Below are 56666 nucleotides of genomic sequence, written 5' to 3'. Positions count from 1 at the left end.
TTGGATGGCTTCACGAATCAGTGCTGCCTGTTCATAATCGCCATGCCACATCGCATATAAAAGCGGCAGTGTGGGTTTACCTTCGGCTAAATCATCGCCGACCTGCTTGCCCATCGTCGCGGCGTCTGCAGCATAATCGAGAATGTCGTCGACAAGCTGGAAAGCAGTGCCTAAATGGCGACCATAGGCGGCTAAGGCTTGTTCGATATCGTCGGGTTGTTCGGCTAAGACGGCACCCAATTGAGTAGCTGCTTCGAATAGGCGCGCGGTTTTACTGTAAATGACAGCGAAATAACGTGCTTCCGAGGTTTCCGGGTCGTTGCAGTTCATTAACTGCATAACTTCGCCTTCGGCGATGACGTTGGTGGAGTCGGCCAAAATTTCCATCACTCGCATTGAGCCCATGGAAACCATCATTTGAAATGCGCGTGAATAAAGGAAATCGCCCACCAGCACACTGGCTTCATTGCCAAACTTGGCATTCGCCGTTTCACGGCCGCGGCGCATGTCCGACTCGTCGACGACATCGTCGTGAAGCAAGGTCGAAGTATGAATAAATTCTACCACGGCGGCTAAGGTATGATGTTGCGTACCCTGATACCCAAGCGCACGGGCTGCAAGTACCGCCAGCAAAGGCCGTAAGCGTTTACCGCCAGCGCTAATAATGTATAATCCAAGCTGATTAATGAGCGCAACATCGGAACGTAACTGGGTCATTATCAACTGGTCGACAGCTTTCATTTCCGTCTCAGAGAGGCGTTTGATCGCCGCTAGATCCATCATCTTCTCGGGGTCTCTAAAGTCACGATTTGGCGCAGATTTTACAGGATCTTTGCTTTTTCGCCAGTGTTATGGCGGTCAGTTTGAAAAAGCTTGTTTTTTTGCCTATTTACCCTTGCGCTTAGCGCCTATTTTGCGTAAAATTCGCGCCCTGAATTGAGTTTTGAGCGCCCTGACTGGGCTGTGGAGAAGAATTATGTACGCGGTTTTCCAAAGTGGCGGTAAACAACACCGTGTCGCTGAAGGCCAAGTAGTTCGCTTGGAAAAGCTAGAGGCTGCAACTGGCGAAACTGTTGAGTTTGATCAGGTTCTAATGCTGTCAAACGGTGATGACGTGACTATCGGTGCACCTTTTATCAGTGGCGGTAAAGTCACTGCTGAAGTTGTTAACCACGGTCGTGCTGACAAGGTGAACATTGTTAAGTTTCGCCGTCGTAAGCACTCTCGCAAGCAGATGGGCCACCGTCAGTGGTTCACTGAAGTGAAGATCACTGGTCTGAGCAAGTAATTAAGGAGTAACGACAAATGGCACATAAAAAGGCAGGTGGTTCAACCAAAAACGGTCGTGACTCAGAATCAAAACGTCTGGGTGTGAAGCGTTATGGTGGTGAATCTGTATTAGCAGGTAACATCCTGGTTCGTCAGCGCGGTACTCGTTTCCACGCTGGGGACAACGTTGGTGTAGGTCGTGACCACACCTTGTTCGCGAAAGCCGACGGCAAAGTTTCTTTTGACGTTAAAGGCCCGAACAATCGCAAATTTGTTAGCATCGTAGCTGAGTAAGCTAAGCTAATAGAGCGAAACAGAAACCCCGCGTTTGCCGCGGGGTTTTTTGTTTATGTACCAAGTGGTACAAGAATTTTTTAAGAAAGGCAGGTTTGGCATGAAGTTCGTCGATGAAGCAGAAATCCGTGTAGAAGCCGGAGACGGTGGTAACGGCTGCGTCAGTTTCCGTCGTGAAAAATATGTTCCACGTGGTGGCCCGAATGGCGGTGACGGCGGGGATGGCGGCGACGTTTGGCTGATTGCCGATGAAAACCTGAATACCTTGATTGACTATCGCTTTGAGCGCTTCCATCGTGCTGAGCGTGGCCAGAATGGTATGAGCGCGAACTGTACAGGTAAGCGCGGACAAGATTTAACCATTACTGTCCCGGTCGGTACCCGAGCGCGTGACTTAGATACCGATGAAGTTATCGGCGATCTGACCAAGCATGGCCAGAAGCTGTTGGTCGCGAAAGGCGGCTTTCATGGGTTAGGTAATACGCGTTTTAAGAGCTCGACCAACCGTGCACCACGCCAAAAAACCAATGGCACCCCAGGCGAAGTTCGCAGGTTGCAATTAGAATTGTTGTTGTTGGCTGACGTTGGCTTATTGGGTATGCCGAACGCAGGTAAGTCGACCTTTATTCGTTCAGTGTCTGCCGCTAAACCTAAGGTGGCAGATTACCCATTTACCACCTTAGTACCAAACTTGGGTGTGGTGCGTACTGCAGCGCATCAAAGCTTCGTAATTGCAGACATTCCGGGCTTGATTGAAGGTGCTGCTGAAGGTGCAGGCCTTGGTATTCAATTCTTGAAGCACTTGGAACGCTGTGGCTTGTTGCTACACCTGGTTGACCTTGCACCATTCGACGGCAGCGACCCGGTTGAGCAAGCTGTTACCATTATCAGTGAATTAGGCAAGTACAGCGCGGCGCTGGCGGACAAGCCACGTTGGTTGGTGCTGAATAAAACTGACTTACTGAGTGACGAAGAGATTGCTGAGCGTGCAGAGCAAATTATCAATGCACTCGACTGGGAAGGTCCAGTGTATAAAATCTCTGCGTTCCAAGGTGATGCGCGCGATGTCTTAGTCAGAGACATTATGCAGTATTTGGAAACGCTCCCTAAAGCGGATGCTCAGGTGGAAGAAGCACCGCAGACCGTTGAGTTCAAATGGGATCATTACCATGATCGCGAGCTCAACCAAGTGGTGGAAGTTGATGAAGATGACTTGGATGACGACGACTTCGACGACGAAGACGATGATTTTGAAGTGATTTACACCAAAGAATAGCAACCGCCATGGATATTAGCTTAGTAGCCGCGATGGCCCATAATCGGGTCATCGGTAAAGACAATCAAATGCCTTGGCATTTGCCGTCTGAGCTCAAATACTTCAAAGAAATTACCCTGGGTAAGCCAATCATCATGGGGCGACACACGTTCGCCTCGATTGGTCGTCCTTTGCCTGGGCGCCATAATATTGTACTCACCAGTGCTGCGCAGATTGACGCCGATGTGAGTGTTGCGCACTCAATTGACGAAGCGTTACGCCTTGCTGGCGACGTGGATGAAGTGATGGTCATCGGTGGCGGCGATATTTACCGTCAATTCCTGCCCATGGCGACTCGCCTCTACTTGACAGAAATTGACCTCAAGGTGGACGGTGATACTTGGTTCCCTGAGTACGAAACCAACCAAAGCTCACCCAAATGGGTGAGAACTTTACTGCGCGAGCAGCCAGCTGAAGGTTCAAACCCAAGTTTTCGAGCGTATTTATTACAGAAATCGTAAAATTTGCCGATTAATTGCACGACGCTATTTATTTGCGCATACGATTTTTGTACTATACGCAGGAAATTACAACACATATTGGGGGCAAACATGTGGAAAGCTGTTGCTAGCACAGTGGCGGTCGCGTCTATAGCTATGGGCGTGAATCTGGCTGCATCAAAACCGGCACAAGCGCAAGACTTAGCGCTTAACTTATGCACGTACGTTCAGGGAGATGACCGTATGCGGATGCGCCAGCGTATTCGTGAGGAGCGGATCCGTTTACGTCAGGTGTATGAAGGTGTTCGTTGTAATGATCTCAGCTTGATTCAATTCGCTTTGGCGAATGGCTCAATGGATATTGGTACCTTTATGGTGAGCCAATTACCAGCGTCTACGCTGTCGCGTACAGGGGATTTAGCTTGGGCAGAGGCCAATGGTCACGGTGACAGCGAAGTGGCGCAAGCCATTCGTGAGCGCACCGAAGACTAAGCTTATACTGGCTATAGAAGATAAAAAAACAGCGCCTTAGAGCGCTGTTTTTTTATCTGCCGTCAGCAAGTCTGCACAGGCATTTACCAATTCAAGTTATCGCGTAGCCGAGCGTACTGATAATACAGGCGCTGCCCGGTGCGACGTAAGCCCGGTAATGAAAACTGCAACGGGGCGCGCTGATAGAATGGCAATGGCGGCAGTGTATGGCCAAGACGTCGCTGCGCAAGGCGTTTACCCGCTAAGCTAGCAAAAGAAATGCCCGCACCACAATAGCCCAATGCTGCACTAATACGCTGGCTATGCTGATAGCTACGAGGATAGCTATCGAGCGCAACGCTAACCCAACCAGACCATGCATACTTGAACCCGACACCCCTGAGTACCGGTAAAGTCGCTAGCATCGCTTGGTGCAGCTGGGCTTGGTATTTAGGGTGTTGTGCGTCTTTGCCACTAATTGCACCGCGACCACCGAACAGTAAACGTTGATCCGGCAATAGGCGGTAATAATATTTAAGTCTGCGAGTGTCCATCACCAGATCATTCGGGGTCAAACCAAGTTGCTCAACTTGCCAACGACTCAAGGGTTGGGTGACACCAATACTGGATAATGCGGGCAGTTGGCGAGTGGTCACTTGACTGAATAATTGGCGATTGGCATAGCCATTACTGCACAGCATCACATGCTCAGCCCGAATATGACCTTGGCTGGTGGCGACGTCGCAGCCAGATGGCAGTTCAGTGATATTCAGTGCCGCGCACTGGGTAACGATGCGAGCGCCAGCGGCACGGGCCAATTGCGCATAGCCTTGGGCAAGGGCCAGTGGATGTACGCGCCCAGCAGGGGTTTGCTCTAGTGCGCCGTGGGCATGGCGAACACCGGGTAACTGATGTTGTAAATCGGCGGCGGTGAGAAATTGGCGTGGCCATGGTGCGTGGTTGTCAGCGAGTTGCTGTAAGGGGGCAACTTGCCCTGAATTATGGGCAATACGTAAGTAGCGGCTTGCAGCATACTGACAATCTACCCCGTGCTCGGTGTGCATGCGAGCGGCCAATTGTTCGACGTGGCGCACTCCAGCATTAAACTCGTTGAGTACTCCAGCAGCGACGTCTGCACCGAATGTATCGGAATAATTCTGAATGCTTAAACGCCCGCTTGCGGGTAACACGAACCCTGCATTGCGGCTACTGCAGCCGGCTGCAATCGCGCCCGCATCAATCACTACCACGTTATGCCCGTGCTCGGCCAAGGTGAGCGCAGCATTCAGTCCCGTATAACCTGCACCGATAATCAGCGTCTCGCATTGCGCAGGCAATACGTTGCAGTTATCGGTAACCGGCGCCTCGGGCTGGGTAGGGTGCGCGCGCCAATAGCTGGTCACTTGTTGCTCATGGTTGAGCGGGATATGCGCATCCGTGAGCGGGTCATAGATGCGATAGCGATGCGCAGACATAAGCGTTTATAAGCTAATTTTGTTAAACGGTAATACCATTTCAGCCGCGGTACAATGGCAAATGCCGTCGCAAACTGGGCAATAGTAGCCGTCTTCAACGGATGCTAAATACCAGCGATCTGGGTAATCATCGATAAGTTCGCCACCACAGCGCGAAAAATATTCAAACGCGCTATTGTTGGGGCTTTGGCGCCATATATGCGCCAAACCTGCTTTGCAGCCTAATGCAGAGGCTTCAACTACCGAGTGTTGTAATAGGCTTTTTCCAATGCCTAAGCCCTGAAAGTCCTGGTCAATTGCAGCACATTTGAAGTAACACATCTGCTCGGGTTCGACCGGCCACTCGCTGGGCGAACAGTAGTCATCAATCGGCCATTGGCCGGGCGCAAAGGTCAGGCGTAAGCCAACCAACTGCTCGTCGGCATAGGCCAGCCAATGTAAATTGCGGCCATTTTTCTGCCCACGCGCAAAGTAATCTTGCACGTTGTCTTCAGTTAAATAGTTGTCTCCATGCACTTTATTTCCCAATACAATAACGGCGGCAAAATCTGCCGCCGTCATGGGTCGAAAGTGCAGACAAGGTTGACTTGTCATACAAGCTCCGTGGAATTAGTAACGATACGCGTCCGACTTGAACGGGCCAGCTACATCGACATGAATGTAATCGGCTTGCTTCTGAGTCAAGCGCGTTATAGTACCACCAAAACCTTCTACCATATAGCGGGCGACTTCTTCGTCTAATTGTTTAGGCAGAACTTCGACCGTTAATGCTTTGGCTTTGTCCGCTGCGCTCATCGCCGCAAATTTTTGCTCGAACAAGTGAATTTGCGCAAGTACCTGGTTGGCGAACGAGCCGTCCATGATACGGCTTGGGTGACCTGTAGCGTTGCCTAGGTTGACCAAGCGACCTTCGGCTAACAGAATCAGGTAGTCGTCATCAGCATCAGAGCGGTAAACCAAGTGGACTTGTGGTTTTACTTCGTCCCAACGCCAGTTCTTACGCATGTACGCAGTGTCGATTTCATTGTCAAAGTGACCAATGTTGGATACTACGGCGCCTTTTTTCAACGCTGCCAGCATAAACTGGTCACACACATTGAAGTTACCCGTGGTGGTGACGATTAAGTCGGTTTCGCCTAACAATGCGGTATTTAAGTTGCTGCCGTCACCACGGTTTTCACCATTCAGGTAAGGTGACACAACTTCATAACCGTCCATGCACGCTTGCATCGCACAGATTGGATCGATTTCAGTCACTTTTACAATCATGCCTTCCTGACGCAGGCTTGCAGCAGAACCTTTACCCACGTCGCCGTAGCCGATGACTAAGGCTTTCTTACCTGACAACAGGTGGTCGGTGGCGCGCTTAATCGCGTCGTTCAAAGAATGGCGACAACCATATTTGTTGTCGTTCTTTGACTTAGTGACAGAGTCATTGACGTTGATTGCAGGTACTTTCAAAGTGCCTTTTTGCAACATGTCGAGTAAACGATGCACGCCGGTGGTGGTTTCTTCGGTGATACCGTGAATTTTCTCCAACATTTGCGGATATTTGTCGTGGATCAGCAAGGTTAGGTCACCGCCGTCGTCAAGAATCATGTTGGCGTCCCACAGCTCACCGTCTTGCTTACAGGTTTGCTCTAAACACCACTCGTATTCTTCTTCCGTTTCACCTTTCCAAGCGAAAACCGGGATACCTGAAGCGGCCATGGCTGCTGCAGCGTGGTCTTGGGTTGAGAAAATATTACATGACGACCAACGTACTTCTGCACCCAACTCGACTAAGGTTTCAATCAACACTGCGGTTTGGATGGTCATATGGATACAACCAATGATACGCGCACCGGCAAGTGGCTTGCTGGCCGAATACTTACGACGAATAGCCATCAACGCAGGCATTTCAGATTCAGCAATTTTAATTTCTTTGCGGCCGTAATCGGCCAGCTTGATGTCTGCTACTTTGTAATCGGTAAATTCAGTCATTATGGTTTCCTGGATTAACGTGCCTGGATAAATGATTCATTAAGCGTTAGCGGTGGCTGCTTCCTGAGCCAAGCCAAGTTCTTGCAAGATAGCTTGCTGAGTGGCTGGTTCTAAGCGAGGGCCATAATTGCTAACCACTTCTGCGGCGCTGCGGCTAGCCAATGTACCGGCCTGTGCAGGTGTCAAACCACGAGTGATGCCATACAGGTACGCACCTGCGAACATGTCACCAGCACCGTTGGTATCAATCGCTTTGACCTTGAAGCCTGGTACTTGTACGCGTTGCTGCTGCTGTCCGATCACTGCACCCGCTGGGCCGCGCGTAATCACTACTTCTTTGGCGCAGCGCAATAATGCCGCCATCGCTTGGTCGAAATCACTTTCGCCTGTGTACTCAAGCGCTTCGTCTTCATTACAGAATAGCAGGTCGACGCCAGGGTCTAAGAATTCCTGCAACCCTTCTTTGAAATATTTCACCATGGATGAATCAGAGAAGGTTAAGGCCAACTTGGTGCCACGCTGGTTGGCTTCTTCGCGCGCTTTAGCAACGGCTTTACGTGCTACTTCTGAGGTCGCTAAGTAACCCTCGATATACAGGTATTCAGACTCGGCGATTTTATCAAGCTCAAGCTCATCCGTGGAGAAATCGATGGTGATACCTAAGTGCGTGCACATGGTGCGTTCCGCATCTGGAGTCACCATCACCACACATTTACCGGTCAGGCCATCGTTGTCCTGATGTTGTAAACGAGTGGCTACGCCTGCACTTTCTAAATCGTGGCGATAGAAAGCCCCAGCTTCGTCATTGGCTACTTTACAGCAATAAAATGCATTGCCGCCAAATTGGCTCAATGCCACCAGAGAATTCGCTGCGGAACCGCCGCCTGCGCGCTTCTCAAGTTTAAAATGCTGCTCAAGCTTGGTCAGCAAATCGGTTTGCTGCTGCTCGTCAAGCAAAGTCATGATGCTTTTTTCAAGCTGGTTCGCTGCTAAGAACTCGTCGGTGACCTTGTATTCTTGGTCGACAAGCGCGTTGCCAAGGCCAATGACATGATATTTCTTCATGGGTATAAAAATCCGTACGTTATTAAGGCGGGCATTATATATGAAGCGAACACAAGGATCGATGCTATGTTGAGCATCTTCACTGAATTACTAAGCCAATTAGCAATAAAGGACTGATTATCAACCAAGTACAAAGCTGTATTCGAGTCATTAAACGACCCAGCTTGGGCAATGCATGGGGGCTAGGTTCAGCCCCGAAGTGAAATTTTGGCCGTACGCGCTTGCGGCCATTCAGCATAATTGGCCCACCTAGGGTAATGTGCAGTCGAGACGCCACAGCGCGCCATATTTTGCCATCTTGGGCGTGCATATACGGCTGCTGGGCGAATCGCCAGGGCAAAACCTTGCCCCCCAACAGTTGCCGCATGGCAAGCATTAGCAATACAAGGTAGACACCTGGCCAGCTAAAGGCGCGAGCTAACCAGTTGGCGGCGAAGCCAAAGTCGCGCCATTGGGTTTGCGTTGCAGGCCACGCCTGAGCCAGTTGATAGATAATTCGGTAAGCAAGTGCGGCCAACGGCCCAACTACCACAAACCACAGTAGCGTGCTAACCCAAGCCTGAGTGATAAAACGGCTGTACCACTCGATTCCGGCTTTGGTGTTACCTAGTTCTGACAGGCGGCTAGTATCGCGGCTTACATAGGCTTGATTGAGTGCTTTAGCACGCTCGTTGTGACCAAGTTTAAGATGACCCGCGATGGCATTAAAGTCTTTACGCGCGCTACAGCTATGCAAGCAGACAAAGAGTATGAGTGCATCGATAATCCAATCCAGCTCACTTATCCACATCACCATGGCGACAATCACTAGCCAAGGTAGTGTCAGGCTAAGCAAAGCCATTAAACCGGAAATGCGTTGCTGTGAGCGACTGTTGTCAGGGCGCTGAACTTTGCGCGCCATACCAATCGCTAGCAGGTTAAGGGCATGGGCAGGGTGGCTGCGGCCAACGCCGCTGAGGTAGCGCTCAGCGACGATGATAAGGGTGTACAGCAGCCAGAGGCTAACCTCAGGCGGCCATTGGGGCAGACTGGCCATCGGCGCCACGTAATTTCGGACGTGCTGCACGCACGTAATCCGACTGGTGTAATTTAGATTCGATGAAACGTGCAAGCTCGTCGGCGCGATACCCTGACTTGGCTTTGAAGCGCAAGAATGGAATACCCGCTGCGGTTAACGAGTTTTTCAGAAACCAGTTGCGTTTCACTTGATGTTGGTTCGGCTCGTTGGCTTCGAGTTCAATCACTGCAACCACGCGCATGCCTTGGGTGCGGTCACACAACACATAATCAAGCATGCGGTTTGCCACTTTACCCTGGGCCTCGCGAACTGCCGCGCGTGACATGCCTTTATTACGTACGCTGACCACATCGCCTAATCGTACTTTGGTCAAAATGCGATATTGCTGGCCCAGGCCACGCTCGAGTAAGGTTAAAAATTGCTCTTCTGTGGCAGAAAATAAGCTTTCATCACGCTTTTTGTACGGGTAGGGGGCATAGCGCTCAGTTAAACGTGCGGCCAATAACGCCACTAACACTAACACCGCAATAAAACCAATAAGCAAAAATTCCATCACACACCTCAATTCTTGTGCTGTTGTTCTCTGCTGGAATGAAAGCAAGTATAGTGCCAAGTGTTATTAAAAATACAAAAGCGGCACTTGGCCGCTTTCGTATTAGGTATCTTAAAGGTCTGAAAGCTAATGCTTAACGAGCCAGGAAACCACCCGCAACACCCTTGGTCGCAATGCTCACCGCATCGTGGGCATGGAGTGATTCGTAATGGTTAATTCGCACCCAGAAATCGCGTACGTCCTGGCGCTGGTTCAAGCAATGCTTAATGCGGCGAGCCGCATCTTCGCAGAACATCAGGTTTTGGCCGTTCAAACGCGCGAACTCTTGCTCGTCCTCACGTTTAACCGCTGCTTGCACAGGCGTCTTCAACGTGTCTTCTACGGCATCGATCAAATCTTCGATCGGCAAATCAGTGCCGTCTTCACGTAATTTCACCTTGATATCGGCAATCGAACGTTGGCTGTGCGGTGTTGCAGGCACACCGTCGGTGGTGCCAAGCCAAGCCAGGACGTCGTCTTTGTCAATGCTGTCATCCTCAAAGCGCGCCGCAAAAGCGTCTTGAATGATCTGGCGTGCCAGTGCAGCTGAGCAAGGGCAAGTTGACGAATAAGGAATTTGCACACCTAACTCAATCTCCAGGCCTTGTTCGCTTAACACCGCTTGCAAAGTGACTGGGTAAGCCTTCCAGCCTTGCTTTTTGCTAATCAGTGACTTGCGACGCAAATGGTAGTCAAAGTGGAAGCGCACCATCGCGCTGCTGCTCAGATCAGCATGGGTATGAATAAATGTTTTTAGCAACGTGTGCAATTGCGCCGGCTGCAAGCTTCCGCTTGCGGACAGCTCGTCCACCGCTAAATACAGGCGAGACATATGAATACCCTTAGCTTGGGCATCATCGAGGCTGACAAATGCGTCAACTTTGGCACTGACTTGGCGGTCAGGCTGACCCGGCACCGTCACCAATAGCGGCATTTCGATATTACTCATGCCAACCCAGTCCAATGTCCCAACGGTTTGGGCACTGTCTTGATTGGCTATATCAGGCATTGAAGTTGGCATGCGTTCACTACTCCGCGATAAGGTGGTGTCAAATCTAGATTGACGGGTTATTATATCTGAGTCGGCCCGCTATTTTAACTCACAAGCGTTAATTGACTCGGCTCGATTGTAAAGTAGTACGCCAGCATACTAAATTTGGATTTAAACCAGCAAAACGGAAAATTTAATGAGCCTTATCAGTTATTCCGAATCAATTAACTTTGATTTGTTGAGTCAGTACCGTGACCTGCTTGGTAGCGAAGGGTTGAATGACAGCCTAGCAACCTTAGAATCCTTAATGCCAGACTATTTTGAAGAGCTGACTGCCCTGCGTGCCGCGGAAGACGAAGCCAGCTTTCGTCGTCAAGCTCACAAAATAAAAGGTGCCTGTCGCTCGTTGGGCTTCGCACGGATGGGCGAAGTGATGGCATTTTTAGAGCGCGATACCTGGACTTGGCCACAAGCCCAAGTGCAAATGGACGCTTGGCAAGTATGGATGCAGGAAGATGTGCCAAAAGTTAAAGCTTGGCTGGCCGCATAATTTGCATGTTGACCCACAAAAAAACCAGCCGAGGCTGGTTTTTTTATACAGTGACGCTATCAAACCGTACTGTTATTGAGAAATCTCAACACGCACGTCGCCAACGAAACGATAGCCTTCACCATGAATGGTGGTGATTAGGTTTGGCGTTTCTGGGTGCGATTCAAAATGGCGACGAATGCGACGAATGGCTACGTCCACAGTACGATCATTTGGACGCAATTCACGATCTAGCATCTTACGTACCAAAGTTTCGCGGTCATGAATTTTACCCGGTTGGGTCAAAAACAATTCCATCGCGCGATATTCGCTTTTCGGTAAACGGAACATTTTCTTGTCTGGTGAATACAGACAACGGCTATCGCAATCTAACACCCAACCATTGAAATGGAATTCACGTGAACCTTCGACTTTAGGTTCGTTCGGCTGCTGACTGTGCTCAATACGACGATATAAGTTACGTACGCGAATGGTTAGTTCTTTCGGATTGTACGGCTTGATAAGGTAATCATCGGCGCCAAGTTCTAGCGCAAGTAAACGATCTTCATCGCTATCACGGCCGGTTAAAAAGACTAATCCAATATTCTTTTGCTCACGTAATGACTCAGCCAGCTCTAAACCTGACTGGCCCGGCAGGTTGACATCCATAATGATCAAATCCACGGGCTGCTGCGCCATGATATTTTCCATTTGTTTGCCATCCGCAGCGTCAAACACTTCATAGCCTTCTTGCTGGAATAGGCGGGCTAAAGTTTGTCTCGTGACAACTTCATCTTCCACGATTAGAAGCTTTGCGCTCATAGTTTGTCCTGTCTTATGTACGATGTTGCAAGATTAAATTTAGATCTGATGGTTAGGATAAGTTTTTTGCCTATATAAATGCAAGTTTTCACGCTTAATTTGCATAATCAAATGCACATTCTATCGTCACTTCAAAGCCCTGTTCGGCTTCGCTGCGACAACGAATACTACCACCTAGCGTATGTGTGACTAAATTATACACCACATGCATGCCTAAGCCACTATTGCCTTGTCCTCGTTTGGTGGTCACAAAAGGGTCAAATATGCGGCGTAAAATATCTGCGGGTACGCCGCAACCGTTATCATGCCAACAAATGCGTAGACGCTGGTCGACAACGTGCACGCTGACCGTAATCGCAGGGTCGCTGGTGTGACTGAATGCGTGGGTAAGGGAATTATCATACAAACTGGTAATAATTTGCTGCCAAATACCGACTTTCGCCATAATCGGTTGACGTAACTCGCTCTCGATACTGACAGTGACATTGTCAGCCAGTTTACCCCGGTACTCACTGACAGCACGAGCGCTGGTCATAATATCTTCCAGCATTTGGTTAAAGTCTACGGCACTGGCATGCTCTGAGGCATGGTCTATCGCAATTTTCTTGAAGTCATTCATCAGCTCTACAGCGCGGGTCAAGTTACGCTGCAGAATGTCCACTTGTTCGTGCTGAAGACTTTGTTCAGGCGCTGCCTTGATCTGTTCTTCCAACATCGAGGCTGCGGTCACGGCTAAACCAAGTGGGGTATTAATTTCGTGGGAAATCCCAGCGACCAGTTCAGACAACGATGACAGCTTCTGCGCTTCAACTTGATGACCCTGATGCTGGTGGAGTTGTTCTAGGGTTTCTAATAATTCATGGTTGGCTTGGCGCAAAGCACTGGTGCGCTCGGTGACTTGCTGCTCGAGCTCACGATTCAGCGCAGCGCTTGCCGCTTGCGCTTTATCGCGTTCCTGAATGGACTGTTGAATGCGCTTTAATACCGTATTCAAGTTGTGGCTCAAGACGTCAATTTCGTAAAATGGCGCGCGTTTAGCGCGGATACTGTAATCGCGGGTTCTGGCAACTTCCGCGCTGGTGTGAATTAGCTGATTCAGAGGCCGGGTGAATAAGCCGCTGAGCAACGACGCCATCAGGAGTGCCATTAACACCGCTAAGCTGACCGCCAGCAGGGCTAAAACCGCAAAGGTTTGACGTGCCTCGGCTAAGCCGGAATGGTCGGTACGAGTAAACAGGTAACCGCGCTGAGTTGGCTGCACTGCGCGTAAGGTTTGTTGGGCCGGTGGTGGAGCCATAATCGGCACGATATAGTCAATGCCTTGGGGGCGTATCTGTGGTGCGCGCAATACTGCACTGCCGCCTTCGCTTTGAATGCGGGTGGTAATCGGCGCGATGCCGGCGCGATTGTAGCTACTTCGAAATTCAAGCTCGTCCTGGCTGTTGTATAGGTAGACGTGAACATTTAACAGGTGTGAGTTGGGGCGCAATACCCGTTCAAAGGCGTCTGCCCACTCGTGTGGTTGCTGGGACATGAGTTGGCTTACATGGATACTAAGTAAGTCGCCTAACTCAGCACTGCGCGCTGACAGCTGCTTCACCTGATACTGGTAACTATACCAAGCGAACAGGCTGACGCAGGCGAAGCAAACTAAGGCGCTAATGCCCGCGGTAGTAAGTAATAGCCCCTTACGCAGGGACCCTAGCATGGCTGCCACGCCTCAATAATTTTGAACTTATTGTTGTTCTGCACCTCTTCGACCTTGGCAAAATGTGGGCTTAACATATCTTTGTAGCCTAGAAAGCTGTTGGCTACCAAGGTCAGGCGACCATTTTTATGCAAGCGTTGCTTGGCGGCGGCAAAAAATTGCGCGGCAATGCTGTAGTCGGTTTTTTGTCCGGTATGAAACGGTGGGTTACTGACTATCCAATCGTAACGGTGCTGAATACGTTGCAGGCCGTCGCTGGCGACTAATTCAAAGTCACATGTATTTGGCTGCGCCGCTAGCGTGTGCTGACTGCAATTCAAGGCCAAGCTGCTAATATCGCAGGCAGTTAAATGTGCGACGGGGTAATGTGCACGCAAATAAGCACCAATAATACCGGTGCCGCAGGCGAAGTCGAGCACACGCTGGGGGCTCTTAGGGCGCGGTTTTTGGTGCAAGTAATCCAACAGTAGTTGCGTGCCTTGGTCAAGCTTTTGCTCACTAAATACACCGGGCAGGTTAAACACTTCAAGGTTCGAGTACTCGGCTAAACGGTAACTATGTCGATAGCTTGCCAGCGTAAACGGCGGTGCAACTTGGTCGCTACGGGTGCACGCATACAGCAAGCAATGGTTACCGCTGGCTAGCTTTTCGCTCTGCTGCCAGTACCCGCCGAGCTGTTTCACCACTGACTTGATGCCACCTTTATTGTGGCCAACCAGATGCACGGTTGTACCGCTTGTGGTGTATTGTGCGAGGTTATCCATTAGCATGTGTAGCAGCGCTTTTTCTTTTGGCACATACACCACCGCATGGGGGATAGTTTGGCTTGGTAACTCAGCCGCTAATGTATGCATCGGGTCATCGGCGCGGTACGCAGCATGCGCGTAAACAAAATGTGCACGCAACGTTGGAAGGCCCGGAGCCTGATGCGAGAGCGCGTCATTGGCATTAATCAGCCAGCTGTCAGGGGTCAAAATAGGGTGGCGTAAAAGTAATTGGCTGGTGTTATCCAACATACTGGTAGCTGAAGCTCCCGTGCTTAAGAATCAAGGTGGATGGACCGCGATTTTCCTCAATCCGTTTGCTTTCATACGTGCTGTGAAAAACCACGCCTGAGTGTAACACACGGTTGGCGTGGACGACGATCATTTGACGTTCGGGGGCCTCTTTTTGCAGCTCGTGCGCCCTTATTTTAAGCACCGTAATATTACGTCTATGGTTTTCAAGTTTGGGGTCAAGGGTACTTAAAAACCGCTCGAGCGTAGGGCCAGACATTTGGCGTTTTGCTTTGTGGCGTACTTTGGTGAGCTTATTCACAGTGGCGATTTCAGTTTTAAGTTCGGTCGTCAATGCATCCTTAGCTTGAAGGTAAGCAGGTGACGCTGCGGGATCTTGAATATTGATACGGGTGCGAGTACCAGCAGGGGCGCCAAGTTGCCCTGCATAGACATGGGTATTGGTATCGACGGTACCGCCGATCAATTTGCCTTTCGCCTCCTTACCTTCGCCGCCTAAACATAAAGTACCGCTGGTGATGACATGGCAGTGGGTCAATTGTTTATCCACAATCAGCCCTTTGGCAGCGCGTAATGTGGCGTATTGGCTATAGGACACCCAAATTGAGCCTGCCGCGATAATTTGGGTTGAATGTTCAATCTGAGCGTCACTTTCGTCGCTTTCATTCACTTCCGCTTGCTGACCAATCACCCCTTTGGTGATGGTAATATTGCCTTCAGCTTGCAAGAAGGCAGAATCTACGTAGCCGTTGACGGTGATATCGCCACCCGCAATCACGCGCATACCAGGGCCAACATTGCCACTGATTACGATAGAACCTTCATAATTAACATGCCCGGTGGTGGCATCCACTTTGCGCATGGTTAACACGTCATCAACGTGGGCGGTGTTATCCATGATGCGCGGTAAGCCCTGGCGCGCAGCGAGCAAAATATTATTATCGTCGGGACTTAACTCAGTGCCTTGACCGACTTTGAGCTCGCGGTTAAGACCAGGCACGGGGGCTAACGTTTGGCCTTTGACGGTGAAACCTGCACTGCCTGGCGTGGGGGGAATGCGCTTTAATATCGGGGTACCAGCCTCAATGCTAATGATTTCCCCTAGGTTGCGCATATCAACCCGGTCGCCGTCTGCTTGCTGTGGCCGTAATACTCGGTCACGTGCGTCCTGGGCGAGGGCTTCAAAGCGTGTATCGTCGCCGTCAATAGCGGCACGACCTCGCGCTAACACGACTTCGATTTCGCTACCGGGATCAGCGGTTTGGGTATGTAAAACTAGCTTTTCCATGCCCTGGCGCCGGATCCCCATCGTGATACCTGCTTCACGCAGCAATTTAAGTATTTTATTTAAGGTTAGGGGGTTACCACCGTAGGGAGCATGCACGCGAGCGCTCACTTGCATGTCGTCGTCACTGATGATGAGCTCGAATTGGGCCGGTAAGCATTGACCAATGCGTACCATAGCGCTGCCTTTTTTCACCATGGCCTTTAGGGCAGTATCAAATGCATTGTCGTCGAGCAAGCACTGACGCATGTCGGATTCAGCAAATGCTTGCGCCAATGCATTGACATCCAGCTCTGCGATCGCAAGGCTGGGGTCCACCTTTAAAAACAAGGTCTGGTCGGTTTGCACAAAGTCAATGCCTTGCATCAATGGCTACCTTTATTATGATTTTATGGTATCGCCGCTGGTGCTGTGCACCGCCGCTTGTATCATTTGTTTGGCATGCGGGAAATGAAAGCGTTGCAACACTTCCCGAATCGCTGTTACGTCAATCTGTGGTTGAGGCGCCATGGCTTCACTGATATAGCTGCTCACCCACTGCTCAAATAAACTCAACGACTTCAAATTATGTTGATCAAGTTGTTGAATGAGCTCGTTATATAACTTTTGTGTAGTACTTATGTCGTATTGTTGACCAGTATAGACAAGTTGCGGGTATTGGTCAGCTATTGCTTGCAATGTGGTGTGTAAATGTTGACGTAATGTGTCTTGCTGCTGAGCGGTCGGCAGCGGCGCGGGTAAGGTTAAGCTGGCGGCATAATCGGCGAGCTGTGGCGCGCCGCAGGCTGGGGCAAGGTTTTTTAAATCGTGCGCAAGACGTTGTACGTCGCTAGGGGCTAGAGATGACCAAGATACGTCGTGATAGCGTTGATAAAAGGTGCTCAACACACGTTCAAAGTGCGCCTCGTTGTGGTTACACCAGCGCAGGGCATAAGCTTTATCTATGATTGTCTTGGTCACTGTTGGCTCCCGGTTTAATCATAAACCAGCGTCGTTAGGGAGATTTAAGTTTTCACCCTAACATAGTATTCATCGCGCCACTAGCTCAATGCCTTGCTCTGAGCGCAACGCATTTACTACCGCAGCAGGAATCGTGATTTCTGCTGTAGCAGCAACCACTTGGCTATTAAATTCAATCAGACGCGCGTTAATGGTGACGCCGTCAACGCGGTTAACCGCGGTCGCGGCAAGAATATAATCCGCACTTTGAGTTTCACGTAATTCCATGTAATTACGACTCAGTGGAAAGTCGCCACGGGGGGTGACTCGCACCCCGTCGGTCATTTTAAATTCCACCACATGTAAATGTGCGCGGTGAAGTTCTGCGGTTAAACCTTCCTGCAGCTGCAATGCCAGCAAATCGGCTTGATTAAGGTCACCTTCAAGCCATGCGGCAGTCGTAATCATTACCCGCTCGCCACCCCGGACGTAGGTGCCCGAGTCCATCAGCTGCTGGCTTAAGTCACGGGCATATGGGCGGATATCCGTGTGAGTTTGCGGTGGGTAATTGGTACAGGCTACCAGTGTACTCAACAAGATGACGCACAAAGCAGTTTTAAGTGTGGAAAAGTAATTCATAATGAAGCCTTTAGCGTTGCGGACGACTTGCACCTACAGGCGCTGGGTCACGGTAAATAGACGCATCATTGGGTGACGTTGAATGTCGATAGAGCTGATTATAGCGAATCTCTGACATCTCCCCAGTGGCATGAATGCTGGCCCATGGGAAAAAGTGCGTCGCTGCACGGGCAACGCTGTTATCGCGCACATTGACCAAGCGCAAGTTCACCAACAGGCCACCGCTGACTTCGCTATAGGTACCGGTTAGGAAATAATCTAAGCGTTGACGCACACTCAGTTCTTCAACTTCGCGGCTTAACATCAGCTCTTGGCCGTCGTCAAAACGCAATTGCGTGCTGGTGCGATATTCGACAATATGGGCACCGCGGGATGCGGCAGCACTGACCAGACCTTCCTGAATTTGCTGCACCATGACACGGTCACGGCCGTTGCCTTCTTGGCGCAAACTATGTACCGGCACTAAACTACCAATACCGATGCGTTGAGCGTTCAACTGAGTCATAGTGCGGCTCGGAAATAAATCCGCAGCCAAATATTGGGTATGCTGTTGTAAGGCCTCGCCAGGGGTAGACGACACTGGCGTCTGCGCGCATGCCACCAATGCCAGGCAACCCAGAATGGATGAAATGCGCGCACTAAGGTGAGCTAAAGACATATAAAACCCCACGATGAAACTTGAATAACCAAGCTATCGGCCAAAAAGCGTGGGGCTTTAGTAATTTCCGTTGCGCACCGCTAGCTTGGGGAGTGGGCTAATCGTTCAATGGCACCGATTGGTAAGCTTCCACAAAAGTGTCCACCATTTCTGTTGCCATTGGCGCTTCGTCGCTGTCAAAGCACGCGATATGGAACAAGGCTTCACCTTCGTTACTCACGGGGATATTGCTGACCCCGATGACAATGCCAGTCACAGTCGCTTTGACCGGGGTACTGTGACCACCATGTGGTGGTGTTACCCGAGCGATGACTTGACCACGGCTCACCGTCTGGCCCAATTCGGCCAGCTTGATCACTAAGCCGTCGCTTTCACTGCGCACCCACACGGACTTTTGCGCCCACACTGGCTTTACTTTTTTACGTGTGCGGCGGCCTTTCAGCATTTTCAGCATCTTCAGTACGTTGGTCACGCCATTGACACCGGCTTCAATCGACGCGGTGTCAAAGCGTAGTGCTTCACCCGCCTCATACAGAATGAGCGGAATATCCAGCTCTCCCGCCAGTGCGCGAAGCGAACCGTCGCGATCTTTGGAGTTCATAATCACCGGGCAGTTAAACGCTTCGGCCATTTCACAAGCCATTTCGTTGTCCATATTGACGCGGATTTGCGGCAAGTTACTGCGGTGAATTGCCCCGGTGTGTAAATCAATAATGTGGGTCGCACGCTGCACCAATTGGGTATTAAACAAGTGCGCCAAGCGACTGCCTAAAGCGCCGCGCTCAGACCCAGGAAAGCAGCGGTTCAGGTCGCGCCGGTCGGGTAAATAGCGCGATTGCTGAATAAAGCCAAACATGTTTACCACTGGCACCAGCATCAGCGTGCCGTGTAATTGGGTGGGGTCAATTTGCTCGGCCACCCGGCGGCATATTTCAATGCCATTGAGCTCGTCCCCATGAATCGCGGCACAAACTAACATCACAGGGCCTTTTTTAACCCCGTGTAGAACTTCTACATGCAAGTCCATAGGCGCGTCGTTGTACAAACGCGCCGCAGGCAAATGGATACTCGCTCGGCTACCCGGGGCGACTTTATGATCATGTAATACGAAGGCTTTCATGCTGGTGTCCTGCTACTTAACCCTTGCCTTTAGTTCGCGTGCTATTGGCTTTACCCGCATTTTTCTCAATAAATGCAATAATTTGTGTGGCGACATCTTTTTCTGTCGCAGTTTCAATGCCTTCAAGCCCTGGTGAACTATTCACTTCCATCACCAGTGGGCCATGGTTCGAGCGCAGTAAATCGACCCCCGCAACACTCAAGCCCATTGTTTTGGCAGCTTTTACCGCTGTAGCGCGCTCAGACGCGCTGAGTTTAACCAGCGTGGCGCTGCCACCGCGGTGCAAGTTGGAGCGAAATTCGCCCGGCTTGGCTTGGCGCTTCATCGCGGCAATCACTTTGTCGCCAATCACGAAACAACGTAAATCGGCGCCACCAGCTTCTTTAATGTATTCCTGCACCATAAAGTGCGCGTTCAGCCCCATAAAGGCTTCGATAACACTTTCTGCAGCTTTACGAGTTTCAGCCAGTACGACGCCAATGCCTTGGGTGCCTTCAAGCAATTTAATCACCAAGGGCGAGCCACCGACCATGTCAATTAAGTCAGGTATGTCGCTGGGTTTACTGGCAAAACCAGTCACTGGTAGGCCGATGCCACGGCGCGATAATAGCTGTAATGAGCGCAATTTATCGCGGCTACGGCTAATCGCCACCGATTCATTCAACGGATACACGCCCATCATTTCGAATTGGCGTAACACGGCGGTGCCATAGAAAGTCACTGAGGCGCCGATACGCGGAATAATCGCGTCAAATTCTGGTAATTCTTTACCGCGCATGTGAATGCTGGGTTCTTTGGCGTTGATATTCATGTAGCAACGCAAAGGATCGAGAACCACCATTTCGTGACCGCGCGCTTCGCCGGCCTCGATTAGGCGACGAGTCGAATACAATTGCTTATTGCGCGAAAGAATGCCGATTCTCATGAGATTGTCCCAGTTAAGTAAGAGGCTTTGGGGTCGACGATATAGCGCCCATTCATGGCTTGTCGACCTAATAACATACGAAATTTCATCGTATCACGATTGGTTAATGTTATCTCGACCTTAAACGCGTCACCGCCCACCACCAGGGTCGTTGCAATCACGTAACGTGTTTCACGATGACCACCCGAATCGGTCACGGTGCGTTGTTCAAGCACCGGGGCTTCACAGATATGCTCTTGGTCACTGCCCTGAATCGGATGTACCCAAATTCTTAGCCACGGTTGACCGTCTTTCTCAAACGGCTCAAGGTTAAATGCATGCAGGCAGGACGTTCTTGCCCCAGTGTCTACTTTCATCTTGATGCTGTGGATACCAAGGTCTGGCAATGCAGCCCACTCGCGCCAACCTAACAACTTCTTATTTGCGACAGATATGTCATTTGACGACACAGCGTTCTCCTCAATCTTATTCATTGCCATTAAGGATAGGGCATCCGGAAGGAATTATCTTGGCCTTGCACGACACTTGGGGTTTGGGTGATAACAACGCCGGCATTTTGCATAGCCGGTACAATTAAATCAATCAATTTTGAACGGCTGGTGAAAAAACCTTCCTGTTGTGCCCAGACCGAATATTGCACTTGAATACCCAGCACCCCGACATGCAGCCGAAACAGCTCTGGGGCGGGCTGATGCAGGAAGGCTTGTTCGTGTACTATGGTCTGGTTTAATAGCTTTTCCAGCGCGGCACAGTCAGTCTCAAGTGCCAGCCACATTTGTACGTCGAGACGGCGAATAGAAAACTTGGAGAAGTTGGTCACATGCCCTTTGATGAGATCATCATTGGGTACCCGCACGTACAAATTATCAAAAGTACGGATTTTAATTGCCAGCCAGTCAATGCTGATCACCTCGCCACGGGTGCCTTGCACGGCGACAATGTCTCCGACTTTAAAGCTTTTTTCGCCGAGCAAAAACAGACCACTGATAAAATTTGACGTAGAGGCTTGGGACGCAAAACCAATCGCAACCGACAGCACACCTGCGACCGCCAGCAGCACGCCGGAATGAAAGCCTAACTCGCTCAATGCAATGAGCACAAAAACAAAGAGGACTAAATACGAAATAGCACGGCGGAATAAAATCGCTTTATGCGGGCTAGTATGGTTATCCACATATTTGCGCATGCCAGAGACAATAATGTTGCGCAGCACCAAACCGAGCACAAGGTAGCCGAGGGCACGTAGCCAGGCACCGCCATCGGCACCTTGGAGTGGCTGCATGATCTGTTGAAACAATTCCATAGCGCTATACTTTACCTAAGATAAATAAACTAAGAATGACTGGTCTTGCAGTGAATACCTGCATGCTAACCAATGATAGCTTCCAGGGCGCGTAAAATAGTGCGCGCTTCACTGCGTAACCGTGACTCGCTCACTAATTGTAAACTGTCGTAGCGGCAAGGCACCGATTTAGCATAATGCAGGCTGAGTTCGTCGGTCAGCTTTTCATTGGTAATCGTCAGTGCTGTGGTCCAATAGCGGCTTCCGTCAACCTTATATACCGGCAAGAATTGCGCGGGTAAGTTAATTTTATCAATGCTTAAGTGGTCGGTATCGCGATTACACAAGCGCAGTTCAAGCATCGCGCGATGCGGTATGGGTGCGGCTTGCTCATAGTCCTGCAGTACTTCCGCTTCAAATTGATAGCACAGTTCGCCGCGACGCGTATTACTGCCAAACCAACTGAAAGGGAGTCTTTCAACCAAGAATTCGTAAAAAGGTTGCTTCGAATTGCCAATATACAGCTGGTACATAAGTGGTAACGCGAGGTAAAACTTAGGCCGGCGTCCCGCTGGCACCACGATGGGCTTATCCAGGTTGAGGACCAGGTTGCGGTCCGCCATGCAAGGCACAATGCGTAAAGTGCTTTCCTGCTCGCCACTCATCCAACTTTTTACCATCTCTAAGTTGTCTGGCAGAGGAATACGTTGAGACACGACCAAGGCTTGGTCCAAATTACACTGTGCATGGGGGCGAGCTTGCTTATACAAGCGCCATTGCTGGGACTGGCGTTGAACATACAAGGTGTCAGTTTGCGTTTCAATGGCAACGGTCGCACCAAGTTCTAATTGCAAGGTCTCATTGGCGTATAACATAAGCTCATATAGCTAGATAAATAGAACTAGGATAATCGCTTTTTTCAGTTTATACGTAAAGTGCTATGGTAGGTAAGATACCGATCTTAATCAAAATTTGGAGCCCAGAATGAGTAAATGTGTGCAGTGTAGCTGTCATACACCCCTAGAGTTCGCCGTGCGTATGGCGTTTCAACCTATTGTGAATGTGGCTACACAGCAGGTATTTGCTTATGAAGCTTTAGTGCGTGGGCAAAATGGTGAAGGGGCTGGGCAGGTAATAAGTCAGGTGACTGCTGACAACTTGTATAGTTTCGATCAAACGTGTCGCGTGCGCGCGATAGAGACCGCGGCGCAAATTAAGTTACCCGCTAAACTATCCATCAACTTCATGCCGAATGCTATTTATGAGCCTGAAACCTGCTTAGCTAAGACCTTACAAACCGCTCAAAAGGTGAATTTCCCCCACCAAGACATTATTTTTGAAGTGACTGAACATGAAAAAGTAGAGAACCATGATTTGCTGGTGGACGTGTTCAGAACCTATCAGCGACGCGGGTTTATGACCGCCATTGACGACTTTGGTGAGGGCTACGCGGGGCTTAATTTGCTTGCAGACTTTCAACCTGACTTGCTCAAGTTGGATATGAAAATGATCCGTAATATTCATGTAGATCGAGTCAAACAAGCGATTTTTAACGGCATTCACCGCGTGGCGCAAGATTTAGGTATTGTGCTGATTGCTGAAGGGGTAGAAACCTTAGAAGAATACGCGTTTTTCAAACATGCTGGGGTGGATTTACAGCAAGGTTACTTTTTTGCTCGCCCAGCCCTTGAGCATGCACCTATTCCAGATTGGCAATAATTCATTCGCTATAGCGTTGGCGCGTGTTTTGTAAGTCTTTCAAATAGCGAATAAATTCATCAAGAGGTCGGTCGAGCGCGTTTTGTGAAATGTATAAATCGTAGCCCAGCATTTCGCGCATCAATAACATCCGCATACCGAAGGTTGCTAATACGCCGCGAAAGGTTTTGCCACTGTCCGTGGTAAATACGTCTGGCACATCCACGTAATCCAGATATTCGCGGTGGGCAGGCATTTCACTGCGGATAGCTTGCATCATCAATGGCCGTTGCTGGTGTACCAGATGCACCGCAAGGCGCGGTGAGAGTGCGCTTAGGAACTGATCATAATCGCGCAGGCGAATGGCTAGAAATGGCAGCTCGACTTGCTCCATGCCACGCTGCATTTTGGGAATGTCGAAGCGCTGGATCTGGTTCCATGGTAATTGCCACTGGCCGCGAAAATGTAAATAGGTGATTTGCTGGGGGGTAATTTCCAGACTGGTATCGGGCTCGATTAATTTGCCAATGCCCAGCGCGATAGTTACTAAGCAAAACCCAGCTAGGGTAAGGCGCAATGGCCAAGGTATCGGCACCTGACTATGCACCGCAAGCAGCAATAACAAACCGCCGAGGCCGAGCACGGTAAACATGCGGCCATTGCGTTTGGTATGCGGGCGAATGCGCAAAGCAACCGGTGGTGTCAACTCGATACTCCTTTCTAAACTGCTAATCTATACGTTATGACTATAGCTTACTCATCCACCACAACACCAAAGGTATTGCCACCAATGCCCAAAGCAGCACTAGGCGCATGCGTCGGCAGTATTCACAGTCAGTCTGCCATAAGGCCTTTAGTCTGGCGAACACGCCCTTGGTATCGCGCATCGGATTCTCCTTAGGATGAACGCTGCAGGGCTTGTTGTAACAGCGCTGCGGTAAAATTCGTTTTTAAATAGTACCCGCGGGGCAGCGTTTGAATACGTGCCCCATCGGGTCCGATGGCTTCGGTGAGCACTTTGCTGTTCGCTGCTTTGGGCCGCAGTTGCAACACCTGGCCATGGCGTGCGGTAATCGCTTGTACCTGACCCAGAATAATCATTTCGGTAATTTCTTCCCAGTCCTGGCGTAATAACTGGTCTTCAATGGCGTTCGGACGCCATAAAAAAGGTGTTCCAATCATGCGATCAGCAGGTGCCACCTCGCGCCGTCCATCAATCGGAATCCATAGCACCTGGCGCAATTTATTGCGCACGTTGCTGTCTTCCCAGCGCACGCCATTGAGGCCGGTAAGCGGGGTGACGCATACAAATGTGGTTTCTAATGGCTTGCCTTCTGGAGTCACAGGAATGGTTTTTAGCTCAACCCCGAGTTCAGGAAAATCTTGTTGTGGCTTTGAGCCAGCGCTGGCACCCAAGTAAAGCTCAATTAATTGACCGCTCCAGCCTTTATGACGACTTAGGTTCGCAGGTGTTATCCAACCGGCGTGGCTGGCTAACCAGCCGAGCGGCATGCCTGCAAGTGCATGAGCACGAGCCATCAACTGTGCAATATCACTCGGAGCTGCCGTTGCCACTTGAGGTAAGTCGTTCATAATCCGCGTCCAGACAGGTAAATTATTGTAAGTCATAGGCTATATTAACAGAACATAAGCACGTTCGGTTTGCCCAATGCCAGCCTTTATGGAAGAATCAAACCCAGAGATAAATTGTGAGGAGTGGCTCGCGTGATAGATGCCGAGGGTTATCGTTCGAATGTCGGCATAGTAATATGTAACGAGCACGGGCAAGTTTTCTGGGCCAGACGCTATGGCCAAAACAGTTGGCAGTTTCCACAAGGTGGCATTGACGAAGGTGAGTCGCCTGAACAAGCGATGTTCCGTGAGCTTTATGAAGAAGTAGGTCTGCGGCCAGAACAGGTAGAAATTGTGTATACCAGCCGCAACTGGTTTCGTTACAAATTGCCGAAGCGTTTAGTCCGCAAAGGGGCTAAACCAGTATGCATTGGTCAAAAGCAAAAGTGGTTTTTGCTGCGCTTGACCTGTGCCGAATCAGATGTCGATGTATTACAGTCAGGGCACCCTGAATTTGATGGCTGGCGCTGGGTCAGTTACTGGTATCCAGTGCGTCAGGTGGTGTCATTTAAGCGCGACGTGTACCGCCGCGTGATGAAAGAATTTGCGCCCATGGCAATGCCGTTCCAGCACAAGCGCACCAAGCGTAAGCGTAGGCGATAAACAATGGTCATGATTAGCAAATTGCATCGAATTGTTGAGGCGGTTAACCAAGCCCCGGAGTTTGATGCTGCCCTGCGTACCATGGTGACCCGCGTTAAGTCAGCGCTCGAAACTGACGTCTGTAGTATTTATATCGCTGATTATCAAAACGAAGAATTTGTCCTCGCTGCGTCTGACGGATTAAAGCTGCAAACGGGCGATAAGGTCGCGCTCAAGTTTGGTGAAGGCTTAATTAGCTTAGCCGCACAACGTGAAGAGCCACTTAACTTTGCCGATGCCAGCCAACACCCCAGCTTTAAACTCGTCGAAGAGGTCGAAGAAGAGCGCTTTAACGCGATGTTGGTGGCTCCCATCATTCACCAGCGCCGTGTGCTCGGCGTGTTGGCCGTGCAGCAGGCGGAGGCGCGTGCATTCTCTTCTGACGAAGAGTCATTTGTTGTCACCTTGGCGGCTCAGCTCGCGTCTGTAATTGCCCACGCCGAAGCGAAAGGCTTATTGTCAGGCCATAGTGCGCCTTGGCTGCGCAGTTTACGCGCTATTCCGGGGTCACCAGGGGTGGCCATTGGGCCTGCCTTTATTGGTAAGCCCGCCGCCCGCTTAAGTGCCGTCGTGCCGCGCAAAACCGATAAACCTTGGCGGCATATTCGGATGTTCCGTAAGGCCGTGATGCAAACCCGGCGCGAACTACAAGAGCTAGCGCAGCAAGTGGCAGGCTATGTGGCCGAAGATACGTTGGCCATATTCGATGTCTACCAGGGTATGTTGGACGCGGCAAGTTTGGGTAATGCAGTCGAAGGTCGAATTCGTGAAGGCTGGATGGTGCAAACCGCAGTTAAGTTGACGGTTGAAGACTATGTCTCGCAGTTTGAAGACCTCGACGACCCGTACTTGAAAGAGCGCGCAGTGGACGTGCGTGACTTAGGTCAACGTATCTTATCGCACTTGCAACAGCGCACTGAAGCGCAAAAAATTATCCCCGATAATTGCATCTTAGTCGCCGAAGAAGTAACGGCCTCGATGCTGGCAGAAATTCCGCGGCAAAAGCTGCAAGGTATCGTATCACTGCGCGGTAGCGCTAACTCGCACGCTGCGATTATGGCACGCAGCATGGGCGTGCCGGCGGTGCTTGGGATTGAAGATGTCCCACTACAGTATTTAGAAAACCAGTTTTTAATTGTTGATGGCTACAGTGGCGAGCTGTACGTCAACCCCTTTGAGCAGGTACTTGACGAATATCGCCAGTTGCAACTTGAAGAGGAAGAGCTGGCGCAAACCGTGGCGCAGCATCGCGACCAGCCAGCTGTAACTAAAGACGGTATTCAAGTCAGCTTACAAATGAATGCTGGGCTCAATATTGAACATGGTAAAGAGCAAAGCGGCTTCTTCGACGGCATCGGACTATACCGTACTGAAATTCCTTTTATGATGCGCGAGCGCTTCCCAACCGAAGCGGAACAGCGCGATCTATACCAGCAAGTGTTGTCGGCATTTGAAGGGCAAAGCGTGGTCATGCGCACCCTGGATGTTGGTGGCGATAAGCCATTACCGTACTTTCCACTGCACGAAGACAATCCATTTCTGGGCTGGCGCGGTATTCGTTTAACTCTGGATCACCCGGAAATCTTCTTGGTACAAGCACGCGCGATGTTGGCGGCCAATATTGGCTATGGCACCTTGAAAGTGCTATTGCCGATGATTTCGTCCCTTGAAGAAGTGGATGAGGCCGCGCGTTTACTTAACCAAGCTTACTTTGAGGTGCGCAACGAGTTGGTGCAGCAGCACCCAGGTATGACGCTGGAGCGCCCGCAACTTGGCGTGATGATAGAAGTGCCTAGCATCTTGTATCAATTGGACGCGATTGCGCCACGGGTCGACTTTTTCTCAGTCGGCACCAACGACTTGACCCAGTATTTGTTGGCGGTGGATCGCAATAACCCGCGGGTGGCAAGCCTGTACGACCCATATCACCCAGCGGTGTTGCGCGCGCTCAAGCATATTATTGAAAGCTGCCAACGCTTAGATAAGCCGGTGAGTGTCTGTGGTGAATTTGCTGGCGACCCTGGCGGTGCCATGTTGCTGGTGGCGATGGGGTATCGCCAACTTAGTATGAGCGCCAATAACATTGCTAAAATAAAATGGATTATTCGCAACGTGCAGAGCTCGACATTGCAGGTGCTGCTGACCCAGGCATTTAAGGCGCGCCACCCGTCGCAAGTACGCCGCGTGGTGAACAACAAGCTGGAAAGCTTAGGCATGGGCGGCTTTATTCGTGCAGGAAAATAATAGATGTTAAGCATTGTATTGCTTGCGCTTGGCGGTTTAGTCGGTGGCCTACTGTCGGGTATGCTGGGTATTGGCGGTGGTATCGTGGTGGTACCGCTACTGATTTACTTGCTCCCGGTGATGGGTATTCCTGCGGCACTGGTTGTGCCCATGGCGGTCGGCACCAGCTTGGCCACCATTGTGGTCACAGCGGCTTCGGGTGCGCTGACCCATTATAAAAATGGGCTGATTTTATGGCCATGGGTGAAGCTTATCGCCCCATTCTTAATTGTTGGCGGCATTCTGGGTGGCTATATTGGTGCCAGCATTGACCCTGTGATACTTCAGCGCATTTTCGCTACTGTGTTGATACTCTTGGCCGTGCGCATGATTTGGAAGCTGCAGCCGCGAGCTGAGGGTAAGCGTATTCGGCGCACGCCGGTGCGCATTTGGTCGGCCAGCATTGGTGTGGTGTCGTCGTTGGTGGGCATCGGCGGCGGTGCTTTGGTGGTGCCGCTTTTGCACTACTACCAAGTGATGATGCGTAACGCGGTGGCGGTGGCTGCCGTATGTAGTGTATTACTTGCGACGTTCGGCGCTGCAACCTATGTGTGGACTGGCATTGGGCGCGTCGATGTGGCTTGGTCGTTAGGTTACATTTACCTACCCGCGTGGCTGGGTATTGGCGTGGTGTCTGCGTTGGTGGCACCACTTGGCGCGACTTTAGCGCATCGCATGCCAGTCCGTTACTTGCAGCGTGTATTCGCATTGTTGCTGATTGTGGTGTCCTTGCACCTATTTGTCAGCAGTTAAACACTTTTATTAAGGCAGTTAATATGCAACAAAATTACCTCGTTCACCCAGGCTGGGACCCAATTTTAGTAAGCCTTGGGCCGATTGACGTGCGCTGGTACGGCTTGATGTATCTGGTCGGGTTAGCATTCGCGTGGTGGTGGGGGAATCGTCAAGCGGACCGTAGCCAGCAGGGGGTTGCTGTAGGCAATCAGGTTTGGACACGCGAGCAGTGGAGCGACTTGCTGTTTTGGGGCTTTTTGGCGCTGATTGTCGGCGGCCGCGTTGGCTACGTGCTGTTTTATCAATTTGAACAGTTTGCGGCGAACCCATTATTTTTATTCAGTATGAGTGCAGGCGGGATGTCGTTCCACGGCGGCCTGCTGGGCGCAATTACTGCGATTATTGTGTATGCCAAAGTTAAAGGCCGTAGTGTCATGGCGGTGGGTGACTTCGTCGCGCCGCTGGTACCGATTGGGCTTGGTGCCGGGCGTTTAGGTAACTTTATCAATGGCGAGTTATGGGGCCGAACCACGGACGTGCCGTGGGCGATGGTGTTTCCGGCCGCTGGGCCAGACCCACGCCACGCGTCACAGCTTTATCAGGCGTTTTTTGAAGGCTTAGTGCTGTTCTTAATCTTGTATTGGTTCACCCGCAAGCCGCGTGCAACGGGTATGGTGGGCGGTTTGTTCCTTGCGGGTTACGGTGCGTTTCGCTTATTTACGGAAATGTTCCGTCAGCCAGACGCGCATCTGGGCTTGCTGGCGGGTCAATTGTCGATGGGGCAATGGTTGTCGCTGCCCATGCTGCTCGGTGGTATCGTGCTGATGGTGTTAGCTCAGCGCGGCGTCTTTACTATCACTGACAATCGCTTCAGCCCGGCAACGGGTAAACGCAAATAGTATAAGCCGAGCACTGCGCTCGGCTTTATTTTTGCGGCTATTCTGAAAACGGGTACTTAATTGGGTCGTGGTGTTGGTACCCGGTGACGCTAAAATCATCCACGGTCACCCAGGTTTCAATGTCTTTCAGGGTTTTAATCTTCGGGTTGATATGCAATTGCGGTGATGGAAAGGGCTCACGCTTGAGTTGGACGTCCCGCAGCATTGGCAACTGATCTTCATAAATATGGCAGTTGACCAAACGGTGATACGCCATTTTGGGCTTTTTACCGGTAATCTGGGCGATAAGGGCCAGCAAGGTAAATACCTGCACCTGGTTAAAGTTCAAACCTAAGGGCACATCGCAGCTGCGTTGGTAAGACGTTAAATACAAATCATCGCCCAACAGGGAGAAGGTGTGCGTATGCATGCAGGGGCGCAAACAACCGAGGTGAAACTCGCCCGGGTTGTAAAACGATAAAATCTCACCGCGGTCATCAATGCCATTGGTCAGGTTATCGACAAGCTTTTTGAGCTGATCCACACTGCCACCATCTGGCTTGGCCCAGCTTCGGCCCTGTACACCATACACGCGACCCATGTCGTCTTCGCCTTTTCTATTCGGGTTGGCTAGCCATGCGGCGGTTTGGTTGGCATTTGCATTCCAGGTATTACAGCCAATGGCGCGAAACTGACTGGCGTTGTCGTAGCCACGTAAATAGCCTAAAAGCTCGGCAATTGCGGCTTTATAGAAGCTTTTACGGGTGGTAACTAATGGGAACTGGTTGTTCGCGACATCGTAGTTCAACGATGCATCAATCACGGTCAGGCAGCGTTTGCCAGTGCGTTCATTGGTAACCCATACGCCTTCGTCGACGATACGCTGGCATAGCTCGAGATATTGCTTCATGATTTGTCCGTCCGAATCTGGTGTCAGTTTGCCATGGTGAGTGACAAGCGGCTGTGCCGTGGGCAGCAATTGATGCCCAATTGCTGTAGCATGATACGCAGCAAAGAGGTCAAGCTCCAGTGTAAAACGGTTAATTTTCGCGTGCCGCCATATCCCAATTGTTGCGGCAGGCGTTCCTTGTAGTAGGTTGTATTGATGGATAATTATCAGCGCCGCTTTGGTGGCATTCAGCGTCTGTACGGTGACAACAATGCGGCGGCAATTCAAGGGCTGCACATTGTGGTGATTGGTTTAGGGGGGGTCGGCTCATGGGCGGCCGAGGCATTGGCGCGCTCTGGGGTGGGGAAACTGACTCTGATTGATATGGACGAGGTGTGTTTAAGTAATATCAATCGCCAGTCGCATGCGTTAACCAACACGGTTGGGCAAAGCAAAATAGCGGTGGTGGCGGAGCGTTTACGTCAGATTAATCCTGAGTTGGATGTGGTGTTGGTGGACGACTTTATTGATGCCAACAATATGGCTGAGTATTTGACGGCGGGCCAGCCTGACGGGGTGTTGGATGCGATTGACAGTATTGGTGCGAAAACGGCGCTGCTGGCCTGGTGTAAACGCAATAAAGTGCGTGTGGTCACAACGGGTGGTGCGGGGGGCCAAATTGATCCGAGCCAAATTCAGGTGGCGGACATCGCTAAGGTGGTGCAAGACCCGTTAATGGCGAAGGTGCGTTCGCAATTGCGCCGTGACTATCACTTTACCACGAACCCAAAGCGCAAGTTTGGCATTGACTGTGTCTACTCAACGGAGCAATTGCGTTACCCCACAGGCGATGGCCGCGTCAGTTACGCCAAGCCAGGTAGTAGCGACACGCCGCTCAATTGTAGTACGGGCTTCGGTGCCAGCATGATGGTCACGGCAAGCTTCGGTTTGCAAGCCGCAGCGACCCTGCTAAACCGCCTCATCCCTGAGCCTAAACCTCGCGCTTAGCGCTTTGCTTGCGTGCGTTGCTTGCGCGCTGTTTGCAGCAAGCGGCACTCAAGGTCTGGGGACGCCGTAAATACATCCCTGTAGGCTTGTCTCGCGCATCCATGCGCTCCACACCCCAGCCCCTGAATACCACTCGCTGCTTGCGCGCTTTACTTGCGTGCTTGGTGCAGCAAGCGGCACTCAAGGTCTGGGGACGCCGTAAATACATCCCTGTAGGCTTGTCTCGCGCATCCATGCGCTCCACACCCCAGCCCCTGAATACCGCTCGCTGCATGCGTGCTTGGTGCAGCAAGCGGCGCGCAGTCTGGAAATTTTTAGCTGAATGCTTGGGCGAGTTGTTGGGCGCGGCGGATGATTTGGTAAAGGCCGTTGCTGCGTGATGGGGCGAGTTGATGGCTGAGGTTACATTGTTGCAGCCAATCTTGAATATCAAAGTTGGTGGCGAAACTTGGGGGCTGGCCTTGTAAGGGCAAGAGCGCTGCATAGGTGAGGGCGTACACCATACGGGACTCGCTGGCGAAGGTGAAATTTAGCTGGCCGTTGGCATTACTGACTTGCAGCCACACTTTGGCTTCACAGCCATCGACGCGGTGCTGTTCGTTACAGGCTGTGGGGTCGAGGGGGGGCTGTTGGCGTGCGGCAAGCAACAGTTGGCGATAGGTGTCCTGCCAATTGCGCTGTTGGGTTAACTGGTGTTTTAGATCTGAAGCAGCTGGGGTTAATGGTAGTAGCATGGCGAGTTTCTAAAGCGCAAAGTGAACAAAATGTCGGCGCTGACAGTAAAAGTTGACAGTATTTTAACGTAAATCGGTGGATATTGTACGCACAAACCTTGTTTGATGCAGGCGGGTTTTACATAATGCTGCACGAATAGTGATTAATATCTGGATCTTTACGACGTAAAGAAGGAAGAAGTTATGAAAATTTTGGTCGCGGTAAAACGCGTAATTGACTACAACGTCAAGGTTCGGGTCAAGGCTGATCAGTCTGACGTGGATTTGAATAACGTGAAGATGGCGCTGAATCCGTTTTGCGAAATCGCAGTGGAAGAGGCGGTGCGCTTGAAAGAGAAGGGCACGGCGGAAGAAGTGGTTGTGGTGTCGATTGGACCAAAAGCGTGCCAGGAACAGATTCGTACGGCACTTGCATTAGGCGCGGACCGTGGCATTCATATCGAAGCGGACACGACGCCGGATTCATTGGCGGTGGCCAAGCTGTTAAAAGCGGTGGTAGCGGACGAGCAACCAGATTTAGTGATTTTAGGTAAGCAGTCGATTGATTCAGACAATAACCAGACTGGTCAAATGCTGGGTGCATTGACAGGCATGCCACAAGGTACTTTCGCATCAGAAGTTGTGGTGAACGATGGTAAAGTGGACGTAACCCGCGAGGTAGACGGTGGTCTGCAGACGGTGCGTTTAACGTTGCCTGCGATTGTAACGACGGACTTGCGTTTAAATGAGCCGCGTTATGCGTCGTTACCTAACATTATGAAAGCTAAGCGCAAGCCATTGGATGTGAAAACCCCAGCTGATTTGGGTGTGGATACGGCTTCAAATGTGCGCCTACTTAAAGCTGAGCCGCCTGCAGAGCGCAGTGCGGGTGTACGGGTAGCGGATGTTGCTGAATTGGTCGAGAAACTGAAAAACGAGGCAAAAGTATTATGAGCATTTTAGTCATTGCCGAGCACGATAATAAAACCTTGAACCAAGCGACGTTGAAAACGATTGCAGCGGCGCAACAAATTGGCGGCGACATTGATGTGTTGGTCGCTGGTCTGAATGCCCAGAGCGTGGCAGATAATGCGGCTCAAGTGGCTGGCGTACACCGTGTGTTATTAGCGGACAATGCGGCGTATGAGCATCAATTGGCAGAAAACTTAGGTGACTTAGTAGCGAAGCTAGGTGCTGACTACAGCCATATTTTGGCGTCAGCAACGACTACAGGTAAGAATTTTATGCCGCGTGTGGCGGCGTTGCTAGATGTGGCCCAAATTTCTGACATTATCAGCGTTGAAAGTGCTGACACCTTTAAGCGTCCGATTTACGCGGGCAATGCGATTGCGACGGTACAAAGCAGCGATAGCATTAAAGTGATCACGGTGCGTGGTACTGCATTTGATGCGGTTGCAGGCGACGGTGGCAGTGCAAGTGTGGAAGCGATTGCGGATGTATTTGCCAGCGATAAGGTGGAGTTCGTCGGTGAGCAATTAGCGCAGTCTGAACGCCCTGACTTAGCCTCGGCGCCTGTGGTGATCTCAGGTGGTCGCGGTATGCAAAACGGTGAGAACTTCAAACTGTTAGAGTCGCTGGCTGACAAGCTTGGTGCGGCAGTGGGTGCTTCACGGGCAGCGGTTGATGCGGGCTTTGTACCAAACGACATGCAAGTTGGGCAGACAGGTAAGATTGTTGCGCCGCAGCTTTATATTGCAGTGGGTATCAGCGGTGCAATTCAACACTTGGCTGGTATGAAAGACTCCAAAGTGATTGTTGCGATTAACAAAGACGAAGAAGCGCCGATATTTCAGGTCGCAGACTATGGTTTGGTGGCAGATTTATTTGAGGCTTTACCAGAGTTAGATAAGGCCCTGTAATAAACCGTTACAAGAACTAGTGACAAGCAGGTTAGTCGTCTGCTAACCTGCTTGCTATAGTTACAAAAAATAAACGTTTTTGGGTGGGTGGTAAGGCCCGAACTCGTTGAATCATAACGCCAGGGACTCTCAAGGGTATTGAGAGTAATTAGCAAGGGTGGCAACAACAATGAAAAGAAACGCAACTATGACCAAAAAATTACCTCTCGCAACAGCCATAGCACTTGCCTTAGCGGCACCTGCACAAGCGGTTGATTTCGATATTGGACGTTACAATGTACGCGTTGACTCGACGTTATCAATTGGTGCGACGATGCGTACCCAGAGTCAGGATTTACGCGTGATTCACCCGGGCAACATGGCTGGTGGACAAGGCCAGTCTGGTGTGGCGGATGACGGTAACTTGAACTACGACAGCGGTGACTTAACGTCACTGGTATTCCGTGGCATTCATGATATCGCTGTTGATGGTGGCAACCATGGTTTCTTCGTACGCTTTAATTACTGGTACGACGATATTCTTGAGAACGAAGGTGTTGCCCACGGTCATACTGCGACGAACTACTTCCCTGACGCACGTTTGGATACCGATGCCTTTGACTCGTATTCGTCAGGTAAAGGCATCAACTTACTCGATGCATTTTTCTACACTGGCTTTGACTTAGGCACTACGCCAATCGATTTGCGTATTGGTCGCCAGGTATTGAGCTGGGGTGAAAGTACCTTTATTCAAAACGGGGTGAACTCGATTAACCCTGCAGACGTTAACGCAATCCGTCGCCCAGGCGCGGAAGTGCGTGAAGCATTATTGCCAATCGGTATGGTAAGCGTATCTGCTGGTTTAACCCAAAGCTTAAGCTTAGACGCGTTCGCAGCGTTTGAGTGGGACAACACCAAGCTGGATGGCTGTGGTAGCTTCTTCTCGACGGTCGATATTATCGGCGGTCCAGGGTGCGACAAATTGACCTTGAACCCACAAGTGGCTCCAGGTCGCTTCCTGAGTGACCGCGAATCGATTGAAGCGGGTGCATATATTACCCGTGCCGCTGATAACGAAGCCAGCGATAGCGGCCAGTTTGGTTTAGGCGCACGCTATTACTCTTCTAGCCTGGATACAGAGTTCGGTTTCTTCTTTATCAATGTGCATAACACCCAGCCTATCATTTCTGCCTATGACTGGACCGATTTAGCTTGGGTACCAGCGGCAGGTGATGCACTGAGTGGCTGGACTACCGGCGCGGTGAGCACGGCGAACGTTGCTTCAATTGGTCCGCAGTATTTTATCGAGTGGCCAGAAGATAACGAAATTTATGGCGCAAGCTTCAGTACCACATTGCGTGGCTGGTCTTGGTCGGGTGAAGTCAGCTACCGTCCAAACCAAGCGGTGCAAATTAACACCACGGAAATCTTGTTGACTGGTTTACAACCAACCGCGCCTAGCACCTTCCGTAGTCGTATTACGGAAGCGCGTGGCGGTGACGTCGATGCACCAAGCGGTGCGTATGCGCGTGGTTTTGAAGAGCTGGAAGTGTACCAAGCGCAAATGACCTTCGTGAACTTCTTCGAACGTCTATGGGGTTCAGACCGCATGACTTTCATCGGTGAAGTGGGCGCAAACTACGTAGGCGACTTACCAGGTCTGGACGAGCAACGCTTTGGTCGTAACCCTGTGTATGGCAAGTGTTTAACTGCGAACGACCAAGCGACCATTGCGCGTTTACAGGGCAATACTGGCGCTACAGCGGACATGTTTGACCACCAGAACTGTGAAGGCTTCGTGACTAGCTTCTCTTGGGGTTATCGTGCACGTTTCGTGTTTGACTACGCGAACGCGTTTATGGGCTGGAACTTGAACCCAACCGTCGTGTTCAACCACGATGTTAAAGGTTACTCGCCAAACCCGAACTTTATCGAAGGCCGTATCAACGTGGGTCTGTTAATGGACGCGAGCTATCAGAGCCGCTACCGTGTGTCGTTAGCATATAACCACTACACGGGTGCGGATTATGACCCAGCACAAGACCGTAACCACGTGGGCTTGAACTTGTCGTACAGCTTCTAAATTGTACGAGCAAAGCACTAAAAGTTAGGATGACTGCCCTTGCAGTCAATGAAAAGCCAGCATAAGCTGGCTTTTTTATTTGTACTTTTGCCCACCTATCAAAGGTTTATTATGAAACTAGCAGCAACACTTATACTGGCCGGCGCCATGGGCGCTTGGGCCACGCAAGTAGCGGCACAGGATGTTAAGCCGCTCGCGTACGACGATGTTTTTGCACTGGAGCTGGCAGCTGATCCGCAGGTGCATCAAAACGGCAACAGCGTGGTGTTTGTGCGTCGCAGTATGGACCGCCAAACCGATCGTGTGGTGGGGCGCTTATGGCAAGTAAATACCGATGGCACCCAATTGCGCCCACTGACCCAAGGCGGGGCAAATGAGAGCTCGCCGCGTTGGTCGCCAAATTATTCCCGCATTGCGTTTATTTCCAACGCCAGTGGCAGCCCCCAAATTCATATGCGCTGGCAGGACACTGGGCATAGCGCACAAATTTCCAACCTCAACCATGCGCCGTCAAATCTAAGCTGGTCACCAGACGGTGAATGGTTAGCGTTTACCATGTTTGAACCGAAGCCTCGTAGCGCACCGGTTCAGTTACCGGGTAAACCAGCAGGTGCTGAATGGGCTGAAGCCCCCGTGTATATTGACAGCGTACAATACCGTCAAGATGGCGCTGGCTTTTTACCGCAAGGCCACTCACATGTATTTGTCTTGCCAGCAGAGGGCGGTACGCCGCGTCAGTTGACGTCCGGTGAATTCAATGTACGCAGCGAATTAAGCTGGGCACCGGATGGCAGCGCGTTATATTTTTCAGCTAATATGGCAAAAGACCCAATCGCAAGCCCGGTCAATTCAGGCATCTATCGATTAGACATCGACAGCCAGCAATTAACAAAACTGACGGATCGCGATGGTCCTGATGCCCAACCCAAAGTATCACCAAGTGGTCGCCAGATTGCATTTTTAGGCTACGACGACCGCCGCTTGGCACACCAAGCAAATCGTCTGTATGTGATGGACGCCGACGGCTCCAATGTGCGCAATTTAACCGAAGACCTTGACCGCGCAGTGGATGATTTCGCTTGGACGGCTGACGGCCGTGGTATTTACTTTAGCTACGATAACGAAGGGCAGGGTTACTTAGCACTGCACTCAATGCGCGGGGTCACAGAAACCTTAACCGGCGGTCTTGGTGGCTTGTCCTACAGCCGCCCATACACAGGCGGGCAGTTTTCAGTGGCCAGCAATGGCGATGTGGTGTTTACTCAAATGGCAGCGAATCGCCCAGCCGAGCTGGCACTATTGCGCGGTAGCCAAGTACGCCCAATTACCCAGCTAAACCGAGATTTTCTTGCCAGCCACACAATTGGCGAGGTGGAGGAGTTTTGGTATGACTCATCGGTGGACGATGAGCGTATTCAAGGCTGGATTATCTACCCGCCTGGATTTGATGAAAATAAAACCTATCCGTTAATTCTGGAAATTCACGGTGGCCCGCACACGGCCTACGGTCCAGTGTTTGCGATGGAACTACAGTTAATGGCGGCCCAAGGTTATGTAGTGCTATATACCAACCCGCGCGGCAGCACCAGTTATGGCGAAGATTTCGCTAACCTGATTCACCATAACTATCCAAGCCATGACTTCAACGACCTGATGGACGGGGTTGATGCGGTAGTTGAACGCGGCTTTATTAACGAAGACGAGTTATTTGTTATGGGTGGCTCAGGTGGTGGCGTACTGACATCGTGGAGTATTGCCCACACCAATCGCTTTGCCGCGGCCATGGTGGTCAACCCAGTCATCAATTGGTACAGCTTCGTGCTGACTGCCGATATGTACCCGTACTTTAGCCAGTATTGGTTCCCCGGCATGCCGTGGGACAACCTTGAGCACTATATGCAGCATTCACCGATTCATCATGTGGGCAAAGTGGAAACCCCAGTGTTATTGTTCACCGGTGATGCTGATTACCGTACGCCGATGAGTGAAACCGAGCAGTACTACCAAGCACTCAAATTACGTGGTATTGAAACGGCGATGGTACGCGTACCTGGCGCTTCTCATGCCCTACATGCGCGGCCGAGCAATTTAATGGCTAAGCCTGCGTATGCGGTGTATTGGTTTGAGCGTTTCCGTCAACAGCAGGACAGCGAATAACTGATGCCCTATGGTGAATTGAAAGAGGCAGCGACAGCTGCCTCGCTAGCTTGTCCGGCATGGCAGCAGTTATTGCGTGAACAGTCAGCACAGGCGTATTTTGCGCAGCTAGATGAACGCGTCAGTGCAGCACGTCAAACCCAGACTGTGTACCCGAGCCAAGCACAGGTATTTGCGGCATTTGAGCACACGCCGTTAGCCCACACCAAGGTGGTAATTCTGGGGCAAGACCCGTATCACCAGCCAGGTCAGGCGCACGGCTTGGCGTTCTCGGTCCCTGAAGGGGTTAAGGTACCGCCGTCGCTGCGCAATATCTATAAAGCCATTGCTCACGATGATCCCGAGTTTGTGGCACCAGAACACGGCGATCTGCAGGCTTGGGCAGCACAAGGTGTGTTGTTATTGAATACGGTATTGACAGTTGAACACGGCAAAGCCCATGCGCATGCCCGCTGGGGCTGGGAAACGTTTACTGATGCAGTGATGGCGCGGCTGAACGCACACCCGGAGCCGATTGTATTTTTGCTGTGGGGAAAGCACGCGCAGCAAAAAGGCCAACAGATAACCAATCAACAGCATACTGTGTTGGAGTCGGTGCATCCGTCGCCGTTATCTGCGCATCGAGGCTTTATTACTTGCGGTCATTTTGCCGAAGCAAATCGCGTGCTTAGCGCAAAAGGGCGCCAAACCATTGACTGGCAGGCCGTTCATCGGGCTACCACAGCACAAAAACAGCAACGCCAGCAAAAGCTGGCGTTGTAATCGCTGTTAGAGTTCTAGTTCTTCAAGCTCACAGTCGAAACAGTAGTCGATGTCCATAAGCTCTTTGCGTAAACGATGGCGTTCCTTGAGTGCCTCTATTTCGCGCCACTTACGTTTGGCGGCGCGAGACTTTCCGGTTTTTTCAGCAACATTTTTAAGTTCTTCTGAATGGTCCATGGGACTCCCCCTTGTCTACGACTCATTAACAATTCTGTCAACGCAATGACCTTTTACCATAACTTTTCGCAGAGTAAAAGCTTATTGTTACAAAATGATTAACGAAATTGGTCATTTTATAGAATATGGACCAAAGGGGTTAAGTGAACACGCATAAAAAAAGCCACCCGAAGGTGGCTCTGAATGCAATTCGTTCGATTTACTTAAGTAATGCCTTGGGCAGTAATGGACGCATTTGCGTCACCATGGCTTGCAATGCTTTCGGGCTAGCTGCCACGATATTACCTGAAGCGTGGTGATTCATGCCGCCGGCAAAGTCTGTCACCAAGCCGCCTGCTTCACGCACCAACAGGTCGCCTGCTGCCAGGTCCCAGAACTTTAGGCCAGCTTCCCAGTACCCGTCGTAACGACCAGCCGCGACATAGGCAAGGTCAAGGGCAGCAGAACCCATCCGGCGCACATCACCGGCTTGCTCAAAGAACTTGGCAAATACCGCCTGATACTCCGGCATAATGTGTTTCATTTTAAATGGAAAACCAGTGGCTAAAATAGTGTCTTCCAGTGATTTCACTTTCGTGGTGCGAATGCGATAACCATTCAACTGAGCACCGCCACCACGTGTTGCGGTAAATAGCTCGTCACGCACAGGGTCAAACACCACGGCTTGTTGAGCCTGGCCTTTAACAACTAACGCAATGGAAATACAAAAATGGGGAATGCCACGCATAAAATTGGTGGTGCCATCGATCGGGTCAATTACCCAAAGGTAATCACTGTCGCTGCCAATCATTTCACCTGATTCTTCAGCCAAAATGCTGTGATTCGGGTAAGACTTGCGGATAGTTTCAATAATAACCGCTTCTGAAGCGCGATCTACGTTGGTAACAAAGTCGTTTTGACCTTTACCTTCAATGGTCAGTTTTTCTTGCTGAGCCACTGATTTCATAATGACTTTGCCGGCCGCGCGCGCAGCGCGCACCGCGATGTTAAGCATCGGATGCATGTGAATACCTTTTTGATTGCTAAAGAACGTGGTTAAATTTTCGTCAGAAAACGACGGCGTATTATACGCGAACGCTACTTAGTTGCAATGACCTGTGCTGCGTGCTGTGGTAAACTTTATGCCTATTATGTGATTTTTAGCGTTTAAGCGCGCGTTAGCTAAGTTCGCGTGCAGGAGTAAATTCGCCGATGGCAAACCCCGAAATCCTGGCAAATATCCGTATTGTCCTGGTCAACACGTCCCATCAAGGCAACATTGGGTCAGCCGCCCGCGCCATGAAAACGATGGGATTAACCGATTTAGTCCTGGTTGACCCTGTGGAAGCCCCGCAAAGCCACGCCTCCGCGTTGGCTGCAGGCGCCACTGATATTCTTGCCAGTGCGCGTACCGTGGCAACGCTCGCTGAGGCCATCAGTGACTGTCAATTGGTGATGGCCACCAGCGCACGTTCGCGCACTCTGGATTGGCCGATGTTAGCGCCGCGTGACGCAGGCGCACGAGCGGTTAAGGAAGCGCAGCAAGGCACCGTTGCCTTGGTATTTGGCCGTGAAAATAGCGGCCTAACCAACGAAGAACTTCAGCAAAGCCAATTTCATGTGCATATTCCGGCGAACCCGGATTACAGTTCACTTAACCTTGCGATGGCGGTGCAAACCTTAAGTTATGAAGTGCGTACAGCTTGGCTGGAAACACAAAAGCAAGAGCCAGAAGAGGTGCAACAGGATTACCCCAGCGGCGATGATATGGCGCGTTTTTATGCTCATTTGGAGCAAAGCTTGAGTGACTCGGGTTTTATTATTCGCCAGCACCCTGGCCAAGTCATGAATAAGCTACGGCGCCTGTTTAATCGCGCACGGCCTGAGCATAACGAATTGAATATTCTACGTGGCATGTTATCAACTTACGATAAACGGCAGCAGCGCGCCGAGGCTGAGATTGCTGAGTTAAAAGCACAGCTGAATGGTGCAAGCGGCACCGCCGACAGCAACGACGACAGTGAGTAAGCAGGAGCTGGCATGAACCCTTTGTACTTTGATTATGCGGCGACCACACCGATGGACCCGCGTGTCGCTGAAAAAATGGCGCAGCATCTGACATTGGATGGGGTGTTCGGGAATCCGGCATCACGCTCCCACCGTTATGGATGGCAAGCGGAAGAAGCCGTGGATGAAGCACGTGGTTATATTGCGGATTTAATTGGTGCCGACCCGCGTGAAATTGTCTTTACCAGCGGCGCTACAGAGTCGAACAACCTGGCGATCAAAGGGGTGGCTGAATATGCGGCCATGCATCAAGACGTACAACTGACGCGCAATCAAATTGTAACCGTGAAAACAGAGCATAAAGCTGTGCTTGATACTTGCGCCGATCTCGAGCGGCGTGGGTTTGTAGTTCATTACCTTGATGTCGGGTCAGACGGGTTGGTGCAACTTGATGACCTAGCCAAGGCGATGAATGAACACACGCTGCTAGTGAGCGTGATGCAGGTGAATAACGAAACTGGCGTGGTGCAGGATATCGCAGCAATCAGCCGACTATGTCGCAGTCACAACGTGTTGTTACATGTGGATGCAGCGCAAAGCGTTGGCAAAATGCGGGTGGACGTAAATGACTTAGACGTTGATTTGATGTCGATATCTGCACATAAGATGTATGGCCCGAAAGGCATTGGTGCATTGTATGTACGGCGCAAGCCGAAAGTCCATTTGCATGCACAGATCCATGGCGGAGGCCACGAGCGCGGCATGCGCTCGGGTACGCTGGCCACCCATCAAATTGTCGGCTTTGGCGAGGCGGCGCGGCTAGCAGATAAAATACTCAGTGCTGAGCATGAGCAACTGGTCAAATTAAGACAACGTTTTTTAACCGGTTTAGAGAGTTTACAAGGTACGCGTTTAAATGGTCACCCACAGCGCAGCGTGCCTGGAATTATCAATGTCCATTTCGCTGACGTAGACGGGGAAATGCTACTGATGAGCCTCAAAGACATCGCGGTGTCGACCGGCTCTGCTTGCAATTCGGCCAGTGTTGACCCTTCGTTTGTACTGACCGCGATGGGCCTCGACCGCGAGCAAGCGCACAGTTCGGTGCGCTTTAGTATTGGCAGATTCACCACCCAAGACGACATCGACGCATGTCTGGATATTTTGACCAAAGTACTGAAACAACTGCGCGCCAACCCAATTTGGTAGGCGCGTGAGCCCAAACTACATGGTTTAAGCGCTCGCCTGTTTAGGTTGTTTCAAACGCTTGGCGAAGGTTTGCTTAAATTTCGCCAATTTCGGGCCAACCACCATCGCGCAATAAGGCTGTTGCGGATTATTCTGATAGTAATCACGGTGGTAGTCTTCCGCACTAAAATAGCTGCTGAGCGGCTCCACTGCGGTTACCACGGGCGCAGGCCAAGTTTGTTCTTGGGTCATTTGCGCGATGATAGTTTGCGCTTGGGCCTGTTGATTCTCGTCATGGAAGAAAATCACCGAACGGTACTGTGGCCCAATGTCATTGCCTTGACGGTTTAACTGAGTTGGGTCGTGCAGGGCAAAGAAAATCTCTAAAATCTCACGATAGCTAATCAACGCAGGGTCGAATGCTAAACGTACCACTTCTGCATGGCCGGTATTGCCGTTACACACCTGCTGATAGGTCGGATTATCGACATGGCCGCCGGCATAACCAGACTCGGCATCAATGATACCTTCCACTTGTTTGAATGCAGATTCTATGCACCAAAAACAGCCGCCACCCAAGGTCGCATGCTGCAACGGAACTTGTGATGTCGTTTCGGTGATGTTGTGTGACATGATGATAACTCCTACTGGGCGTATAGACGTCTATACTAGATCGTCTCAGCGGGTTTGAAAAGCCCTTTTAAAAAAACTTTTATTGGGAATTAGTAGGCGCTTCGCGTATAATTCGCGCGAATTTAATGAACTAGTATGTGGGTTCAGTTGACCAACACACAGCTAATTATGGCAATGTCGTTGTGTTGAAAAAGCAACCTGCAAAAGACTTTAAGTATTGGAGAACACCATGGCTTTGGAACGTACCCTGTCAATTATTAAACCTGACGCTGTAGCAAAGAATGTTATCGGCGCTATCGTGAACCGTTTTGAAAGCGCTGATTTACGTATTGTTGGCCAAAAAATGATGCACTTGAGCAAAGAGCAAGCGGAAGGTTTTTACGCTGAGCACAAAGAACGTCCTTTCTTTGGTGCTTTAGTTGCGTTCATGACGTCTGGCCCAATCGTAGTGATGGCGTTGGAAGGTGAAGATGCGGTACGTAAAAACCGTGAAATCATGGGTGCGACTAACCCAGCTGAAGCATTAGCGGGTACTTTGCGTGCAGATTACGCAGAAACAATTGATGAGAACGCGGTACATGGTTCAGACGCGCCTGAATCAGCTGCACGCGAAATCGCTTATTTCTTCTCTGACGAAGAAGTGTGCTCACGCACACGTTAATGTTAAGATTAACATTAATGGTGACGGGTTAGCGTTACGCTTGCCCTACGGTTAATGGATAGCGATTAAAAAGGGGCGCGCATGCCCCTTTTTCTGTACGTTGCACCATGTTTATCTGGGTTATACGGTGCATTTGGTAAGTAGAGGTTAGAATGGCAACCACAGACGAAAAAATTAACCTGCTCGATTTAAATCGAGAGGCTATGTACGACTTTTTCAGCGAACTCGGTGAGAAGAAATTCCGCGCAGAGCAAGTCATGAAGTGGTTGCATCATTATAATGTCGACAATTTTGACGACATGACCAATATCAATAAAGTGCTGCGCGCTAAGCTAAAAGACATTGCTGAAATTCGCGCCCCGATTATTAAGCGCCAGCAACAATCAAGCGATGGCACGATTAAGTTTGCGATGGAGTTGTTTGACGGTCAGGAAGTTGAAACTGTGTGGATTCCAGAAGACGACCGCGCCACGTTGTGCGTATCATCGCAGGTGGGCTGCGCACTTGAGTGTACTTTCTGCTCAACCGGTTATCAGGGCTTTAATCGGAACTTACGCGTGGCTGAAATTATCGGTCAGGTGTGGCGAGTGAACCAGTTGCTGGGGCCTTTCGGACGCACAAACGTCAAAGCGGTCACCAATGTGGTCATGATGGGCATGGGCGAGCCGTTGCTGAACGTTAAAAACGTCGTGCCTGCGATGGAATTGATGTTAGACGATTTAGGTGTGGGTTTATCTAAGCGCCGAGTCACATTAAGTACCTCAGGTGTCGTGCCAGCCCTTGATATGCTGCGTGACAAAATTGATGTGGCCTTGGCGATATCGTTACATGCGCCAGACGACGCGCTGCGCGATGAAATTGTGCCAATTAATAAAAAGTATCCAATTCGCGAATTTTTAGCCTCGGCGAAAGCCTATGTTGAGCAGTCGAAAGCACAGAAAGCGGTCACAGTGGAGTATGTCATGCTGGACCACATTAACGACTCGACCGATCAGGCCCATGCATTGGCAAAGGTTTTACAAGGTGTGCCCAGTAAGGTTAACTTAATTCCGTTTAACCCATTTCCACAGGCACCTTATGGCCGTTCCAGTAATTCTCGCATCGACAGATTCGCAAAGGTGTTGATGCAACACGGTTATACCGTTATGGTTAGAAAAACGCGAGGTGATGACATTGACGCGGCCTGTGGTCAATTGGTCGGTGATGTCGTAGATCGCACCAAGCGGTTGCTAAAAAAACAACAACAAGCACAGTCAATAGACATCAAAGCCGTGTAAAGCACGTGAGGTTTCGAATCCCATGACGGATGAACTAGATCGCGACAACGTCTCTGCGGACGCAGAGCAAGCACAGTCGCCTGGGCAAATGCTGCGCGCCGGGCGTGAACGGATGAACCTGACTATTGAGCAGGTGGCTGAGCGGTTGCGCCTTCGTCAACAAATCGTGCAGGATTTAGAGCAAGACCAATTCAGTAAGTATGTAAGTGGCACCTTCACGCGCGGCTATTTACGTGCTTACGCGCGTTTGGTTGAACTGAGCGATGAAAAAGTGTTGGCGGCCTATGAGGCCCTCGGGGTTGATGATAAACCTCAAACGATGCAAAGCTTTTCGCGCCGACGCCGACAGCAGAGCCATGATAACAAGCTGATGTTGGTGACCTATGTGGTGGGCGCTGTGATCATTGGTTCGGCGGTCGTATTTTGGTTACAAAACAACGACGCCAATGACGCGGAGATTGCCGGGCCACAGCAGCGTACCACAGTCGCCGAGCGTATCGTTGAAGAGCAAGCGCCTGAGGTTGACTTAGAGCCTGAACAAGAGATGCCTGCGGACGAACCTGAAGCTATCTATGTGAATACGGGTATGCTTGAAAACCCGGTTGATCAAATGCGTTTCAGTGCCGATACAACGGCGGAGCAATCACAGCTAGCAGACACCCAGCTAACTGAGCAAGCGGCCCAAGTACAGGCGGGCCAAGATCAAGCGACCCAAGAACAAACGACTGACCGTAGCGAGCCACCAGCCACCAGCGAACCAGCGCCAGCTAGCACCACGCAAGCGACAGCTACCCAGGCCAGCGACTCGGCAACAGAGGCTGCGCCGGAAGTACCAGACGCTGACTTAGTGTTGATATTTTCCGGGGACGCTTGGATACGGGTGGAAGATGCCAGCGGTGAAGCCATCGCGTTCGGGGTTAAACCCGAAGGGCATGTCAGTGAACTTAATGGTAATGCACCGTATGAAGTTACCTTAGGTGCCCCTGAGAATGTCAGGGTATATTACCAAGGCCAAGCCATCGATTTATCTTCGTATCGTGCTGGGCGAGTCGCCCGCATCACGATACCGCACACAGAGTAGTTATGTATGCAGGTTGAATCACCTATTAAACGCCGACCCAGTCGGCGTATTTATGTCGGCCAAGTGCCTATTGGCGATGGTGCACCTATTGCGGTGCAATCAATGACGAATACCGATACCTGTGATGTGGCGGCCACGGTCGCACAAATTCAGCGTATTGCAGATGCCGGTGGCGACATCGTGCGCGTGTCTGTCCCCACCATGGACGCTGCTGAAGCATTCAAGCACATCAAGCAACAATCGAGTGTACCGCTGGTCGCAGATATTCATTTTGATTACCGAATTGCCTTGAAAGTGGCTGAGTACGGCGTCGATTGTCTGCGTATTAACCCAGGTAATATTGGTAACGAGGCGCGTATTCGTGCGGTTGTAGATGCTGCGCGCGATTATAATATTCCGATTCGGATTGGGGTGAACGGTGGTTCACTCGAGCGTGATATCCAAGAGAAGTATGGTGAGCCAACCGGTCAGGCACTGTTAGAGTCAGCCATGCGGCATGTCGACATTCTGCAACGCTTAGATTTCCAGAATTTTAAGGTCAGCGTCAAAGCGTCGGATGTGTTCTTGGCGGTTGACGCGTACCGCTTGCTGGCCAAAGAAATCGACCAGCCCTTGCATCTGGGTATTACTGAGGCGGGTGGAGCACGTGCTGGCGCAGTTAAATCAGCCGTTGGCCTTGGTATGCTGTTAGCCGAAGGCATTGGCGATACCTTACGAGTATCACTAGCTGCTGACCCGGTGGAAGAAATTAAAGTCGGCTTCGATATTTTGAAGTCTTTGCGTATTCGTTCACGAGGCATCAACTTTATCGCGTGTCCAAGCTGCTCGCGCCAGGAATTTGACGTGATTGGCACCGTGAATGCCCTTGAACAACGTCTTGAAGACATCGTCACACCCATGGACGTCTCTATTATTGGCTGCGTGGTGAATGGACCTGGCGAAGCTTTGGTGTCAGACCTTGGTTTGGCTGGGGCGAAAACTCGCTCTGGCTACTACGTCGATGGTCAGCGTCAAAAAGAACGGCTGGATAACGACAATCTGGTCGACGCACTTGAACAGCGCATCCGAGCGGCAGTGGCCAAACGTGAACGTGAAACACCCATCGCGATCACCCAACTCAAAACCGATTAAGCACGTTAAACTTTAGCGCCAGTGATTCACATTCACTGTGCCAGTGGTAGGAAGTAATACATAGTGTCTAAGCAAATTCAGGCAATTCGTGGAATGAACGACATTCTGCCAGAGCATTCTCGTCGCTGGCAGTATCTTGAAGGCGTGATTCGCCAAGTGGTGGCCAGCTACGGGTACGAAGAAATTCGCATGCCAGTGGTCGAGCAAACTGACTTGTTCAAGCGTTCGATTGGTGAAGTGACCGATATCGTTGAAAAAGAAATGTACACCTTTGAGGATCGTAACGGTGACAGCTTAACCTTGCGACCAGAGGGCACGGCCAGCTGTGTGCGTGCAGGCAACGAACACGGTTTGCTGTACAACCAACAGCAGCGTCTGTGGTATATGGGACCGATGTTCCGCCACGAGCGCCCGCAGAAAGGTCGCTATCGTCAGTTTCATCAGGTGGGCGTTGAAGTGTTTGGGTTACAAGGCCCAGATATCGACGCTGAACTGATTGTGATGACAGCGCGTTTGTGGCGCCAACTGGGTCTGAGCGAGCATTTAACTTTGGAATTGAACTCGTTAGCGTCAAATGCCGCGCGAGCAGAGTACAAATCTGCACTGACCGAGTATTTGCGTGGCCATTACGACGTATTAGACGAAGACAGTCAGCGTCGGTTAGAATCCAACCCGTTACGTATCCTGGATTCTAAAAACCCAGCGATGGCAGAGATGTTAAGCCAAGCGCCAAAGCTGTCAGAGTATTGGGACGACGAGTCGCGCGAGCATTTTACTGGCTTGTGCGCGCGCTTAGACGCTGCAGGCATTGAATACCGTCACAATGAGCGTTTGGTGCGAGGTTTAGATTATTACAACCGCACTGTGTTCGAATGGGTGACGGATAGCTTAGGCGCCCAAGGCACGGTGTGTGCCGGTGGTCGTTATGACGGCTTAGTCGAGCAGCTAGGCGGCAAGGGCACTCCAGCGGTTGGTTTCGCGATGGGACTTGAACGCTTAGTACTGATGCTGGAGCAACTTGATAACGTCGAATTGCCCCAAGCGGTTGATATCTATGTCTCGGCGATGGGCGATGCGGCGGAACTTCCGGCAGCAAAAATTGCCGAACGCCTGCGAGACGATTTTCCGACTTTGCGGGTGATGCAACACTGTGGTGGCGGAAACTTTAAAAAGCAACTCAAGCGCGCTGACAAGTCGGGTGCTGAGGTTGCTGTGATTTTAGGTGAAGAAGAAGTGGCAAACCAGATGGTGAGTATTAAATACTTACGCGCCGACAAGCCACAAGCAAGCGTCAGTTGGGAACAGCTCAACCAAGTCATCACCACATTTATTAAATAATTAAGAGGAATTTCTGGTGGAACACGAAGATCAACAGGTCGAACAGATTAAGCAGTTTCTGCGTGAGTACGGTATTTGGATTGGTGCCGGTGTGGTGATTGGTTTAGGTTCGTTATTTGGCTGGCGCGCATATCAAGGTGCACAGGTTGAAGCCGCGCAAAGTCGCACTGCGGTGTATCAGCAGTTAGCCACTCAAGTACAAGACGGTGATGTCGATGGCGCAGAGCAAATGTTGGCAGAACTCGGTGGCAGTCATGTGGTGGTTGCGCGTTTGCAGGTTGCACAGCAAGCTATTCAGGCTGGTGATTTAGAGCGTGCAGCAAGTTTGCTGCAACAAGCTCAGCAAGACAGTGATGAGCCAGTGTTGCGCGCTGTTGCAACCACTCGCTTGGCGCGTGTCTATTTAGCTTTAGGTCAGCATGACCAAGCGCTGCAGGCATTGAACCAACGTTTGCCAGAAAGCTTCAAAGCGCAAGTTGAAGAAGTTCGTGGCGACGTGTACCTAGCTCAAGGCAATGCAGCACAAGCACGCCAAGCGTATCAAACCGCAGTTGATTTGGGCGGGGCGCAAACATCGCCTGCGTTGCAAATGAAATTTGAAAACCTTGCAGGTGAATCATAAATGAAAAGCTTAACTTGGCGCACGCTGACTAGCGCCGCAGTCGCTGTTGCTTTTTTAGCGGCATGTTCGAGCACCGATGAACCGGATTTCGCTGAATTAGGCCCGATTGATGAGCAAGTGTCACCACGTGTGCAGTGGAGCACTAATTTAGGTCATGGCAGTGACGAATTTTTTAGTCGCTTATCGCCAACCTATGCTGACGGCATCATTTACGCAGCCGACCGTCATGGGCGTGTGTCCGCAGTGAATGCTGAAAACGGCCGCCGCATGTGGCAAACGGACTTGAGCCCAGACAAGCCATTTAGCTTAACCAGTGTGTTCCGCAAAGGCCCACCTGCGCGCTTATCCGGTGGTATTACGCTGGCGAATGGCGTGTTGTATGTCGGTACTGAAAACGGCCAAATGTATGCCCTTGACGCTGCAACCGGTGATATTAATTGGGAAGTGAACGTACCAGGTGAGGTCGTATCAGCGCCCGCATATGGCGAAGGCTTCTTGATTGCGCATCTAGGCAACGGCCTATTATATGCGATGGATGCAAGCAACGGCGAAGAACGCTGGCGCCATGAAGAAGAAGTACCTACGTTATCGTTGCGCGGCACTTCATCACCAGCCATCGCCTCTGGCGGCGTGATCATGGGTTCGAACAATGGTCGTGCGGCGGTATTAATTTTAGAGAGCGGCCAAATTGCCTGGGACGAGCGGATTACCGCGCCTTCAGGTAGCACCGACTTGCAGCGGATGGTGGATATTGACGCGACCCCAGTGGTACGTGGCGACACCTTATATTTGCTGTCGTTTAATGGCGAATTAGTGGCATTGCAACTACGCAGCGGCGACGTGTTATGGCGTCGTGACTACCAAGGGTACCGCACGCCGCAAGTGACTGCATCGCGCATTTATTTGACCAATTCGCGTAGCCACGTGCTTGAACTCGACCGTATCAACGGCAACGAACGCTGGCGTAACAATGCATTGTATGGCCGCAGCTTGACCGAAGTGGCGATTCACGGCAATTATCTGATTAGCGCTGACCGTTTTGGCGTGGTGCACTGGTTAGATCGTGAGTCAGGTCGCTTGGTCGGTCGTCATGAATTACGTAAGGACGGCATTCAGGTCGCGCCACTTGTGGTGGATGATAAAGTGATTATCCAGACCAACAAAGGTCGCTTGATAGCGCTGAGTATATAAGCTCAGACTGGTAATTTGGCGAAGACCCTGTGTCGTTGTAATGAACGGCCAGGGTCTTCATGCTTGTGTCATTGCGGTGCTCAAGTACATGTGTGTTCAGGTATAATGCCAACACATTATTTAGATAGACAAAGATAGTTAAGGATATTCAATGCTTCCGGTGGTTGCACTGGTGGGACGCCCCAATGTGGGCAAATCCACTTTATTTAATCGTTTAACCCGCACACGCGACGCACTGGTTGCGGACTTTCCCGGGTTAACCCGTGACCGTAAATATGGTCAGGCCAATTACGAAGGCTACCAGTTTATTGTCATTGACACCGGCGGTATTCAAGGTGACGAGCAAGGCATTGATTTGCACATGGCAAAGCAGTCACTGCAAGCAGTCGACGAGGCCGATATTGTATTGTTTTTAGTCGACGCCCGTGACGGTATTACTGCGGCGGATTTGTCGATTGCGGAGCATTTACGACGCCAGCAAAAGGACATATGGGTAGTGGCCAATAAGGTCGATGGCCTGGACGCCGATGCTGCGGCTGCGGATTTCTATGAGCTGGGTTTAGGTGAAGTTTACCATATTGCGGCAGCCCATGGCCGCGGTGTGAATCAGCTATTAAACCGCACCCTTGAGCCACTGCGCGAGTCTTACCCAGAAGTCATTGCTCCAGCACGTGAGGTCGACGACGAAGACGAAGCGAGCATGATCCGTCAAGCTGAGTATTACGCTGATCAGCCAATTAAAATCGCAATCATTGGCCGTCCAAACGTCGGTAAATCAACCTTGACCAACCGCTTATTGGGTGAAGAGCGAGTGGTCGTGTACGACATGCCGGGCACCACACGTGACAGTATTTATATCGATATGGAACGTGACGGCCAGAAGTATACCCTGATCGATACAGCCGGCGTGCGTAAGCGTGGGCGTATTGATCTCGCGGTGGAAAAATTTTCCGTGATCAAAACCCTGCAAGCGATTGAAGACGCGAACGTGGTGATGTTAGTGATTGACGCGCGAGATCAAATCAGTGACCAGGACTTAAGCTTGTTAGGCTTTGCCCTTAACGCAGGGCGTTCGATTGTGATTACAGTGAATAAGTGGGACGGTCTCGAGCAGGACGCCAAAGATTGGGTGAAGCAAGAGCTGGATCGTCGCTTAGGTTTTGCTGACTTTGCCCGCACTCACTTTATTTCTGCACTGCATGGCACCAACGTAGGCCACTTATTTGGCTCGGTGAAAGAAGCCTATGCGTCAGCGACACAGCGTGTCGGCACCGCACAACTGACCCAAATTATGGAAATGGCACAAGATGACCACCAACCACCCTTGGTACGTGGGCGTCGAGTCAAACTTAAGTATGCCCACGCAGGGGGTTACAACCCACCATTGATTGTTATCCATGGTAATCAGGTTGATTCCTTGCCGAATAGCTATAAGCGCTACTTGATGAATTATTTTCGTCGTGCATTAAAAGTGATGGGCACGCCGATCAAAATCGAATTTAGAGAAGGCGCTAACCCGTTTGAAGGCAAGAAGAATAAGCTGACCTTGTCACAACAACGTAAGCGCAAGCGCATGCTGCGTCACGTCAAGAAGTAAACCAACAAGGGGTCAATGTCGTAAAGCGTTGACCCTTGTTAGTCTTTCGTTTCCCGCCATAACAAAACATTAAGAATACTTAAACTAACGTATATGATGTTTTTATTACAACTGCTTAGTAAATCACCGTCTAGTTGCCTAGTTTGCCTGCTATCCCTTTAAAATAGGGATAATGGGTACTATTACTATTGGCAGTTGGCGGCTAGTAAGCTGTCAATGTCATACATCTGATAGAGAGAGTAGTCCTATGAAAAAGACATTAGTATCGTTAGCACTAGCAGGTTTCGCATTATCAACCACATCTGCAATGGCAGCGGAGCAGCCTTCATTTAATTTTGTCAGTGCAGATTTCGTTGAGTATGACTTAGATGGCACAGATTTCGATGGTTTCAGCATCAACGCAAATTACGCGTTGGGCAATAACTTATTTATGGAAGCCGATTTACAGCGCCTGAGCCGTTATGACATTAATAACTTAATTGGTACGGTTGGCTTTGGTTACGCGCATTTTGTGCATGAAACTACAGCAATTACGGGTTCGGTTGGTACTGGTTATGACCGCGTAACGGGTTTAGGCCTGCTAAATGACAGCGGGCACTTCAGCTACGCCAATGTCGGCGTGCGTTCACGACTGCATCAAATGGTTGAGCTTGGTGCAGACGTGCAGCGTAATTTCGCTGGTTCTGGATTGAATGAAACCAGTTATGGTGTTGAAGCGCGCTTCTTTGTACAACCACAATTTAGCATCGATGTTGGCTATCGTTATGTTGATAGCGACTTAGACGGTTATCGCGTGGGTGTGGCTTACCACTTCTAAACCCTGGCAATACATGCAAAAAGGCGTGCTTAGCACGCCTTTTTTGTGATCGCAGCCGAGCGGCTACTGAAGTTGCTCGTTGCTATGCCCCTGCAACGCACCTAAGTCAGATTCGTCGTAGCGGTATTCAGTCAGGCAGTAATCGCAGGTCAGTTTAATTTCGCCGTCGCTTTGAATAATGTCCCGCAGTTCGTCCACCGGCACGCTATATAACGCATTCATACTGCGTTCCCGTGAACAGCCACAGAAGAATGCCACCGCCATCGGATCATATACCAGTACGTCGTCTTCGTGGTACAAACGGTGTAGGACAACATTCGCTTCTAAATTAAATAATTCATCTGCGGTGATAGTCTCAGTCAAGGTCGCTAAGTGGTCAAAGCCGTGGGCAGGGTCGTCTTCGCCTGGCAACGCTTGCAGCAACATGCCCGCCACTTGCTGGTCATTCGCATGCAGCCAAACGCGTGTGCGCAGCTGCTCAGACTGAGTAAAGTAGCGCTCAATGACTTGGCTCAAGCTACCGTCTGTCGCTTTGACTTCGACCATACCTTGATAACGTTCTTTATCCTCAGGGCTCAAGGTAATAATTAAATAGGCTTTATCGCCCACTAAGCTCGCAAAACTGTCGCTATCATTAACGTCACTGGTAAGCCGCGCAACCCCGCGTAGTTGTTGCTGCTGACTGCCGTTCACGGTGGCGAAGTTGAGCTTGCCGTTACCTTGGATCTGTAAATTAATGTGGCCATCAAACTTCAGCGTCGCGCTTAGTAAACTGGTAACAGCCATTAATTCGCCCAATAAGTGGCGCACTAATTTGGGGTAATGATGACCCTCAACTAAGCCTTGGTAGCTTTGTTCAAGTTGTACGAGTTCACCGCGCACTGGTACGTTGGCGAATGTGTAACGAATTAAACTGTCAGCTGATTGCACGAAAACCTCTACTGATGCTTGAATTTAATCAGGTCCCGACGCTGCTTTTTGTCAGGTCGGCCTTGGGGGTTGGGATTATACAATGCATTGGCTTTACGTGCTGCAGCATTTTGTTCCCGTTTGGCCATGCTTTGCTCAGTTTCACGGTAGAGTAGCTGTGCTTCCGGAGCGCCTTTACGTTGTTCTGACAGCGCAAGTACGACGACTTCCATGCGGTCAGTGCCACGCGGAATGACCAAGGTGGCATTCACCTCAACCGCTTTGGCCGGCTTGCTGCGTTGCCCGTTGTAACTGACTTTACCTGCCTGAATTGCTTCGCGCGCCAGGCCTCGCGTTTTGAAAAAGCGCGCGGCCCACAGCCATTTATCCAAGCGCACTGCGGAACTTTGTGTGTTTTTGTCGGAACTCATAGCATTTTTAACCATCGTAATGAAACGGAATCAGACCCTTTGTCGTAGTTATATTGTAACATATAGTGTTTGTGAGACGGTGCTGTTGACTATTTGTTGCTATCGTTTCACCTCGCAGGCTAGAATGGCCGCAACGGTTGGATTCAAGTTTTTTGTTCAGCACCGTATTTAATAATAATAAATACCCCAACGGCGATAATAATGTGCAGTTAATTCAGACCAAATTTCAGGCTCAGCTAACCCCCGGCCGCCAGCGAACCATTGCCACAGTGCTTAGCGTATTGCTTGTGTTGATAGCCTTGTGGTGGTTGGCGCAGTTGACGTGGCGTGTATTGACCCCAGCTGACACCTTAATTGTGGCCCCCCAGCAAGCATCGCGTGCAGCAGTGGTGAGCACCAATGTCAGTGCACTGCAAAACTTAAATATTTTCGGCGACCGTAGCGCCCCTGAACCCACCCAAGCCAGTATTGATGCGCCAGAAACCACGTTGAATGTACGTTTAGTTGGCTTAGTCGCTAGTGCGCAACCCGAACGCTCAGCAGCCATCATCGAACAATCAGGCACCCAGCAAACTTACATTATCGGTGAACGAATCAACAATAGCCGCGCAACGGTCGAACAAATTTTACCGGACCGGGTATTACTCGATAACGGCGGCCGCCGCGAAGTGCTTTACATGGAAGGGCGCGATGGCTCCGAAGCTCAGCTGCGGGTCTCAGCCCCAAATAGCAACCAAGCGAGCACCACAGGGCGCACGCGTTCGCCGAGCAATGATCGAGCCGTGGCACCGCTGCCTGGTAGCTCTGTGCGCGTTCAAGTTGACGCCGACCCCGAAGTGCAGCAAGCGGTTGCGGCGGTGCGTGAAGACCCATCGGCCATTTTGCAAATTATCAATATTAGCCCCGAACGCAACGGTCAACAAATTACAGGCTATCGCTTGCAGCCGCGTGACAACGTTGCGCTATTCAATGCGCTCGGCTTGCAGACCGGTGACGTGGCCTTGTCGATTAACGGCTACGACCTGACCGACAACGCCGAAGCCCTCGCGGCTATCAATGAATTACAAGACGCGTCGCGTGCCATAGTGCAAGTGCGGCGTGGAGATCAAATTATCGACCTGGAACTCCAGGTTCCTTAGCGCTTACAGGTATTTACATGCGTATGTCAGCATCAAAACTTATAACAACAACGATCGGAAGCGCGCTGTTAATGGCCGGCATGGCGATGACGCCAGTCGCCGTTGCTTTGCAAAGTGCCCAGCAAACTCAGGCCGCTCAAAGTAGCGATGCAGGCGAGTTTTCAGCGTCTTTTAATAACACGGAAATCACCGAATTCATTCAAACGGTGAGTCGTAATTTAGAAAAGACTATCGTGGTACACCCCGAAGTACGCGGGCGTATCAATGTGCGCAGCTATGATGTGCTGAACCGTCAGCAATATTACCAATTCTTCCTCGATGTGCTGGAAGTTTATGGCTATGCAGTGGTTGAGTCCGACAACGGCACCTTGCGCGTGATTCGTGACCGTGATGCGCGTAACACGGCATTACCCGTGGTGGATGACGCCAGCCAAACCGGTGCTACGATGATCACCCGCGTAGTGGCGGTGCAGAACGTATCGGTGCGTGAACTTGCGCCTTTGTTACGGGGTTTGAATGACCAGTCAGGTGGCGGTAACGTAGTCAGTTACGATCCGTCTAACGTGATTATGATCACGGGTCGAGCTGCGGTTGTGAACCGTTTAGTCGAAGTGATTGAGCGGGTCGACCGCGCCGGTAACCAGGACGTTGAGCGCATTGAACTGCGCCATGCGTCGGCGGCGGAAATGGTGCGTATCGCCAGCGCGATATTTATTCCCCAAAGTGCCGGTAACACGCCTGAATTGTTAGTGCCGCGGATTGTCGCTGATGAGCGCACTAACAGTGTACTGATTAGCGGCGAGCCAAGAGTGCGCGAACGCGTTGTACGTTTGATCCGTGAACTTGACTCTGAACTTGAAACCACCGGCAACACCCGGGTGTTTTATTTGCGTTACGCCAAAGCGGATGAAATGGTCGAAGTATTGCGCGGTATGACCGACACCATGTTGGCAGAAGAAGAGCGTCAAGCGTCGCCACAGGGTGCTAGCGGCAGCAGCCAGCAACAGCGCACCGCAGCGTCATCACAACGCCCGCGTATGGGTAATCAGGTCAGTATTCAAGCCCATGAAAGCACCAATGCGCTGGTGGTAACTGCTCAGCCGTCGATGATCCGCGCGATTGAAGACGTAGTTCGCCAACTCGATATTCGCCGTGCTCAAGTCTTGGTTGAAGCCATTATTGTTGAAGTATTTGAAGGTGACGGTCTTAACTTTGGTATTCAGTGGCTAAGTGAAGACTTCGGTTTAATGCAGCATAACAATGGTAACTTAGTACCGTTAGGGCAAATTGGTATTGCCGCCGAAGCTGCACGT

General features: G+C 50.8%; 60 protein-coding genes (2 of these 60 running past the window's edge). 30 read left to right on the top strand and 30 right to left on the bottom strand.

From position 1 onward, the window contains the following. Nucleotides 1-780: the 5' portion of an octaprenyl diphosphate synthase gene (gene ispB, locus CWE07_RS05315; RefSeq protein ID WP_111568417.1), read on the bottom strand. 192 nt of this gene lie to the left of the window's left edge; 780 of the gene's 972 nt are visible here — the first part of the coding sequence; it begins with the start codon at nucleotides 778-780; the stop codon falls past the left edge of the window. 196 nt (nucleotides 781-976) lie between these two features. On the opposite strand from ispB, the gene rplU reads away from it, so the two are divergent. The 5 genes from rplU (at nucleotide 977) to CWE07_RS05290 (ending at nucleotide 3810) form a co-directional block, all read left to right on the top strand. Continuing rightward, entirely contained in the window at nucleotides 977-1288 is a 312-nt protein-coding gene (gene rplU / locus CWE07_RS05310) for a 50S ribosomal protein L21 (protein ID WP_111568418.1), read from the top strand. A 17-nt stretch (nucleotides 1289-1305) separates the two neighbouring features. After that, the gene (gene rpmA, locus CWE07_RS05305; protein WP_111568419.1) at nucleotides 1306-1563 is read left to right on the top strand and encodes a 50S ribosomal protein L27; all 258 of its coding nucleotides are present in this window, start codon (nucleotides 1306-1308) and stop codon (nucleotides 1561-1563) included. A 100-nt stretch (nucleotides 1564-1663) separates the two neighbouring features. Beyond that, nucleotides 1664-2839, top strand: coding sequence for an Obg family GTPase CgtA (gene cgtA / locus CWE07_RS05300; protein WP_111568616.1), 1176 nt, complete (start codon nucleotides 1664-1666; stop codon nucleotides 2837-2839). A gap of 8 nt (nucleotides 2840-2847) precedes the next feature. Continuing rightward, entirely contained in the window at nucleotides 2848-3339 is a 492-nt protein-coding gene (gene folA / locus CWE07_RS05295) for a type 3 dihydrofolate reductase (protein ID WP_111568420.1), read from the top strand. A 90-nt stretch (nucleotides 3340-3429) separates the two neighbouring features. Further along, nucleotides 3430-3810: a DUF3718 domain-containing protein gene (locus CWE07_RS05290; protein ID WP_111568421.1), complete on the top strand. Its 381-nt coding sequence runs from the start codon at nucleotides 3430-3432 to the stop codon at nucleotides 3808-3810. Between the two features lie 83 nt (nucleotides 3811-3893). Here the strand turns inward: CWE07_RS05290 and CWE07_RS05285 are convergent, their stop codons facing one another. The 7 genes from CWE07_RS05285 to folE2 all read right to left on the bottom strand — a co-directional run bounded on the left by CWE07_RS05285 (nucleotide 3894) and on the right by folE2 (nucleotide 10943). Then, a complete protein-coding gene (locus CWE07_RS05285; protein WP_111568422.1) occupies nucleotides 3894-5264 on the bottom strand; it encodes an NAD(P)/FAD-dependent oxidoreductase in 1371 nt (456 codons plus the stop codon). Nucleotides 5265-5270: 6 nt separating this feature from the next. Then, on the bottom strand, nucleotides 5271-5858 hold the full coding sequence (locus CWE07_RS05280; RefSeq protein WP_111568423.1) for a GNAT family N-acetyltransferase: 588 nt from the start codon (nucleotides 5856-5858) through the stop codon (nucleotides 5271-5273). A 15-nt stretch (nucleotides 5859-5873) separates the two neighbouring features. Then, nucleotides 5874-7247 carry an adenosylhomocysteinase gene (ahcY, locus tag CWE07_RS05275; RefSeq protein ID WP_111568424.1) on the bottom strand — a complete coding sequence of 458 codons (1374 nt, stop codon included), beginning with the start codon at nucleotides 7245-7247 and terminating at the stop codon, nucleotides 5874-5876. A gap of 39 nt (nucleotides 7248-7286) precedes the next feature. After that, nucleotides 7287-8312 carry an adenosine kinase gene (locus CWE07_RS05270; protein ID WP_111568425.1) on the bottom strand — a complete coding sequence of 342 codons (1026 nt, stop codon included), beginning with the start codon at nucleotides 8310-8312 and terminating at the stop codon, nucleotides 7287-7289. A 79-nt stretch (nucleotides 8313-8391) separates the two neighbouring features. Further along, nucleotides 8392-9348, bottom strand: coding sequence for a cobalamin biosynthesis protein CobD/CbiB (locus tag CWE07_RS05265; RefSeq protein WP_111568426.1), 957 nt, complete (start codon nucleotides 9346-9348; stop codon nucleotides 8392-8394). Next, nucleotides 9320-9883 carry a DUF2726 domain-containing protein gene (locus CWE07_RS05260; protein WP_111568427.1) on the bottom strand — a complete coding sequence of 188 codons (564 nt, stop codon included), beginning with the start codon at nucleotides 9881-9883 and terminating at the stop codon, nucleotides 9320-9322. The genes CWE07_RS05265 and CWE07_RS05260 overlap by 29 nt, the downstream gene beginning before the upstream one ends. Nucleotides 9884-10016: 133 nt before the next feature. Further along, the gene (gene folE2, locus CWE07_RS05255) at nucleotides 10017-10943 is read right to left on the bottom strand and encodes a GTP cyclohydrolase FolE2 (RefSeq protein WP_111568428.1); all 927 of its coding nucleotides are present in this window, start codon (nucleotides 10941-10943) and stop codon (nucleotides 10017-10019) included. Between the two features lie 166 nt (nucleotides 10944-11109). On the opposite strand from folE2, the gene CWE07_RS05250 reads away from it, so the two are divergent. After that, nucleotides 11110-11463, top strand: coding sequence for an Hpt domain-containing protein (locus CWE07_RS05250; protein ID WP_111568429.1), 354 nt, complete (start codon nucleotides 11110-11112; stop codon nucleotides 11461-11463). A gap of 72 nt (nucleotides 11464-11535) precedes the next feature. On the opposite strand, the gene arcA is transcribed toward CWE07_RS05250, so the two are convergent. The 12 genes from arcA to CWE07_RS05190 all read right to left on the bottom strand — a co-directional run bounded on the left by arcA (nucleotide 11536) and on the right by CWE07_RS05190 (nucleotide 22711). After that, the gene (gene arcA, locus CWE07_RS05245) at nucleotides 11536-12264 is read right to left on the bottom strand and encodes a two-component system response regulator ArcA (RefSeq protein ID WP_111568430.1); all 729 of its coding nucleotides are present in this window, start codon (nucleotides 12262-12264) and stop codon (nucleotides 11536-11538) included. 94 nt (nucleotides 12265-12358) lie between these two features. Continuing rightward, on the bottom strand, nucleotides 12359-13972 hold the full coding sequence (locus CWE07_RS05240; protein ID WP_111568431.1) for a sensor histidine kinase: 1614 nt from the start codon (nucleotides 13970-13972) through the stop codon (nucleotides 12359-12361). Next, nucleotides 13966-14988: a methyltransferase gene (locus CWE07_RS05235; RefSeq protein ID WP_111568432.1), complete on the bottom strand. Its 1023-nt coding sequence runs from the start codon at nucleotides 14986-14988 to the stop codon at nucleotides 13966-13968. The genes CWE07_RS05240 and CWE07_RS05235 overlap by 7 nt, the downstream gene beginning before the upstream one ends. Further along, nucleotides 14978-16639, bottom strand: a complete 1662-nt coding sequence (locus CWE07_RS05230; RefSeq protein WP_111568433.1) for a DUF342 domain-containing protein — start codon at nucleotides 16637-16639, stop codon at nucleotides 14978-14980. The genes CWE07_RS05235 and CWE07_RS05230 overlap by 11 nt, the downstream gene beginning before the upstream one ends. A gap of 15 nt (nucleotides 16640-16654) precedes the next feature. Next, complete coding sequence (locus CWE07_RS05225; RefSeq protein ID WP_111568434.1) at nucleotides 16655-17233, bottom strand: hypothetical protein; 579 nt, start codon at nucleotides 17231-17233, stop codon at nucleotides 16655-16657. A gap of 69 nt (nucleotides 17234-17302) precedes the next feature. After that, a complete protein-coding gene (locus CWE07_RS05220) occupies nucleotides 17303-17851 on the bottom strand; it encodes a FlgO family outer membrane protein (protein ID WP_111568435.1) in 549 nt (182 codons plus the stop codon). A 10-nt stretch (nucleotides 17852-17861) separates the two neighbouring features. Beyond that, entirely contained in the window at nucleotides 17862-18509 is a 648-nt protein-coding gene (locus CWE07_RS05215; protein WP_111568436.1) for a FlgO family outer membrane protein, read from the bottom strand. A 97-nt stretch (nucleotides 18510-18606) separates the two neighbouring features. Further along, complete coding sequence (locus CWE07_RS05210) at nucleotides 18607-19629, bottom strand: succinylglutamate desuccinylase/aspartoacylase family protein (protein WP_111568437.1); 1023 nt, start codon at nucleotides 19627-19629, stop codon at nucleotides 18607-18609. A gap of 16 nt (nucleotides 19630-19645) precedes the next feature. After that, complete coding sequence (gene rimK / locus CWE07_RS05205; RefSeq protein WP_111568438.1) at nucleotides 19646-20554, bottom strand: 30S ribosomal protein S6--L-glutamate ligase; 909 nt, start codon at nucleotides 20552-20554, stop codon at nucleotides 19646-19648. Continuing rightward, nucleotides 20551-21003 (bottom strand): ATP-dependent zinc protease family protein, encoded by a 453-nt coding sequence (locus CWE07_RS05200; protein ID WP_241974069.1) that lies wholly within the window; start codon nucleotides 21001-21003, stop codon nucleotides 20551-20553. Before CWE07_RS05200 ends, rimK begins: the two co-directional genes overlap by 4 nt. 29 nt (nucleotides 21004-21032) lie before the next feature. After that, nucleotides 21033-21857 carry a mechanosensitive ion channel family protein gene (locus tag CWE07_RS05195; protein ID WP_111568439.1) on the bottom strand — a complete coding sequence of 275 codons (825 nt, stop codon included), beginning with the start codon at nucleotides 21855-21857 and terminating at the stop codon, nucleotides 21033-21035. Between the two features lie 65 nt (nucleotides 21858-21922). Then, a complete protein-coding gene (locus CWE07_RS05190) occupies nucleotides 21923-22711 on the bottom strand; it encodes a DUF432 domain-containing protein (RefSeq protein ID WP_111568440.1) in 789 nt (262 codons plus the stop codon). A 163-nt stretch (nucleotides 22712-22874) separates the two neighbouring features. Here CWE07_RS05190 and CWE07_RS05185 point away from each other — a divergent pair, with 163 nt between their 5' ends. Then, complete coding sequence (locus CWE07_RS05185) at nucleotides 22875-23555, top strand: EAL domain-containing protein (protein ID WP_241974068.1); 681 nt, start codon at nucleotides 22875-22877, stop codon at nucleotides 23553-23555. Between the two features lies 1 nt (nucleotide 23556). On the opposite strand, the gene CWE07_RS05180 is transcribed toward CWE07_RS05185, so the two are convergent. The 3 genes from CWE07_RS05180 to mutH are packed head-to-tail and all read right to left on the bottom strand — an operon-like array spanning nucleotide 23557 to nucleotide 25127. Then, nucleotides 23557-24240 carry a DUF2982 domain-containing protein gene (locus tag CWE07_RS05180; RefSeq protein WP_111568442.1) on the bottom strand — a complete coding sequence of 228 codons (684 nt, stop codon included), beginning with the start codon at nucleotides 24238-24240 and terminating at the stop codon, nucleotides 23557-23559. A 40-nt stretch (nucleotides 24241-24280) separates the two neighbouring features. Then, the gene (locus CWE07_RS14305) at nucleotides 24281-24421 is read right to left on the bottom strand and encodes a hypothetical protein (RefSeq protein ID WP_157983226.1); all 141 of its coding nucleotides are present in this window, start codon (nucleotides 24419-24421) and stop codon (nucleotides 24281-24283) included. A gap of 10 nt (nucleotides 24422-24431) precedes the next feature. Next, on the bottom strand, nucleotides 24432-25127 hold the full coding sequence (gene mutH, locus CWE07_RS05175) for a DNA mismatch repair endonuclease MutH (protein WP_111568443.1): 696 nt from the start codon (nucleotides 25125-25127) through the stop codon (nucleotides 24432-24434). 132 nt (nucleotides 25128-25259) lie between these two features. Here mutH and rppH point away from each other — a divergent pair, with 132 nt between their 5' ends. From rppH to lgt, 4 genes are read left to right on the top strand one after another with little or no spacing between them, the layout of a single operon-like run. Further along, the gene (gene rppH, locus CWE07_RS05170; RefSeq protein WP_111568444.1) at nucleotides 25260-25769 is read left to right on the top strand and encodes an RNA pyrophosphohydrolase; all 510 of its coding nucleotides are present in this window, start codon (nucleotides 25260-25262) and stop codon (nucleotides 25767-25769) included. 9 nt (nucleotides 25770-25778) lie between these two features. Then, nucleotides 25779-28052 carry a phosphoenolpyruvate--protein phosphotransferase gene (ptsP, locus tag CWE07_RS05165; protein ID WP_111568618.1) on the top strand — a complete coding sequence of 758 codons (2274 nt, stop codon included), beginning with the start codon at nucleotides 25779-25781 and terminating at the stop codon, nucleotides 28050-28052. A gap of 3 nt (nucleotides 28053-28055) precedes the next feature. Further along, a complete protein-coding gene (locus tag CWE07_RS05160) occupies nucleotides 28056-28844 on the top strand; it encodes a sulfite exporter TauE/SafE family protein (protein WP_111568445.1) in 789 nt (262 codons plus the stop codon). Between the two features lie 23 nt (nucleotides 28845-28867). Further along, entirely contained in the window at nucleotides 28868-29725 is an 858-nt protein-coding gene (gene lgt, locus CWE07_RS05155; protein ID WP_111568446.1) for a prolipoprotein diacylglyceryl transferase, read from the top strand. 37 nt (nucleotides 29726-29762) lie between these two features. Here the strand turns inward: lgt and CWE07_RS05150 are convergent, their stop codons facing one another. Further along, complete coding sequence (locus CWE07_RS05150) at nucleotides 29763-30614, bottom strand: thymidylate synthase (RefSeq protein ID WP_111568447.1); 852 nt, start codon at nucleotides 30612-30614, stop codon at nucleotides 29763-29765. Between the two features lie 195 nt (nucleotides 30615-30809). On the opposite strand from CWE07_RS05150, the gene tcdA reads away from it, so the two are divergent. Beyond that, nucleotides 30810-31601, top strand: coding sequence for a tRNA cyclic N6-threonylcarbamoyladenosine(37) synthase TcdA (gene tcdA, locus CWE07_RS05145; RefSeq protein ID WP_111568448.1), 792 nt, complete (start codon nucleotides 30810-30812; stop codon nucleotides 31599-31601). Between the two features lie 314 nt (nucleotides 31602-31915). On the opposite strand, the gene CWE07_RS05140 is transcribed toward tcdA, so the two are convergent. Next, nucleotides 31916-32335 carry a SufE family protein gene (locus CWE07_RS05140; protein ID WP_111568450.1) on the bottom strand — a complete coding sequence of 140 codons (420 nt, stop codon included), beginning with the start codon at nucleotides 32333-32335 and terminating at the stop codon, nucleotides 31916-31918. Between the two features lie 183 nt (nucleotides 32336-32518). On the opposite strand from CWE07_RS05140, the gene CWE07_RS05135 reads away from it, so the two are divergent. From CWE07_RS05135 to ung, 5 genes are all read left to right on the top strand, one after another. Continuing rightward, on the top strand, nucleotides 32519-33268 hold the full coding sequence (locus CWE07_RS05135) for an electron transfer flavoprotein subunit beta/FixA family protein (protein WP_111568451.1): 750 nt from the start codon (nucleotides 32519-32521) through the stop codon (nucleotides 33266-33268). Beyond that, nucleotides 33265-34194 carry an electron transfer flavoprotein subunit alpha/FixB family protein gene (locus tag CWE07_RS05130; RefSeq protein WP_111568452.1) on the top strand — a complete coding sequence of 310 codons (930 nt, stop codon included), beginning with the start codon at nucleotides 33265-33267 and terminating at the stop codon, nucleotides 34192-34194. The genes CWE07_RS05135 and CWE07_RS05130 overlap by 4 nt, the downstream gene beginning before the upstream one ends. Nucleotides 34195-34381: 187 nt before the next feature. After that, the gene (locus tag CWE07_RS05125) at nucleotides 34382-36256 is read left to right on the top strand and encodes a DUF1302 domain-containing protein (RefSeq protein WP_111568453.1); all 1875 of its coding nucleotides are present in this window, start codon (nucleotides 34382-34384) and stop codon (nucleotides 36254-36256) included. 111 nt (nucleotides 36257-36367) lie between these two features. Continuing rightward, entirely contained in the window at nucleotides 36368-38413 is a 2046-nt protein-coding gene (locus CWE07_RS05120) for a S9 family peptidase (protein WP_111568619.1), read from the top strand. Nucleotides 38414-38416: 3 nt separating this feature from the next. Continuing rightward, entirely contained in the window at nucleotides 38417-39175 is a 759-nt protein-coding gene (ung, locus tag CWE07_RS05115; protein ID WP_111568454.1) for a uracil-DNA glycosylase, read from the top strand. Between the two features lie 6 nt (nucleotides 39176-39181). Here ung and CWE07_RS05110 read toward each other — a convergent pair whose 3' ends face one another. Further along, on the bottom strand, nucleotides 39182-39352 hold the full coding sequence (locus CWE07_RS05110) for a DUF3545 family protein (protein ID WP_111568455.1): 171 nt from the start codon (nucleotides 39350-39352) through the stop codon (nucleotides 39182-39184). Nucleotides 39353-39551: 199 nt separating this feature from the next. After that, nucleotides 39552-40355, bottom strand: a complete 804-nt coding sequence (suhB, locus tag CWE07_RS05105; protein WP_111568456.1) for an inositol-1-monophosphatase — start codon at nucleotides 40353-40355, stop codon at nucleotides 39552-39554. Between the two features lie 188 nt (nucleotides 40356-40543). Here suhB and trmJ point away from each other — a divergent pair, with 188 nt between their 5' ends. Beyond that, nucleotides 40544-41359 carry a tRNA (cytosine(32)/uridine(32)-2'-O)-methyltransferase TrmJ gene (gene trmJ, locus CWE07_RS05100; RefSeq protein WP_420836534.1) on the top strand — a complete coding sequence of 272 codons (816 nt, stop codon included), beginning with the start codon at nucleotides 40544-40546 and terminating at the stop codon, nucleotides 41357-41359. 12 nt (nucleotides 41360-41371) lie between these two features. Beyond that, entirely contained in the window at nucleotides 41372-42547 is a 1176-nt protein-coding gene (locus CWE07_RS05095) for an IscS subfamily cysteine desulfurase (RefSeq protein WP_111568457.1), read from the top strand. 24 nt (nucleotides 42548-42571) lie between these two features. Here CWE07_RS05095 and msrA read toward each other — a convergent pair whose 3' ends face one another. Beyond that, nucleotides 42572-43159, bottom strand: a complete 588-nt coding sequence (gene msrA, locus CWE07_RS05090; protein ID WP_111568458.1) for a peptide-methionine (S)-S-oxide reductase MsrA — start codon at nucleotides 43157-43159, stop codon at nucleotides 42572-42574. Nucleotides 43160-43388: 229 nt separating this feature from the next. On the opposite strand from msrA, the gene ndk reads away from it, so the two are divergent. The 9 genes from ndk to CWE07_RS05045 all read left to right on the top strand — a co-directional run bounded on the left by ndk (nucleotide 43389) and on the right by CWE07_RS05045 (nucleotide 52874). After that, the gene (gene ndk, locus CWE07_RS05085; protein WP_111568459.1) at nucleotides 43389-43820 is read left to right on the top strand and encodes a nucleoside-diphosphate kinase; all 432 of its coding nucleotides are present in this window, start codon (nucleotides 43389-43391) and stop codon (nucleotides 43818-43820) included. 152 nt (nucleotides 43821-43972) lie between these two features. Then, nucleotides 43973-45097 (top strand): dual-specificity RNA methyltransferase RlmN, encoded by a 1125-nt coding sequence (gene rlmN / locus CWE07_RS05080; RefSeq protein ID WP_111568460.1) that lies wholly within the window; start codon nucleotides 43973-43975, stop codon nucleotides 45095-45097. 22 nt (nucleotides 45098-45119) lie between these two features. Continuing rightward, nucleotides 45120-46178: a cytoskeleton protein RodZ gene (rodZ, locus tag CWE07_RS05075; protein ID WP_111568461.1), complete on the top strand. Its 1059-nt coding sequence runs from the start codon at nucleotides 45120-45122 to the stop codon at nucleotides 46176-46178. Nucleotides 46179-46184: 6 nt separating this feature from the next. Beyond that, nucleotides 46185-47309, top strand: coding sequence for a flavodoxin-dependent (E)-4-hydroxy-3-methylbut-2-enyl-diphosphate synthase (gene ispG, locus CWE07_RS05070; RefSeq protein WP_111568462.1), 1125 nt, complete (start codon nucleotides 46185-46187; stop codon nucleotides 47307-47309). 63 nt (nucleotides 47310-47372) lie between these two features. Next, a complete protein-coding gene (gene hisS, locus CWE07_RS05065; RefSeq protein WP_111568463.1) occupies nucleotides 47373-48647 on the top strand; it encodes a histidine--tRNA ligase in 1275 nt (424 codons plus the stop codon). 16 nt (nucleotides 48648-48663) lie between these two features. After that, nucleotides 48664-49269, top strand: a complete 606-nt coding sequence (locus CWE07_RS05060; protein WP_157983225.1) for a YfgM family protein — start codon at nucleotides 48664-48666, stop codon at nucleotides 49267-49269. Next, entirely contained in the window at nucleotides 49270-50460 is a 1191-nt protein-coding gene (bamB, locus tag CWE07_RS05055) for an outer membrane protein assembly factor BamB (RefSeq protein WP_111568465.1), read from the top strand. It abuts the gene before it with no gap. Nucleotides 50461-50611: 151 nt separating this feature from the next. Beyond that, nucleotides 50612-52057, top strand: coding sequence for a ribosome biogenesis GTPase Der (gene der / locus CWE07_RS05050; RefSeq protein WP_111568466.1), 1446 nt, complete (start codon nucleotides 50612-50614; stop codon nucleotides 52055-52057). Nucleotides 52058-52304: 247 nt separating this feature from the next. Next, entirely contained in the window at nucleotides 52305-52874 is a 570-nt protein-coding gene (locus CWE07_RS05045; protein ID WP_111568467.1) for a hypothetical protein, read from the top strand. Nucleotides 52875-52937: 63 nt separating this feature from the next. On the opposite strand, the gene hslO is transcribed toward CWE07_RS05045, so the two are convergent. Together hslO and hslR are read right to left on the bottom strand one after the other, a co-directional pair. Then, nucleotides 52938-53804 (bottom strand): Hsp33 family molecular chaperone HslO, encoded by an 867-nt coding sequence (gene hslO / locus CWE07_RS05040; protein WP_111568468.1) that lies wholly within the window; start codon nucleotides 53802-53804, stop codon nucleotides 52938-52940. Between the two features lie 8 nt (nucleotides 53805-53812). Beyond that, nucleotides 53813-54214, bottom strand: coding sequence for a ribosome-associated heat shock protein Hsp15 (gene hslR / locus CWE07_RS05035; protein ID WP_220084685.1), 402 nt, complete (start codon nucleotides 54212-54214; stop codon nucleotides 53813-53815). A 203-nt stretch (nucleotides 54215-54417) separates the two neighbouring features. Between hslR and gspC the strand changes: the two genes are divergently transcribed. Continuing rightward, complete coding sequence (gene gspC / locus CWE07_RS05030) at nucleotides 54418-55353, top strand: type II secretion system protein GspC (RefSeq protein WP_157983224.1); 936 nt, start codon at nucleotides 54418-54420, stop codon at nucleotides 55351-55353. 23 nt (nucleotides 55354-55376) lie between these two features. Beyond that, a protein-coding gene (gspD, locus tag CWE07_RS05025) for a type II secretion system secretin GspD (protein ID WP_420836538.1) crosses the window boundary here: on the top strand, nucleotides 55377-56666 show its 5' portion. Its footprint extends 873 nt past the window's final position; only the first 1290 of its 2163 coding nucleotides appear in the window; it begins with the start codon at nucleotides 55377-55379; its stop codon lies off the right edge, out of view.

It is taken from the genome of Aliidiomarina maris (assembly GCF_003987335.1).
GTDB classification, from domain to species: Bacteria; Pseudomonadota; Gammaproteobacteria; order Enterobacterales; family Alteromonadaceae; genus Aliidiomarina; species Aliidiomarina maris.
The sequence above is the reverse complement of the archived record's forward strand: the minus strand, read 5'-3'. Positions and strand labels throughout refer to the sequence as shown.

Excerpts from the sequence above, each read along its gene's own strand:
- rplU (WP_111568418.1), top strand. The coding sequence starts at position 977 with ATGTACGCGGTTTTCCAAAGTGGCGGTAAACAACACCGTGTCGCTGAA.
- rpmA (WP_111568419.1), top strand. The coding sequence starts at position 1,306 with ATGGCACATAAAAAGGCAGGTGGTTCAACCAAAAACGGTCGTGACTCA.
- cgtA (WP_111568616.1), top strand. The coding sequence starts at position 1,664 with ATGAAGTTCGTCGATGAAGCAGAAATCCGTGTAGAAGCCGGAGACGGT.
- folA (WP_111568420.1), top strand. The coding sequence starts at position 2,848 with ATGGATATTAGCTTAGTAGCCGCGATGGCCCATAATCGGGTCATCGGT.
- CWE07_RS05290 (WP_111568421.1), top strand. The coding sequence starts at position 3,430 with ATGTGGAAAGCTGTTGCTAGCACAGTGGCGGTCGCGTCTATAGCTATG.
- CWE07_RS05285 (WP_111568422.1), bottom strand. The coding sequence starts at position 5,264 with ATGTCTGCGCATCGCTATCGCATCTATGACCCGCTCACGGATGCGCAT.
- CWE07_RS05280 (WP_111568423.1), bottom strand. The coding sequence starts at position 5,858 with ATGACAAGTCAACCTTGTCTGCACTTTCGACCCATGACGGCGGCAGAT.
- ahcY (WP_111568424.1), bottom strand. The coding sequence starts at position 7,247 with ATGACTGAATTTACCGATTACAAAGTAGCAGACATCAAGCTGGCCGAT.
- CWE07_RS05270 (WP_111568425.1), bottom strand. The coding sequence starts at position 8,312 with ATGAAGAAATATCATGTCATTGGCCTTGGCAACGCGCTTGTCGACCAA.
- CWE07_RS05265 (WP_111568426.1), bottom strand. The coding sequence starts at position 9,348 with ATGGCCAGTCTGCCCCAATGGCCGCCTGAGGTTAGCCTCTGGCTGCTG.
- CWE07_RS05260 (WP_111568427.1), bottom strand. The coding sequence starts at position 9,883 with ATGGAATTTTTGCTTATTGGTTTTATTGCGGTGTTAGTGTTAGTGGCG.
- folE2 (WP_111568428.1), bottom strand. The coding sequence starts at position 10,943 with ATGCCAACTTCAATGCCTGATATAGCCAATCAAGACAGTGCCCAAACC.
- CWE07_RS05250 (WP_111568429.1), top strand. The coding sequence starts at position 11,110 with ATGAGCCTTATCAGTTATTCCGAATCAATTAACTTTGATTTGTTGAGT.
- arcA (WP_111568430.1), bottom strand. The coding sequence starts at position 12,264 with ATGAGCGCAAAGCTTCTAATCGTGGAAGATGAAGTTGTCACGAGACAA.
- CWE07_RS05240 (WP_111568431.1), bottom strand. The coding sequence starts at position 13,972 with ATGCTAGGGTCCCTGCGTAAGGGGCTATTACTTACTACCGCGGGCATT.
- CWE07_RS05235 (WP_111568432.1), bottom strand. The coding sequence starts at position 14,988 with ATGTTGGATAACACCAGCCAATTACTTTTACGCCACCCTATTTTGACC.
- CWE07_RS05230 (WP_111568433.1), bottom strand. The coding sequence starts at position 16,639 with ATGCAAGGCATTGACTTTGTGCAAACCGACCAGACCTTGTTTTTAAAG.
- CWE07_RS05220 (WP_111568435.1), bottom strand. The coding sequence starts at position 17,851 with ATGAATTACTTTTCCACACTTAAAACTGCTTTGTGCGTCATCTTGTTG.
- CWE07_RS05215 (WP_111568436.1), bottom strand. The coding sequence starts at position 18,509 with ATGTCTTTAGCTCACCTTAGTGCGCGCATTTCATCCATTCTGGGTTGC.
- CWE07_RS05210 (WP_111568437.1), bottom strand. The coding sequence starts at position 19,629 with ATGAAAGCCTTCGTATTACATGATCATAAAGTCGCCCCGGGTAGCCGA.
- rimK (WP_111568438.1), bottom strand. The coding sequence starts at position 20,554 with ATGAGAATCGGCATTCTTTCGCGCAATAAGCAATTGTATTCGACTCGT.
- CWE07_RS05195 (WP_111568439.1), bottom strand. The coding sequence starts at position 21,857 with ATGGAATTGTTTCAACAGATCATGCAGCCACTCCAAGGTGCCGATGGC.
- CWE07_RS05190 (WP_111568440.1), bottom strand. The coding sequence starts at position 22,711 with ATGTTATACGCCAATGAGACCTTGCAATTAGAACTTGGTGCGACCGTT.
- CWE07_RS05185 (WP_241974068.1), top strand. The coding sequence starts at position 22,875 with ATGGCGTTTCAACCTATTGTGAATGTGGCTACACAGCAGGTATTTGCT.
- CWE07_RS14305 (WP_157983226.1), bottom strand. The coding sequence starts at position 24,421 with ATGCGCGATACCAAGGGCGTGTTCGCCAGACTAAAGGCCTTATGGCAG.
- mutH (WP_111568443.1), bottom strand. The coding sequence starts at position 25,127 with ATGAACGACTTACCTCAAGTGGCAACGGCAGCTCCGAGTGATATTGCA.
- ptsP (WP_111568618.1), top strand. The coding sequence starts at position 25,779 with ATGATTAGCAAATTGCATCGAATTGTTGAGGCGGTTAACCAAGCCCCG.
- CWE07_RS05160 (WP_111568445.1), top strand. The coding sequence starts at position 28,056 with ATGTTAAGCATTGTATTGCTTGCGCTTGGCGGTTTAGTCGGTGGCCTA.
- lgt (WP_111568446.1), top strand. The coding sequence starts at position 28,868 with ATGCAACAAAATTACCTCGTTCACCCAGGCTGGGACCCAATTTTAGTA.
- CWE07_RS05150 (WP_111568447.1), bottom strand. The coding sequence starts at position 30,614 with ATGAAGCAATATCTCGAGCTATGCCAGCGTATCGTCGACGAAGGCGTA.
- tcdA (WP_111568448.1), top strand. The coding sequence starts at position 30,810 with ATGGATAATTATCAGCGCCGCTTTGGTGGCATTCAGCGTCTGTACGGT.
- CWE07_RS05140 (WP_111568450.1), bottom strand. The coding sequence starts at position 32,335 with ATGCTACTACCATTAACCCCAGCTGCTTCAGATCTAAAACACCAGTTA.
- CWE07_RS05135 (WP_111568451.1), top strand. The coding sequence starts at position 32,519 with ATGAAAATTTTGGTCGCGGTAAAACGCGTAATTGACTACAACGTCAAG.
- CWE07_RS05130 (WP_111568452.1), top strand. The coding sequence starts at position 33,265 with ATGAGCATTTTAGTCATTGCCGAGCACGATAATAAAACCTTGAACCAA.
- CWE07_RS05125 (WP_111568453.1), top strand. The coding sequence starts at position 34,382 with ATGACCAAAAAATTACCTCTCGCAACAGCCATAGCACTTGCCTTAGCG.
- CWE07_RS05120 (WP_111568619.1), top strand. The coding sequence starts at position 36,368 with ATGAAACTAGCAGCAACACTTATACTGGCCGGCGCCATGGGCGCTTGG.
- ung (WP_111568454.1), top strand. The coding sequence starts at position 38,417 with ATGCCCTATGGTGAATTGAAAGAGGCAGCGACAGCTGCCTCGCTAGCT.
- CWE07_RS05110 (WP_111568455.1), bottom strand. The coding sequence starts at position 39,352 with ATGGACCATTCAGAAGAACTTAAAAATGTTGCTGAAAAAACCGGAAAG.
- suhB (WP_111568456.1), bottom strand. The coding sequence starts at position 40,355 with ATGCATCCGATGCTTAACATCGCGGTGCGCGCTGCGCGCGCGGCCGGC.
- trmJ (WP_420836534.1), top strand. The coding sequence starts at position 40,544 with ATGGCAAACCCCGAAATCCTGGCAAATATCCGTATTGTCCTGGTCAAC.
- CWE07_RS05095 (WP_111568457.1), top strand. The coding sequence starts at position 41,372 with ATGAACCCTTTGTACTTTGATTATGCGGCGACCACACCGATGGACCCG.
- msrA (WP_111568458.1), bottom strand. The coding sequence starts at position 43,159 with ATGTCACACAACATCACCGAAACGACATCACAAGTTCCGTTGCAGCAT.
- ndk (WP_111568459.1), top strand. The coding sequence starts at position 43,389 with ATGGCTTTGGAACGTACCCTGTCAATTATTAAACCTGACGCTGTAGCA.
- rlmN (WP_111568460.1), top strand. The coding sequence starts at position 43,973 with ATGGCAACCACAGACGAAAAAATTAACCTGCTCGATTTAAATCGAGAG.
- rodZ (WP_111568461.1), top strand. The coding sequence starts at position 45,120 with ATGACGGATGAACTAGATCGCGACAACGTCTCTGCGGACGCAGAGCAA.
- ispG (WP_111568462.1), top strand. The coding sequence starts at position 46,185 with ATGCAGGTTGAATCACCTATTAAACGCCGACCCAGTCGGCGTATTTAT.
- bamB (WP_111568465.1), top strand. The coding sequence starts at position 49,270 with ATGAAAAGCTTAACTTGGCGCACGCTGACTAGCGCCGCAGTCGCTGTT.
- der (WP_111568466.1), top strand. The coding sequence starts at position 50,612 with ATGCTTCCGGTGGTTGCACTGGTGGGACGCCCCAATGTGGGCAAATCC.
- CWE07_RS05045 (WP_111568467.1), top strand. The coding sequence starts at position 52,305 with ATGAAAAAGACATTAGTATCGTTAGCACTAGCAGGTTTCGCATTATCA.
- hslR (WP_220084685.1), bottom strand. The coding sequence starts at position 54,214 with ATGAGTTCCGACAAAAACACACAAAGTTCCGCAGTGCGCTTGGATAAA.